This window comes from Ketobacter alkanivorans (assembly GCF_002863865.1).
Lineage (GTDB): Bacteria > Pseudomonadota > Gammaproteobacteria > Pseudomonadales > Ketobacteraceae > Ketobacter > Ketobacter alkanivorans.
In genome coordinates, this window is the sequence record NZ_CP022684.1 from 3,420,658 (window position 1) to 3,478,328 (window position 57,671).

Annotated in this window: 46 protein-coding genes and 1 pseudogene (1 of these 47 running past the window's edge); 30 read left to right on the forward strand and 17 right to left on the reverse strand. The window is 52.3% G+C overall.

All coding sequences use genetic code 11. The features are described from left to right. Positions 1-215: 215 nt before the first annotated feature. Positions 216-1,073, reverse strand: a pseudogene (locus tag Kalk_RS14645) (transposase). Positions 1,074-1,166: 93 nt separating this feature from the next. On the opposite strand from Kalk_RS14645, the gene Kalk_RS21705 reads away from it, so the two are divergent. Continuing rightward, positions 1,167-1,385 carry an HDOD domain-containing protein gene (locus Kalk_RS21705; RefSeq protein WP_324774965.1) on the forward strand — a complete coding sequence of 73 codons (219 nt, stop codon included), beginning with the start codon at positions 1,167-1,169 and terminating at the stop codon, positions 1,383-1,385. 62 nt (positions 1,386-1,447) lie between these two features. On the opposite strand, the gene Kalk_RS14655 is transcribed toward Kalk_RS21705, so the two are convergent. The 6 genes from Kalk_RS14655 to Kalk_RS14680 are packed head-to-tail and all read right to left on the reverse strand — an operon-like array spanning position 1,448 to position 6,579. Then, positions 1,448-2,944: a hypothetical protein gene (locus tag Kalk_RS14655; RefSeq protein WP_101894954.1), complete on the reverse strand. Its 1,497-nt coding sequence runs from the start codon at positions 2,942-2,944 to the stop codon at positions 1,448-1,450. After that, positions 2,901-3,590, reverse strand: coding sequence for an SRPBCC family protein (locus tag Kalk_RS14660; RefSeq protein ID WP_158643509.1), 690 nt, complete (start codon positions 3,588-3,590; stop codon positions 2,901-2,903). The genes Kalk_RS14655 and Kalk_RS14660 overlap by 44 nt, the downstream gene beginning before the upstream one ends. Next, complete coding sequence (locus Kalk_RS14665; protein ID WP_158643510.1) at positions 3,523-4,287, reverse strand: lysophospholipid acyltransferase family protein; 765 nt, start codon at positions 4,285-4,287, stop codon at positions 3,523-3,525. The genes Kalk_RS14660 and Kalk_RS14665 overlap by 68 nt, the downstream gene beginning before the upstream one ends. Positions 4,288-4,308: 21 nt before the next feature. Then, positions 4,309-4,602 carry a PA4642 family protein gene (locus tag Kalk_RS14670; protein ID WP_101894957.1) on the reverse strand — a complete coding sequence of 98 codons (294 nt, stop codon included), beginning with the start codon at positions 4,600-4,602 and terminating at the stop codon, positions 4,309-4,311. 54 nt (positions 4,603-4,656) lie between these two features. After that, positions 4,657-5,679, reverse strand: coding sequence for an AI-2E family transporter (locus tag Kalk_RS14675; RefSeq protein ID WP_101894958.1), 1,023 nt, complete (start codon positions 5,677-5,679; stop codon positions 4,657-4,659). Positions 5,680-5,697: 18 nt separating this feature from the next. After that, positions 5,698-6,579 carry a glucosaminidase domain-containing protein gene (locus tag Kalk_RS14680; protein WP_101894959.1) on the reverse strand — a complete coding sequence of 294 codons (882 nt, stop codon included), beginning with the start codon at positions 6,577-6,579 and terminating at the stop codon, positions 5,698-5,700. 139 nt (positions 6,580-6,718) lie between these two features. Here Kalk_RS14680 and serB point away from each other — a divergent pair, with 139 nt between their 5' ends. The 4 genes from serB to Kalk_RS14700 are packed head-to-tail and all read left to right on the forward strand — an operon-like array spanning position 6,719 to position 11,458. Continuing rightward, complete coding sequence (gene serB, locus Kalk_RS14685) at positions 6,719-7,948, forward strand: phosphoserine phosphatase SerB (protein ID WP_101896343.1); 1,230 nt, start codon at positions 6,719-6,721, stop codon at positions 7,946-7,948. Positions 7,949-7,984: 36 nt separating this feature from the next. Continuing rightward, positions 7,985-9,106 (forward strand): GNAT family N-acetyltransferase, encoded by a 1,122-nt coding sequence (locus tag Kalk_RS14690; protein WP_101894960.1) that lies wholly within the window; start codon positions 7,985-7,987, stop codon positions 9,104-9,106. Between the two features lie 22 nt (positions 9,107-9,128). Further along, complete coding sequence (xrtA, locus tag Kalk_RS14695) at positions 9,129-10,604, forward strand: exosortase A (protein WP_101894961.1); 1,476 nt, start codon at positions 9,129-9,131, stop codon at positions 10,602-10,604. A 29-nt stretch (positions 10,605-10,633) separates the two neighbouring features. Then, positions 10,634-11,458, forward strand: coding sequence for an XrtA system polysaccharide deacetylase (locus Kalk_RS14700; RefSeq protein WP_101894962.1), 825 nt, complete (start codon positions 10,634-10,636; stop codon positions 11,456-11,458). Position 11,459: 1 nt separating this feature from the next. Here Kalk_RS14700 and Kalk_RS14705 read toward each other — a convergent pair whose 3' ends face one another. Both Kalk_RS14705 and Kalk_RS14710 read right to left on the reverse strand, forming a co-directional pair. Continuing rightward, positions 11,460-12,047 (reverse strand): acyltransferase, encoded by a 588-nt coding sequence (locus Kalk_RS14705; RefSeq protein WP_101894963.1) that lies wholly within the window; start codon positions 12,045-12,047, stop codon positions 11,460-11,462. A gap of 13 nt (positions 12,048-12,060) precedes the next feature. After that, the gene (locus Kalk_RS14710) at positions 12,061-13,275 is read right to left on the reverse strand and encodes a TIGR03087 family PEP-CTERM/XrtA system glycosyltransferase (protein WP_101894964.1); all 1,215 of its coding nucleotides are present in this window, start codon (positions 13,273-13,275) and stop codon (positions 12,061-12,063) included. Between the two features lie 241 nt (positions 13,276-13,516). Here Kalk_RS14710 and Kalk_RS14715 point away from each other — a divergent pair, with 241 nt between their 5' ends. The 10 genes from Kalk_RS14715 (at position 13,517) to Kalk_RS14760 (ending at position 27,430) form a co-directional block, all read left to right on the forward strand. Further along, a complete protein-coding gene (locus Kalk_RS14715) occupies positions 13,517-16,132 on the forward strand; it encodes an RIFT barrel domain-containing protein (RefSeq protein WP_158643511.1) in 2,616 nt (871 codons plus the stop codon). A gap of 40 nt (positions 16,133-16,172) precedes the next feature. After that, complete coding sequence (locus Kalk_RS14720) at positions 16,173-17,297, forward strand: glycosyltransferase (RefSeq protein WP_101894966.1); 1,125 nt, start codon at positions 16,173-16,175, stop codon at positions 17,295-17,297. Next, a complete protein-coding gene (locus Kalk_RS14725; RefSeq protein ID WP_101894967.1) occupies positions 17,294-18,295 on the forward strand; it encodes a polysaccharide deacetylase family protein in 1,002 nt (333 codons plus the stop codon). Before Kalk_RS14720 ends, Kalk_RS14725 begins: the two co-directional genes overlap by 4 nt. Before the next feature lie 27 nt (positions 18,296-18,322). Continuing rightward, the gene (locus Kalk_RS14730) at positions 18,323-19,363 is read left to right on the forward strand and encodes a FemAB family XrtA/PEP-CTERM system-associated protein (protein WP_101894968.1); all 1,041 of its coding nucleotides are present in this window, start codon (positions 18,323-18,325) and stop codon (positions 19,361-19,363) included. An 18-nt stretch (positions 19,364-19,381) separates the two neighbouring features. Further along, the gene (gene asnB / locus Kalk_RS14735; RefSeq protein WP_101894969.1) at positions 19,382-21,268 is read left to right on the forward strand and encodes an asparagine synthase (glutamine-hydrolyzing); all 1,887 of its coding nucleotides are present in this window, start codon (positions 19,382-19,384) and stop codon (positions 21,266-21,268) included. 2 nt (positions 21,269-21,270) lie between these two features. After that, positions 21,271-22,377, forward strand: a complete 1,107-nt coding sequence (locus Kalk_RS14740) for a glycosyltransferase (protein WP_101894970.1) — start codon at positions 21,271-21,273, stop codon at positions 22,375-22,377. A gap of 194 nt (positions 22,378-22,571) precedes the next feature. After that, positions 22,572-23,306, forward strand: a complete 735-nt coding sequence (locus Kalk_RS14745; protein WP_101894971.1) for a hypothetical protein — start codon at positions 22,572-22,574, stop codon at positions 23,304-23,306. 167 nt (positions 23,307-23,473) lie between these two features. Then, the gene (locus tag Kalk_RS14750; protein ID WP_101894972.1) at positions 23,474-24,685 is read left to right on the forward strand and encodes a glycosyltransferase family 4 protein; all 1,212 of its coding nucleotides are present in this window, start codon (positions 23,474-23,476) and stop codon (positions 24,683-24,685) included. Further along, positions 24,682-25,809: a glycosyltransferase family 4 protein gene (locus Kalk_RS14755; RefSeq protein ID WP_101894973.1), complete on the forward strand. Its 1,128-nt coding sequence runs from the start codon at positions 24,682-24,684 to the stop codon at positions 25,807-25,809. The genes Kalk_RS14750 and Kalk_RS14755 overlap by 4 nt, the downstream gene beginning before the upstream one ends. A 238-nt stretch (positions 25,810-26,047) precedes the next feature. Beyond that, entirely contained in the window at positions 26,048-27,430 is a 1,383-nt protein-coding gene (locus Kalk_RS14760; RefSeq protein ID WP_101894974.1) for a hypothetical protein, read from the forward strand. Positions 27,431-27,488: 58 nt separating this feature from the next. Here the strand turns inward: Kalk_RS14760 and Kalk_RS14765 are convergent, their stop codons facing one another. The 3 genes from Kalk_RS14765 to Kalk_RS14775 all read right to left on the reverse strand — a co-directional run bounded on the left by Kalk_RS14765 (position 27,489) and on the right by Kalk_RS14775 (position 31,038). Further along, entirely contained in the window at positions 27,489-28,547 is a 1,059-nt protein-coding gene (locus Kalk_RS14765) for a phosphotransferase (protein ID WP_101894975.1), read from the reverse strand. 60 nt (positions 28,548-28,607) lie between these two features. After that, positions 28,608-29,915, reverse strand: coding sequence for an MBOAT family O-acyltransferase (locus Kalk_RS14770; protein ID WP_158643512.1), 1,308 nt, complete (start codon positions 29,913-29,915; stop codon positions 28,608-28,610). 79 nt (positions 29,916-29,994) lie between these two features. Beyond that, the gene (locus Kalk_RS14775; protein WP_101894977.1) at positions 29,995-31,038 is read right to left on the reverse strand and encodes an SGNH/GDSL hydrolase family protein; all 1,044 of its coding nucleotides are present in this window, start codon (positions 31,036-31,038) and stop codon (positions 29,995-29,997) included. Positions 31,039-31,593: 555 nt separating this feature from the next. On the opposite strand from Kalk_RS14775, the gene Kalk_RS14780 reads away from it, so the two are divergent. Beyond that, a complete protein-coding gene (locus Kalk_RS14780; RefSeq protein ID WP_101894978.1) occupies positions 31,594-32,910 on the forward strand; it encodes a right-handed parallel beta-helix repeat-containing protein in 1,317 nt (438 codons plus the stop codon). Here the strand turns inward: Kalk_RS14780 and Kalk_RS14785 are convergent. Then, positions 32,907-34,217 (reverse strand): O-antigen ligase family protein, encoded by a 1,311-nt coding sequence (locus tag Kalk_RS14785; protein ID WP_158643513.1) that lies wholly within the window; start codon positions 34,215-34,217, stop codon positions 32,907-32,909. The two genes, Kalk_RS14780 and Kalk_RS14785, sit on opposite strands and share 4 nt — an antisense overlap. 267 nt (positions 34,218-34,484) lie before the next feature. Here Kalk_RS14785 and Kalk_RS14790 point away from each other — a divergent pair, with 267 nt between their 5' ends. The 9 genes from Kalk_RS14790 to Kalk_RS14830 all read left to right on the forward strand — a co-directional run bounded on the left by Kalk_RS14790 (position 34,485) and on the right by Kalk_RS14830 (position 44,484). Continuing rightward, on the forward strand, positions 34,485-35,381 hold the full coding sequence (locus Kalk_RS14790) for a sulfotransferase family protein (RefSeq protein ID WP_101894980.1): 897 nt from the start codon (positions 34,485-34,487) through the stop codon (positions 35,379-35,381). Between the two features lie 149 nt (positions 35,382-35,530). Further along, positions 35,531-36,442: a glycosyltransferase family 2 protein gene (locus Kalk_RS14795; RefSeq protein WP_101894981.1), complete on the forward strand. Its 912-nt coding sequence runs from the start codon at positions 35,531-35,533 to the stop codon at positions 36,440-36,442. 85 nt (positions 36,443-36,527) lie between these two features. Further along, a complete protein-coding gene (locus tag Kalk_RS14800) occupies positions 36,528-37,976 on the forward strand; it encodes a lipopolysaccharide biosynthesis protein (RefSeq protein ID WP_267892443.1) in 1,449 nt (482 codons plus the stop codon). A gap of 273 nt (positions 37,977-38,249) precedes the next feature. Continuing rightward, positions 38,250-39,071, forward strand: a complete 822-nt coding sequence (locus Kalk_RS14805; protein ID WP_101894983.1) for a hypothetical protein — start codon at positions 38,250-38,252, stop codon at positions 39,069-39,071. A 33-nt stretch (positions 39,072-39,104) separates the two neighbouring features. Beyond that, complete coding sequence (gene asnB / locus Kalk_RS14810; RefSeq protein WP_101894984.1) at positions 39,105-41,021, forward strand: asparagine synthase (glutamine-hydrolyzing); 1,917 nt, start codon at positions 39,105-39,107, stop codon at positions 41,019-41,021. A gap of 65 nt (positions 41,022-41,086) precedes the next feature. Beyond that, positions 41,087-41,335 (forward strand): acyl carrier protein, encoded by a 249-nt coding sequence (locus Kalk_RS14815; RefSeq protein ID WP_101894985.1) that lies wholly within the window; start codon positions 41,087-41,089, stop codon positions 41,333-41,335. A gap of 2 nt (positions 41,336-41,337) precedes the next feature. Next, positions 41,338-42,888, forward strand: a complete 1,551-nt coding sequence (locus Kalk_RS14820) for a class I adenylate-forming enzyme family protein (RefSeq protein WP_101894986.1) — start codon at positions 41,338-41,340, stop codon at positions 42,886-42,888. 2 nt (positions 42,889-42,890) lie between these two features. Beyond that, entirely contained in the window at positions 42,891-43,874 is a 984-nt protein-coding gene (gene nadE, locus Kalk_RS14825; protein WP_101894987.1) for an NAD(+) synthase, read from the forward strand. 4 nt (positions 43,875-43,878) lie between these two features. Next, entirely contained in the window at positions 43,879-44,484 is a 606-nt protein-coding gene (locus Kalk_RS14830; protein ID WP_101894988.1) for an acyltransferase, read from the forward strand. Between the two features lie 82 nt (positions 44,485-44,566). On the opposite strand, the gene Kalk_RS14835 is transcribed toward Kalk_RS14830, so the two are convergent. Beyond that, positions 44,567-47,287 (reverse strand): immunoglobulin domain-containing protein, encoded by a 2,721-nt coding sequence (locus Kalk_RS14835; protein ID WP_101894989.1) that lies wholly within the window; start codon positions 47,285-47,287, stop codon positions 44,567-44,569. Between the two features lie 565 nt (positions 47,288-47,852). On the opposite strand from Kalk_RS14835, the gene Kalk_RS14840 reads away from it, so the two are divergent. After that, complete coding sequence (locus tag Kalk_RS14840) at positions 47,853-48,842, forward strand: immunoglobulin domain-containing protein (RefSeq protein ID WP_101894990.1); 990 nt, start codon at positions 47,853-47,855, stop codon at positions 48,840-48,842. Between the two features lie 75 nt (positions 48,843-48,917). Here Kalk_RS14840 and Kalk_RS14845 read toward each other — a convergent pair whose 3' ends face one another. Genes Kalk_RS14845 through efp form a run of 3 tightly spaced genes read right to left on the reverse strand, consistent with a single transcriptional unit; the run spans position 48,918 to position 51,614 of the window. Next, positions 48,918-50,021 carry an NAD(P)/FAD-dependent oxidoreductase gene (locus tag Kalk_RS14845; protein ID WP_101894991.1) on the reverse strand — a complete coding sequence of 368 codons (1,104 nt, stop codon included), beginning with the start codon at positions 50,019-50,021 and terminating at the stop codon, positions 48,918-48,920. 12 nt (positions 50,022-50,033) lie between these two features. After that, on the reverse strand, positions 50,034-50,993 hold the full coding sequence (epmA, locus tag Kalk_RS14850) for an EF-P lysine aminoacylase EpmA (RefSeq protein WP_101894992.1): 960 nt from the start codon (positions 50,991-50,993) through the stop codon (positions 50,034-50,036). Positions 50,994-51,050: 57 nt separating this feature from the next. Beyond that, the gene (gene efp / locus Kalk_RS14855; protein ID WP_101894993.1) at positions 51,051-51,614 is read right to left on the reverse strand and encodes an elongation factor P; all 564 of its coding nucleotides are present in this window, start codon (positions 51,612-51,614) and stop codon (positions 51,051-51,053) included. A 53-nt stretch (positions 51,615-51,667) separates the two neighbouring features. On the opposite strand from efp, the gene epmB reads away from it, so the two are divergent. From epmB to Kalk_RS14875, 4 genes are all read left to right on the forward strand, one after another. Next, complete coding sequence (epmB, locus tag Kalk_RS14860; RefSeq protein WP_101894994.1) at positions 51,668-52,687, forward strand: EF-P beta-lysylation protein EpmB; 1,020 nt, start codon at positions 51,668-51,670, stop codon at positions 52,685-52,687. A 145-nt stretch (positions 52,688-52,832) separates the two neighbouring features. After that, positions 52,833-54,689, forward strand: a complete 1,857-nt coding sequence (locus Kalk_RS14865; protein WP_101894995.1) for a hypothetical protein — start codon at positions 52,833-52,835, stop codon at positions 54,687-54,689. Positions 54,690-54,776: 87 nt separating this feature from the next. After that, positions 54,777-56,855, forward strand: a complete 2,079-nt coding sequence (locus Kalk_RS14870) for an EAL domain-containing response regulator (protein WP_101894996.1) — start codon at positions 54,777-54,779, stop codon at positions 56,853-56,855. Between the two features lie 254 nt (positions 56,856-57,109). Next, positions 57,110-57,671: the 5' portion of a hypothetical protein gene (locus Kalk_RS14875; protein WP_101894997.1), read on the forward strand. It continues 512 nt past the right edge of the window; the window shows 562 of its 1,074 coding nt (coding positions 1-562); its start codon is at positions 57,110-57,112; its stop codon lies off the right edge, out of view.

Here is a 57,671-nt window from a genome sequence, read left to right on the forward strand (position 1 = left end):
AACGGCAAACGATTGTACGCTAAATCGTGTGGAAAGAAAGCTTTTCCAATAGTTGTTAAAGCCTAAGTATTGGGCTATCGCAACGCCTCCTCTCTTTTTAGATTAGCCTAGTTTCTAATATCTGCTCAACATGCATTCTGTTAAAATTTATTGCCCCCCCCCCCCCCGCCCGCGGATGGTCGCACTTTTGATCCAGCTTCCGATGGCGCTCCTCATTAACAAGTTCTTTCATAAGTCAGGCGCTTGCCAGCAATCCCTGAGAGTAGGATTTCAGCGCGCTCAGCGTCATCAATCTCCAGCTTTACGCGATGGTTGTAACGGAAGTCAAACTCCGCCAGATAGCGGTTTAAATGGTTGTGACCGCGGTGCTGATAGGTGCCTTTGATGTCTCGCTTGAATACCTAGAAGCAATTCTCAATAGTGTTTGTGTGGATATGGCTTGAACTCTTCCGAACATGTTCGCCACGTCCGTGGTAAACGGCGTGATGAGCCGAAAACTCTTTGTCGATTTTTTGTAGATTATTGCCTGATCGGTCATCGGTTGCGCCTCACGAGCAAGATTGGCTTTCACAATTGGCAGAATGGTTTCAACTTTGATGTCATCGGCCACCATTGTGCGGGCCTTTGCCGATGCCTGTTGTATTTCCCATGTATGTCTCACCCACATCGACGAGGCCTTCACCTGACCCAAATGGAGCCAAGTCCTTGCTCTTCATTGCTTCGCGAGCACGGTGGCTCATGAACCAAGCGGTTTTAAGGGTCACGCCAAGGGTGCGGTGAAGCTGGTTTGAGCTGATTCCTTTCTTGCTAGAAGCAATGAGGAAGATGGCCTGGAGCCACAAGTGCATTTTGACGTGAGACGATTCAAAGATGGTGCCGACCTTAACTGTAAACGGCTTGCGGCACACATAGCACTTGTAAGCGCCTATGCGGGTAGATTTACCCTGCATCTTAGACACACGCTCACGCTCACCGCAGTTGGGGCAGGTTGCGCCATGAGGCCAGAGCTTTGATTCAACAAGCTCGTATGCGGCTTCCTCGTTGTGAAAATAAGGCTTTGATAAAATTGACATGGCGGTATCCCCTTGGCGTGATATCCGTATCTCGAACCACTCTGGGTACGTAAAGTATAATAACTTGCATTTATATACCGCCGCAACGCCATTATTGAGCAGATTCGGGAAGTCAGCCCGGATCTGCCTAAAATTGCGCAACTGATCGGCAAGGATGCCGGTATCTCCGCTAATATCCTTCGTACGGTCAATTCACCGGCTTTTAACTTACCCAACAAGATAGGCTCCATCAATCAAGCGGTGATGCTGCTGGGGCTGGATCCAGTGGTCGGCTATTGCCGACGCCATTTTTGCAGAGCTGTGTATCAGTGAAGAAGACTTCAGCGACATTGAGCATGAAATTCGTGAGCAGATGGTGCTTGTAGGTTAATTCATTAATCGGCAGCACTAGGCTGTTTTTCAGTCCCGGGTATTATCCCAGCCCCAAGCTCCAGCAGTTGTTCAACGCTGGCCTCATCAAAATGACGTTTTCCGACAAAGGCGATGGCGTGGTGGCCCCGCTGACGCATTGCCCCTGCGTTGGGCACCCCCAGTGGCCACAGAAAATAACGCTCGCGCCGGGATGAGCTTGCGATCAATCCGTCGCTATCAAACCAGTTCTTAACGTTGTCCCCGGCGGGGAGTGAGCGCAGTTGATCGTAGTCCTGCAGCTGGTAGCGTTGTCCGCTGTCTGCGCTGGGTTTGTCGACGTGCACCAGATAATGGGTGGCGGCTTCCACCATCAGGCTGGCGGGGTGTTCGTCGGCCTTAAGGTGAGTGGAGAAGGCCATAATCGGCTCCAGCGTATCCTGGTTGGCTATGTGGGTGAGTTGCTGTTGCAGCGGTGAATCCATGGGAATGTGCACGCTGTGATAACAGCCGCAGGGATGAATGCTGTCATAGAACAAGACGGTGCCGTTTTCCTGCAGGGTCACACGCCACACCAGTCCATCCAGCTCGCCGCCATACCAGTCGTTGGGGGTGGGTTTGGGGCGCTCGGGAAACCATAGTGTGTAATTCAGTTGCAGCAGGATGCGATCACCATAGCGAATGTAGCTGGAATCCGAATAGACGGTGGGTAGATCTGTGTTGATACGGCGCTGCTGGCCGGTCGGATTCCACTGGGCGGCACCGGGCCGATCCGCCAGGCTCTGCTGGGCGATTGCAAAGACCGGCGCGTGGGCCTGAATCAGTTGTTGTCGTTGCGCGGCGGGTAAAATAGGCACCGACAAGGGGTGGCTTTGGTAGGCGGCATGTAACCAGTCTGCGGCGGGGATAGGCCGAGTGATCGATCCTGGGTTGGCGGGTGGGGTTAAGCGCAGGAGCGGCTCGGTGGGGGTGGTAACGGCCTCAATGCGCTGGCGCATGTCCTGCTGATATTCCTCAATGGAGCCGGCGGCACCGTATTTGATGAGGGCGTACAACCCGAAAAACCGTTGCCAGCTGCTGTAGCTGTCGGCCACCGTCACGGCGGTTGGCGGCAAGGGTTGGTGCAGGCTGGCCTGAAACAGCTCGGCATCGCATTGGCGGCGAAAATCGTTGAACGGCGTGAGGGGTTCTTTGGCCGTTGGTGGCAGGGCGCGCCATTCGATGGCCAGACTCGTCATGCCCAGGTTATGCAGTTGTTGGCGCCAGGCCCGCTCTTGCTCTTGGTTTAGCTTTGTACCGTTAAAACTGGACCAGAAACGGCTAGTACGGTAGGTGGCAAACCCATCCACCGGTGCGTATTGCGCATCCTGCACCGAATGACGGGCTACCGCATCCTGCAGTGCGGCCAGTTGAGTTTGGCAGGTCTGTGCCGAGCTGGAGTCTGCCGGGTTGGTAGTGCATCCGACCAGCCACAGCAGGCTAATGGCAAGTGCGATGCAAGGTCGATGCAGGGAGGAAATCATAGGCGGCGTAGTCCTTGTAGTGTTGTTCGGCCCAGGGTTTCAGCGCCGTCAGTGCGTCTTTCGCCAGGCTGGCATTGGTGCTGTCCACCAGCCACTGGGGGATCATGCCACCCCAGCGGCTACCGGACTGATATTGTACTCGGGTTTTGCAGGATTCCAGAGCTGTTAACAGCCAGTGGCCCTCTGCCGTTTGAATGCGCAGATGTCCGGTTGCGCGGGGGTGGCTGTCGGGCTGGTTGATCATGTTGATCCGAATCTGGTTCGGGCCAAGGGGCTCAATCTCGAACAGGGTGATGGCGTCTCGTGGCTTAAAGGGCCAGCGGCTTTGGGTGATAAATTGAACCCGGGTTTGCAGCGGCGACGGGCGCTCCAGTACGTGCACTTTATGGGTATAGGGTAACCAGTGGTGCTGGGTTGAGGCATCCTGCAGTAAGGGTAATAGCTGCCCGATGGGGGCATGGATGGTGATTTCGGCCCGCACCAGCTGATAATGAGGCTTGGCTGCCTTATCTTGCTGGATCCAGAGCTGCACCAGATCGTCTGTCTGGCTCTGTTGTTGATTCTGCGGTTGCCAGCTTTCACTGTGGCCGGGGCTGACTATCCAGATCAATATCAGCGCCAAAGCCCTGGGCCAGACAGTCATCATAGGTGTGCTCCATCTTGGTTGCCGCTTGTTGCAGGTCCAGTTCCGGGTCAATCTTATAAGGCTCCAGTACGCTAACATAAACCGGCCCCGACCGCAGTTGGGCTGAGCGTGGCGGCAGCCGTGTGCCGCTGTTGTGGATCACGATCGGTACGATGGGGATCTGGCAGTGGCGGGCGATGGCAAATGCCCCTAATCGAAAGCTGCCAACGCGTAATCCCTTGCCGTAGCTGCGGGTGCCCTCCGGCGCGATGACAATGGAACAACCGGCGGCCACGCGTGCGGTGGCTTGTGGTAGCAGTTGTTGCTCCCAGCCTTCGCCACGGGTTACAAACACGCTGCCGGTGAGGCGCAGCAGTGGGCCGAGCAGCGGGTTGTGGGCGAGGCTCTGCTTGGCCACTCCGGCCACGCCGCCTTGGCGGGCGCTGCTGCTGATCAGGGCGGCTACGATAACGGGATCCAGGCCGCTTTGATGGTTGAATATAAATACCGCCGGGCCAGTATTAAGGCGCTGAGGATGCTCGCAATGTAGAGTCAAGCCAGCCAGGCGAGGCCCGAGACAGCCGACAACGCGGGTCATGGCTTTTGCAATGGAGGCAGGAGGGCGGCCGCAGAGCTTAAGCAGGCTGCCCCAGGCAATGGCGCTGATGGCGGGGATGATCAATGCCAGTATAAGATGAAGCGGTCGTAGCAACGTCATTGCCGGACCGCTGCGGGGCATCTAGTGTGCGCCGTGTTTCTTGAGAACGTCAATGTAGCCCGGCTGATTGCCGTGTTCGGCCGCGATCTGGGCCAGGGTGCGGCCTTGTTTGTCGGCGGCGTTGATGTTGCGACCCTGGGCGGTGAACAGCCCCAGAAACTGGTCAAAATAGTCCACGGGCAGGCCTCGATAGGCTTTGGTCAAAACGTGAAAATCGGCATTCTCGTCGCCAACTGGCTGCATCTCCAGAAAACGAGCCACTTTGGCTTCGTCCAGCTCCTCACCGATAACCTTCTGCTTGTCTTTGCTTGACATGGTAATACTCTCTTTAATTTACAGGTGGCGATGCGTCGGTCGCGCATAGTACCACTACTTGTTGCCCAGCAACACTGCCAGCCAGCGGGTCTCGGGGTTGGATTCCAAGGCCAGCTTGACGATCATGGTAAGGGGGATCGACAGCAGCATTCCCACCGGCCCCAGCACCCAGCCCCAGAACAGCAGGGATAAAAACACCACTAGGGTGGACAGCCCCAGCCCCTGGCCCAGATAGCGTGGCTCAATGATGTTGCCCATCACGATATTCACAATGAGAAACCCCAGGGCAGTGAACCCGGCCCCGCCAAAGCCGAATTGCACCAGTGACAGCAGCACCGCAGGTACGGCCGCGATGATCGAGCCAATATTGGGGATAAAATTCAGCAAGAACGCCAGCAGTGCCCACAGCACGGCATAGTCCACCCCTTGCACAGTCAGCCACACGCCGATGAACAGGCCGGTGCCAACGCTCACCAGCGTCTTGATGATCAGATATTGCTTTACGGAATCGTTAAACTGCTCAAAGGCGGAGAGTGATCGATGTTGCTCACCCATGGCGCGGCGGAATTTGCCGGGGAAACTGGAGGCCTCAAACAGTATAAACAGCACTGTTAGAAAGATCAGGAAGAAATCCGTCAGCACATTTCCGAAGCCGGTGAGCACCTTGCGCACCAGATCCATGGCCTTCCCCGGATTGATCTGCTGTTTCACCATCTGTTGGGAAAGCTCTATACCGTGCCCTGCCAGCCAGCGGGTGATGGCGGTGGTCTCCTCCAGCAGGCTGGCCTGGTAAGTCGGCACCTGACGGGCAAAGTCGTTGATGGAGGCGGCCACTACCACCGAGAAGCCGCCTATGGTCAGTACCACAACCATGATCACCAGGGTTACTGCCAGAGTAGTGGGCACCTTGCGGGATTCCAGCCACATCAAGGCGGGTGCACACAGGATCGCAATGAAGGCGGAGAGCAAAAATGGCACCATGATCTCCACGGCCGCCTTCATGCCGGCCACCACAACTACGAAACAGGCAAAGCCCAGCAGAAAGCGCAGGGTGGGGCTCAGGGTTGAGTTTTCCATATGGATTCCTGTGGGTATTTAGCTGGACGGGGGTGCGCTTTGTTCGGGCAGTGGCGTCGCCTGGCTTTGGGTCTCATCCACAGCGAGTTCTTGTGGTTGGTCGACCTTAGGCTCTTCCTCCTCTGCCAGCATTACTGCGGCGCAGTGGTCATTTGGATTCGGTTCCAGCTTGTTCACACGAATCAGTTGTTTCAGGCTTTCCACATAACGAAAGCCTTCTTCCGAGTAGTGCTCAAGGCCTTGCGCCAGATAGCAGCCGTTTAGCCTCTTGTTTTCCGCCCGCAATTGCGCACGCGCCGCGCGCAGGTCTCGATAAGCTGGGTGGCTATTGAGATTACGCATGTAACTGTTCACTGATGCTTGAGGTGTTTGGAACAGGCGCACTTCGTGCTTTTTGCCTTCAGGTCGTGATTCCGGCACCAAGCCACAACCGGGTCTGAAACACCACTGACCGAAATAGTTATTACCTTCTACTGCAAACCGGGAGGTGCCCCACGCGCTTTCCATCGCACCTTGAGCCAGCACCAGGGAAGGGGGCAGGGCATCCACCTTGATCAGCAAGCGCTGACGAATGGTGGCCGGATCGTCGCTTTTGATGCGATAACGCTTGGCCAGCACCATGAGCTCGTCGTCATCGACCTCGTTGGCTTGAATGCGGGCCCGTAACGCCAGAATCTCCTGATTGCGGACATCCACTTGCTCATGGATAAACTCGAAAAACGCCTTTTTGCGTTTGCGAACCTGTTTTATGGCGGCGAAATCAGGTTTGGCAGAGGCTGTGATCTGTTCTGGCACCCGTGGCGGTGTTTCTTTCAGTAGGCTGCGGCTGAACTGCGAATGCAGCCCGATGAAGCTCAGGCAAAATACCAAAACCAGTAAAAGAGGCAAGTGTCTTGACATGCGTTGATCCCTTAAATCCCTAATGAATGGATTACGCCATGTTCGTTACCAATTTGCAACGCGACCTACTTTTTATATAGCAGGCTTAACCGTGTAGAATAGCGACCAATTGCGACCTTGGTACTGTTAAGGAATGGGCGTGCACGACATACTGCTGATTAATATTTCCGGGCCAGATAAGCCCGGTGTGACCTCTACCATATCTGATTTGCTGTCCCGCTACGATGTGAACGTGCTGGACATCGGGCAGGCCGTGATTCATGACACCCTTACTCTGGGCATGGTAATAGAGGTTCCTCCGGGCTCTGAATCGTCGCCGGTGCTGAAGGATGTGCTGTTTGCCTGTCACGGCATGGGCATGGGGGTTCGCTTTACCCCTATCAATAATGCGGAATATGAAGATTGGGTCGGAGGGCAGGGCAAGGATCGTTTTATTGTTACCATTCTGGCGCGCAAAATCACCGCCAAGCATATTGCTGCCGTCACCAGCATCGTGGCGGGGCATGGCCTCAACATCGATCATATCAATCGGCTTTCCGGGCGCATCTCCCTTGGGGAGAAGAGCAAAGATCAAAAGGCCTGTGTCGAACTCTCTGTGCGGGGAGCCCCCCGTGACATCGCCCAGATGCGGGCCCAGTTCCTGGCTGCGGCCGGTGATCTGGGGGTTGATATAGCCTTCCAGAAAGACAACGCATACCGTCGTAATCGGCGTCTGGTGTGTTTCGACATGGATTCCACGTTGATCGAGGCTGAGGTAATTGATGAGTTGGCCAAGGCTGCGGGGGTAGGTGAGGAAGTATCCGCCATCACCGAGCAGGCCATGCGCGGTGAGCTGGACTTTACCCAGAGCTTCAAGCGTCGGGTGGGTTTACTCAAAGGCCTGGATGAATCCGTGCTGGAGGGCATCGCCCACAGCTTGCCTATCACCGAAGGCGCCGAGGATCTGATTCGTGCATTAAAAGCGCTTGGCTACAAAACCGCTATTCTTTCAGGAGGCTTCACCTACTTCGGCCATTACCTGCAGCAGAAGCTGGGCATAGATTACGTCTTTGCCAACGAACTGGTGGTGCATAATGGCAAGGTTACCGGCGAAGTGCAGGGTCAGGTTGTCGACGGCAAGCGTAAGGCAGAGTTGCTGAAACAACTGGCGGCGCAGGAAAACCTCAACCTGCAACAGGTGATCGCCGTGGGTGATGGTGCCAACGATCTTCCTATGTTGAGTGTGGCAGGGTTGGGCATCGCCTTTCGCGCCAAACCCATGGTGAAAGAAAGCGCAGATCACGCCATATCCGAATTGGGGTTGGATGGCATTTTGTATCTGTTGGGGGTGCGGGATCGAGACAGTGAGGAATTGTTGACTCGATCCTGATGTCTATGACGGTGATGTTTATGAAAAGGGCACCTTTTGCGTAAACCGGATCGCTATACCATAACTCTGGAAACGCCGACAGCGGATAAGCTGAAACCCCTGTGGTGTGAGCTGGAGCAGCGGGCCGACAGCAGTTTCTTCCAATCCTGGACGTGGGTGTCTACGTGGCTCGACGTTTATCAGCCTGATTGTCAGCAGGTAAGCATTTACTGTGATGACGTGCTGGTGGGGTTGGGGTTGTTGACCATTTCTGTGGAATGGCGACATCGCTGGTTGCGCTCCAGAGTTTTGCGTTTGGGTCAGACAGGTGATCCCGCCCAGGATCAAATCTGGATCGAATACAATGACTTGCTGTTGGACCGCGCGCATGTCGATGGGGCTTCCCAGGCGTTTATGGCGTTCATGCTGCAGCAGTCGAGCTGGGATGAGTTTCAGTTTGGAGCCTGCACCGAGGCTTGTCAGCGCCGTTATCAGCACGAGGGTTGCAGCTCGGTTGAGAGGTGGTCCGCCCCGGCGTACAGTGTGGATTTGACCGCTATACGCAAAGATCAGCGCGCTTATCTGGAAACGCTTTCCCGCAATACCCGCTATCAGATCAATCGCAGTGAGAGGTTGTATCAGGAAGCGGGGGAGCTTGAGTTCACGGTGCTGAGCGCTGCAGACGCAATAGCAGGTTACTGGGAAAGGTTGTCACAGTTGCATCAGCAGCGCTGGGGCAGCCAGCCAGTTCAGAGTGGATTTGCCAATGCCAGCTTCGTGGAATTCCATCAGGCACTGATTCGCGAAGGTGCCAAAAACGCAGAGGTGGAGTTCTGCGCTCTCAGTTTGCATGGCCAAGTTATTGGTTTGCTTTATAACTTCTTATATCGTGGTTGTGTTTACTTTTATCTGTCGGGGTTGGAGTTTGAGGCTGACTCCCGTTTCAAGCCAGGCTTGGTTATACACGCGCGAGCCATTCAACACTATTTGGATCGTGGCATGGATCGCTATGATTTTATGGGCGGGGAGGCCCGCTATAAACAGTCACTGGGCCACCAGCATGGCACACTCCAGCTGGTGAGCTTGCAGCGACCAAAAGCCATGCTCAGATTGGAGCAATTGGGGCGCCGGTTAAAAGCACGTTTGCAGGCGCAGCAGGAGCGGAGAGAACATTATTAATATTGATGCGAATAGCGTTACGTTGCAGAGCGGGGCAGCCAAAAAACTGGGGCTGGCGGTGCTGGCCTGGATAGTCATTTGGGGCCTGATTTTTTATGATTCACTACAGAGTGCCGCCAGCGTCTGGATCGTCAACGATACCTTCAACCATTGCTTTTTTGTGTTGCCGGCTGTGTTGTATGCCTTGTGGCGGCAGCGCGGAGCCATCCTTCAGCAGCCGCCAGCCTATTCTGTGTTGGGTTTGCTGGGGGTGCTGGCGGCGTTAGTGGTTTATGCCCTGGGAAAGGCGGCATACGCTGAACTGTTACAGCATTTGGCCATATTTGGGCTGATCCCGGCGGTAGCGTTATATCTGTTTGGGTGGCGTGTCATTGCCATCATCTGGGCACCGCTGGCCTTTATCCTCTTCAGTGTCCCGATGGGGGAGGAGTTTTTCCCCCAATTTCAAGATATCACCGCGGATATGGCCGTGGCCTTGTTAAAGATTATCGGCATTCCCGTGTATCGTGACGGGTTATACATCTCTGTTGCCAACGGCAATTTTGTTGTGGCAGAAGCCTGCTCGGGCATCCGCTTCTTCATCGCCTGCGTTGTGATCGGATGCGCCTACGCCTATTTGAATTTTATCTCCAAGTGGCGTGCCTTTGCGTTCGTTGTGTTTTCCATCGTGATGCCAGTGGTGGCCAACGGCTTTCGCGCCTTTGGTATCATCCTGATCGGGCACCTCACCGAAATGGAGCATGCGGCAGGGGCTGACCATCTGATTTACGGTTGGTTCTTCTTCGCAGTGGTGATCGTGTTTTTGGTCATGGTGGGTTACTGGTTTTCCGATGGACAACGGCAGTGGCAAAGCGAGGTGGTTAATGTTCATGAGGGCTGGCATCTGCGTCGACCCTCGTTGTTGTTGATGGCCAGCGCCCTGCCCTTTGTATTGGCGCTGGGGGTAAAGATTGTGGTGAGCCAGCAACAAAGCCACACATTTGATATGGTTGAGCGCGGTCTGCAACCGGTCAGCGAGCAGCAGGTGGAGCTAGAGCCCTGGACACCTCGATATATTCACGCGGATGCTTATCGGGTGGGGTATGATGCTGCGAATGGAGTCCATCTATACCAGGCGATATACTTCCTAAACGTAGAAGGCCGCGAGCTGATCAGCTCATTCCAGCGCTTATTTGAGCGTAGAAGGTGGACGCTGAAGGCGGAGTATGTCCAAGAGGTGCCGGAAGTAGGTACAATCACCATAAGCCACCTAACCTCCATATCGGGCCACCAACGGCTTATGGCGCACTGGTTCGTGGTACCTGGTCGCATCGACAGCCGTGCTTCTGTCATCAAATTGCAGCAGGCGATCAACACGCTTTCGTTCAGGTCGTCCGGTGGTGCCATGGTGGCGGTAAGCATGGAGTTCTCGGATTCCCTGCAAGCGGCACAGTCTAGGTTGCTGCAGGCGTTGCAGGAAAGTGCGTTAGAATTAAGTCAGTCGGTGACATCACAGTAAGCAGTCCCTGGAAAGGCAAGGAGATACAGATGCAACATGCAATGACCATTGATGTGGAAGACTATTTTCAGGTCTCTGCTTTTGAAGATCTGGTTAACCCTGGCCAGTGGGACAAGATGGCACCGCGCGTGGAGGCGAATACGGATCGTCTGCTGCAACTGTTTGCCGATCACGATACCAAGGCCACCTTCTTCACCTTAGGTTGGGTTGCCCAGCGGTTTCCACAGTTGGTGCATCGTATCGTCGAGCAGGGCCATGAGCTTGCCAGTCATGGCACCATGCATCAGCGCGCCAGCGGTCAGAACCGTGAGCAGTTCAAGGCAGATGTAGGGGATGCCAAGCGGCTTTTGGAAGATCTCTCCGGCAAACCGATTTTAGGCTACCGCGCCCCCAGCTTTTCCTTCACCAAAGAAAATCTATGGGTGTACGAGGTGCTGGCAGAAGAAGGTTATGTCTACAGCTCCAGTGTCTACCCGGTTGTGCATGATCACTACGGCATCCCCGATGCGCCCCGTTTTCGCTATGAAACCCCTGCCGGGGTGGACGAAATCCCTCTCAGCACCCTGCCGGTGTTTGGCAAAAACGTGCCCATATCAGGCGGCGGTTATTTTCGGCTATACCCCTACATGTTCACCCGCTGGGCAGTCAGTCGCTTCATGAACAAAGAGGCGCAGCCGTACATATTTTACCTGCACCCGTGGGAGGTGGACCCTAACCAGCCGCGTATGGATGGCGCATCTGCCAAGAGTCGTTTCCGTCATTACCTCAACTTAAAGCGGGTAGAAGCCCGGCTGGGTCGGTTGTTGACCGATTTCGAGTGGGGATCTCTGGCAAAGCTGTATCAATATCAATAGATCAGCTTGCGATGCGTTTCTTGATGACCCGTGCCGGGTTGCCCGCCACGATAGAGTAGTCTTCCACATCCTGGGTCACTACGGAACCTGCGGCAATTACGCACTTTTTGCCCACATTGGCCATGATCAAGGCACCATTCCCGATCCAGGTGTCTTCGCCAATGGAGACTTTTTCAAATAAACCGCCCTGATCACGAATGGGTGTGTCCAGATCCTCGAAGTTATGTTGTTTCTTGCCACTGATAATATGAACACCACTGCCCAGCAAGGTGTGTGCGCCGATGCTGGAGCGGCCGACATTGCAGTGCGGCCCAATGTAGACGCCTTCATGAATGTCTGTGTCCTGATGTGATAGCAGTACGCCAAAGGAAATTACACAATCGGTGCTGCATTCAGTGAGGATGTAATGCAGCGCTACCTTGCGCATATAATTACCGAGTTGGCCGGGAAACAGGCTCAGAAACTGAGTGTAGGCCGGAATCAGGCCGTCTTTGTTAAAAAACAGGGCCATAAAGTGATATGACAGATACACCGGGCTGGTCAGCACGGTAACCAGAACTATGAACACTGACTTGATGAGCGCTTTCATAACAATGACCGTCTCAGTGGGAAGATGCAGGTTGCAGCAGCGATTCAAAACACGCCAGCTGGCTGTCCCAGGAAAAGTGATCCTGTATCAGGCGCATGGCGTTGGTTCCCAGTTGCTGCGCCTGGTCAGGGTTGGCAATAACCCAGTCAATGTGCTTTAGCATGGCTTCCACCGTATCGGCAACCAACACCTCTTTGCCTGCTTCGCAGTTTATGCCTTCACAGCCCATAGGGGTTGTTATAGTGGGCAAAGCGCAGGCGAAAGCCTGCAATACCTTGTTTTGCACTCCTCGCGCCAAGCGAAACGGCGCGATAAAAATATGCGCCCGATCGTAATAGGTGCGAATGTCGTCGACAAACCCGGTTACTTCCACGCCGGGGTACTTGGCCAGAGCCTTAACGCGGGATGAAGGGTTCATCCCCGCGATATAAAAGACAGCATCGGGGTGCGCTTGCTTTAGTTTGGTCCAGGCCGATTCCACAAACCAGGCAACTGCGTCCTCATTGGGCAAATAATCCATCACGCCGGTGAACAGCAGAACAGGGCCTGTTTCGGGTTTGGGTTCGGTTGACGGTTGAAACGCCTCGGTGTCCAGGCCGTTGGCCACCACATGCAGCTTGCCTGTGTCGTTGATGGTGTGCAGAAACAAGTCTACTTCCGCCTGCGAGATAAGCAGGCAGGCATCAAAGTGGTTGTGTATCTTTTGCTCCAGTGCTGCGATCAACTTGGCTTCGCGTCCGTAGATCAGACTCAAGGGCAAGCCTTTCAGGCTTTGATACTGACGCCATTTATCTGAATCCAAATCCATAAAGTCCATGACCAAGGTCGGGTGTTGCCCCCCTGTCAGATCGATGGCTTTGGAGCGAAATACGTAAGCCGCCATGCTGGAACTGGTGCAGACAATGGCATCCACCGTATGGGCGCTGATGAATTCATCCAGCTGTCGTTGCAGTGTGCGGCTGTAGAAGTTGTTGACACTCAAGGCCGACCCGGACAGCAGTGCTTTAACCAGCGCCAGCTTGCCAGGGGCGGGGGCGTGAAAGGTGCGTTCACAGTATTTGGCTTCCAGAGCCTTTAGGTTGTCTGCGTCAGTCGCTTCAAAGGTCGGTGCGAACACGGATATCTCATGCCCTTTGCGGTGCAGATATTCTATCTGGTGAAAGGTACGAATGCGCTCGCCCTTATTGGGTGGAAAGGGAGTGCGGTGACACAGGTAGAGTATCTTCATAGCAGCCGGGATGAGATCGTGAGTGGGTTGTTATATTGCCAACATAATCAATACATTAAAAGTCTCATGAATGTGTCAATATTGCCACAAAATCGGCGTAGATAACCGGTATAATAGCCGCTTGGGGTTTAGTTCTGGATTCAGAATCCAGTTGGTTTACAATTTCTAGCCTTCCGGCTGGCCGCTCGCCATGGTGCAAAAGTCGGAAATCAATCTGCCCTCAGGGAACGTGACAGTCATTATGAAGCTCGTAGATATCAAGCTCCGGGAGACCGAAGGTATTGGCAGGCGGGACGAGCCAGTCTGCTTCGGGGTGCCTCTGCCGGCAGGTGCGGTATCTGGCGTCAGTCGGATACGGTTAAAAGATGGATCTGAGGATCTGCCCTTGGATCGCAGCGCCACCCAGTATTGGCCAGATGGCAGCGTGCGTTGGTGCCTGCTGGATACAGTGGTGGCCGTGGCGGCGGGAGCAGAGAAAACACTGGAGCTTTGCGTTGATGAACACACGAATACCCAATCAGGGGTTCGAGTCGTTGTCGGGGGCCCCGACCAGCCCTGTACGGTCGATACCGGTGTAGCGCAATTCCAGGTCGACACATCAGCGATCGGGGTGTCGCACGATCAAAGCAGCCTGAAGTTTGACTCCCCTCAACTGCAGATGAGCGGCTACCGGCCCACCATGACAGTGCAGAGCGCGCAATGGTCGGCCACAGAAGCCCAGGCAAAGATCTTGTTAACTCAGCAGGGTGCTTATCTTGGGGATCAGGGTCAAGTGCTGTGTCGATTCGAATCCGAGCTGGCCTTTCATGCTCACAGTGCCAAGGTACATTGGCAATTTACCCTGCATAATCCACGAGCTGCCCAGCATCCCGGCGGTCTGTGGGATCTGGGTGATCCTGCTTCTCTTATTTTTCAGGGTTTGGAATTCAGCCTGGGCTTGCCCGCTGCAGGCGGCCTCAAAGTGCAGCCTGAGCCCGGCCTTGAATGGTCAACAATGGCTGAACAGTGGAGTTTGTATCAGGCCTCCAGTGGCGGTGAGCACTGGGATAGCCTTAACCACGTGGATCGAAGCGGGCAATGCAATCTCGATTTCAGCGGCTACAGGCTGCAGTCCGGCGATCAGGAGGGCAGCGGTGGCAGAGCGTCCCCCTTGCTGTATCACACGATAGGTTGTGGGGTCTATATTGATCGTTTTTGGCAAAATTTCCCCAAAGCAATCGAAACCGATACGAGCAGCCTGAGTTTTCAGCTGTTTCCACCTTGCTGCCCTTACGAGCATGAATTGCAGCCCGGTGAGCGCAAAACCCATCGAATCCGCTTTGATTTCGCAGCAGATGAGCCCAACTGTCAGGGGCTGCGTTCTCCTCTTCAGGTTAATCTTCCGCCAGAGTATGTGGCAGAAACCGCGGCCATTCAGCACTTTGCTGTGGGCAAAGAATCCATCGACGAGCTGATACAGGTTGGGCTGGATGAGCGCACAGGCTTCCAAGCCAAGCGTGAAATCATCGACGAATATGGTTGGCGTAACTTTGGTGACATCTTTGCCGACCATGAGAGCCTGTACCTTACCCAGGGCAAGCTGTTCATTTCCCACTATAATAATCAATATGATCCGTTGTATGGCTTTCTGCGCCAGTATTTACACTCCGGTGATCCACGTTGGATGACCATGGCGAACGAGCTGGCTTGGCACATTGGGGATATCGATATCTACAGTACGGTGGAGGACCGCGAAGAATACAATGGGGGGCTGTTTTGGCACACCGATCACTATGTTGATGCGTTTAGTGCCAGCCATCGTACCTACTCCCGCCACCAAAAGCCCAATGGGCAGGATGTGACCCAAGGTGGTGGCCCCGGAGCGGAGCACTGTTATACCCATGGATTGATGTTGCATCATTGCTTGACTGGTTGTGATCGCTCGCGCCAGGCGGTGCTGCAGTTGACCCAGTGGATTACCCGGTTCTATGAAGGCACCGGCACCCTGGTGGAAACACTGTTTGATATCAAAAGCAGAGTGCTGCCCCGTATCCGCAATGCCGATGATCCTGGCAAGATTCTCGATCACCGCTATCCGTTTAATCGGGGTGTGGGCAACTATGTGAATGCGCTATTGGATAGCCATGCGTTGACCGGAGACGATGCTTACTTGCAGCAGGCGGAAAGGGTTATCGGGCTCACCTTCAGTCCGCAGGATAATATCGCCGATCGAAATCTGGCAGATGTTGAGACAACCTGGTTCTACTCGATTTTCCTGCAAGCGGTAGCGCGATTTTTGGAGGTGAAAAAACTGCGTGGTGAGCGATCCACCGCGGGGTATGGTTTTGTGAGCAGCGCATTTATCAAGTATGCTCAGTGGATAGCAGACCATGATCGACCTTATTTGAGTCAGCCCGATATCCTGGAGTTTCCGAACGATACCTGGGTGGCGCAAGACATACGTAAAGCCTGCATTCTGTACTACGCCAGCAGCTATGCTGCCGATGAAGAGCATCGGAGCGCGTTGCTTAAAAGAGCGGATTACTTTTATCAGTACGTCTACGATGCCTTAATGAAAAGTGACACGCGACATTACTCTCGGATACTGGCAATACTGATGCAAAATCATGGGGTGAATGGGTATTTCTCGCCCGGTGACCGGTTGCAGGAGTCAGAGGCGGTTATCGCCACCCAGGCTGGCGCAGGTAATAGCCCCTACCGCAGCCGCAGTCAGATTATCCTGATTGCCGTTCGCGATGTAATAAAAGCCTTTTTCCGGGTGTCGCTGCGCAAGGAACTGGGGTGGTTGCGGCATCGACACCAAGCGTTTGCCCGAGTGTACAGCCGTCTCTATGGTCCGAGCGGCCAGAATCAATAGTGAAATACGCTGAATTCAACAGTAATAATAGGAATCTTTAATGAGTGAGCCAGTAAAAGTCCTCCAGTTCATCTGCCCGACAGGGTTCTATGGTGCAGAGCGATGGATTTTGACGTTGGCCAAGAATTTGGATCCAGCCAAAGTGCAATGTGATCTGGCGGTTACCGTCGAGCCGAACCTGCAAGAGCTGGAGCTTGAAAACCAGTATCGACTGCTGGTGGGCAAGACCCACAAAATTGAGATGTCCGGGCGCTTTGATATTGGTGTGATTCGGCGACTGTGTAACGTGATCCGCAGTGAAGGCTACCAGATCATACACACTCACGGTTACAAGTCAGACATCCTTGGCTTGATCGCAGCGCGGCTTACCGGCATTCGTGCGTTATCCACTCCTCACGGATTTGAGAACGCGGATGATTGGAAATTGAAAACCTACATTGGGCTAGGGAATCAGTTTTTAAAGTGGTTTGATCGGGTTGCGCCGTTATCAGAGCAATTGTGTGAGGATATGCGCACAATTGGCGTGAATCAGGCAAAGGTGCGCTACATTCAAAACGGCGTGGATCTGGACGAAGTAGAGCAGCATCGCAACGATTCCAGAGCGCTGCCCAAAACAATGAAGCGAATCGGCTTCATTGGTCAGATGATCAGCCGCAAGAATATTTTTGATCTGTTGGATATTTTTGATGACATCGCATCTCGCCACGATGATGTTGAATTGAAGCTGCTGGGGGATGGTGAGCAGCGCCCCGAGCTGGAGCAGTATGCTGATAAACTGAAGTTTAAAGACAGAATCGAGTTTCTCGGGTTTCGCGATGATCGCTTGGATTGGCTTAAAAGTTTTGATCTTTTTGTAATGACATCCACACTTGAAGGTATTCCACGCTGCTTGATGGAAACCATGGCGATGGGTGTACCAGTGGCGGCATACAATATCGCAGGAATCGATCAACTGGTGCAGCACAATGAAACCGGGATGTTGGCGGATCTGGGGGATAAGCAGACATTGACTCAGCACTGGGAAACGCTGATTTATGATGCTGCAAGCGCTGAAAGAATTTCTGCCAATGCTCGAAAGTATGTAATGGATCATTTTTCAGGAAAGCGTATGGCGCAAGAATATGACAGCTTGTTCGCGGAAATGCTGGTTGCAAAGCGCCTATGAGGTTTGGACGCAGCAATACCAATAAGCTTCTTTTCGTGCTTTCGGTCGATACCGAGGAAGAGTTCGATTGGAGTGGGGTGTTTCCCCAGGGTGAATGCTGCGTCGATAATATCAAGCTGCTGCCGGAGTTCCATCAGTTCTGTCAGCAGTTGGGCGTGCGCCCTACCTATTTGGTGGATTATCCTGTCGCGGCCAGTCCTGATTCTGCAGCCATTCTTCGCCAAATACTGGCAACAGCCGATGCCGAAATCGGGGCGCATCTACACCCGTGGTGCACGCCGCCCATTGAGGGAGCCAACAGCGAACGAGAGTCTCATGTCATCAATTTACCAGAGCCGCTTATTCGCCAAAAGCTCGATGTCTTAATCAGAGCCATTCAGGACAACGTAGGTGTTAAACCACAGGTGTTTCGCACGGGCCGCTGGGGCATTGACGGCAAGGTTTTGAAGGTGCTCATCGACTATGGCTTCAAGGTCGATTCCAGCGTTTACCCATACTATGAAAATCAATATTTCTCCTGTATGGATGCTTGCGACACACCCTATTGGCCTGATTTACAGCAGCCTAATGTTCCCGGCGTACAACGGGATATTTTTGAGCTGCCCATTACTTCAGGGTTCAACCGCCCCAACTTTTCCATGTGGGGTAAAATGCATTCTGCTATATCTGCGCCCTGGTTGAGTGGTTTAAGGTTGGTTGGGTTAGCCTGGCATACCCAAATGCTCAGAAAATTGTTTCTGAGCCCTGAGCTTTCCACAGCAGAAGATATGATCAGTTTAGTGAAAGCGTCCATGGCGTCCGGTAAACCGGTTATCCATATGTTCCTGCACAGCTCTACCCTACTAGAGGGGATGGGGGAATATAATCATCACAATGTCGGGCGTCATGATTTGTACGCGCGAATACGTTCAGTGGTAGAGTTTCTCCAAGGTGCGGCTGATATTGAGTTTTGCACCATAACTGAGGCGGCAGATCGTTTAAGGCCGCCTGAAGATTGATTACAGGTAAAAATTAGGAGTGAGTTCTTGATTGGGGTCAAACAGGTATCGTTTCAGGAGATGCAATCCTGGGACGAATATGTGGAAAAGCATCCGCACGCGACGCCATATCATTTGATGGCTTGGGGGCAGGCGGTAGAGCGTTCCTATGGCCATAAAGGTGTCTACCTCGTAGCACATGAAGGTCAGAATATTGTTGGTGTGTTGCCTCTTATCAATATGTCGGTGCCTTTGCTTGGGGCTCGCCCTTGTTCGTTGCCTTTTTGTGATCTGGGCGGGGTGTTGGCTGATACCGATCAGGCGAGAGACAGCCTCCTGGAGCATGCCCGCGGCTGGCTCGACAGTCACGGTGTAAAGCAGGTTGAGTTACGTCATAGTCAGCAAGACGTGGTCGGTGAGCTTGAGCAAGGCATAAAGGTTCGGATGTTGTTGAAGCTGGAATCTTCCGCAGAAGAGCAGTTTAAACAATTTAAATCCAAGCTGCGCAGTCAGGTGCGCAAGGCTGAAAAGAACGGCGTTGTTTTCTTCGAGGGAAAAACAACAGCACATCGCCAGGAATTTTACCGGGTCATGCAGATTAACATGCATCAACTGGGATCTCCTGTTCACTCGCGTGCTTGGTTTGATGCTGTGTTGGACAGCTATGGTACCAGGGCGCGTTTGGGGATGGTCGAGTTTCAGGGGCAGGTGGTTGGTGGTGCGATCATTCTGTTGTGTGGTGGTGTTGTAACGGTTCCCTGGGCATCTACCCTGCCTGAGTTTAATCACCTGTCGCCTAATATGCTGTTGTATTGGGGATTGCTGTCGATGGCGGCAGAGGGTGGTTATGCAAAATTCGATTTCGGGCGATCAACAGTAGGTGAAGGCACGTTTAAATTTAAGAAACAGTGGGGTGCTGAACCCGTCCCACTGCAATGGCAGGTGCTGACGAAGGATGTGCTCGAATCTGCCGATGCTGGTGGAGCCGGAGGTGGTATGCGGGATAAGGTGGCCGAAGCGTGGCGACGTATGCCTGCTCCCCTCGTTAATTTCCTTGGCCCGATTCTTCGTCGTTACATTAGCCTTTGATTGCATAGGTGGCGTTTCATGTGTGGTATAGCAGGCTTTACCCGTTTCTCATCATCTTTTGGTGATCAGGCATTACTCGAGAGAATGGGGCAGGTGATGTTTCATCGCGGCCCCGATGCCGGTGGCGAATATCTGGATGAGCTTGTGGGGTTGTGTCACCGTCGCTTGAGCATTATCGATCTGTCGGCGGCGGGTAATCAGCCCATGCACTCATCCGATGGCAAATTGGTGATCGTATTTAACGGAGAGATCTACAATTTTCAGGCACTGAGAGCCGAGCTGATTGAAGATGGCTATTCGTTCACATCAAAAACCGATACCGAAGTATTGTTGGCGTTGTATCAGCGCGATGGTCAAAAACTGGTTGAGAAAATCAACGGCATGTTTGCCTTTGCCATCTGGGATATTGAAAAGCAAGAGCTGTTTCTGGCGCGTGATCGTTTAGGCAAAAAACCGCTTTATTATTACCCCTGTGCCAATGGGATCGTGTTTGGATCAGAGCTGAAATGTTTGATGGAAGTGCCAGAATTGCCTCGTGTTATCAGGCCTGATTCGGTTTATGACTTTTTTACCTATCAATACATCCCTGATCCAAAAACGATATTTGAAGATATATTTAAATTGGAGCCCGGTTATACCTTGACGGTAAACGCATCGGGTTATCAGAAGAAACAGTATTGGGATCTGTCGTTTTCTGATCAAAGCGGCGCTTCAGAGGCAGAAGTTGCGGAAGAGTTACTGGATGCAGTACGACATGCTGTAGAGCAGCGCATGATCAGTGATGTGCCCTTGGGTGCGTTTCTGAGCGGGGGAGTGGATTCCAGTGGTGTGGTTGCATTGATGGCGCAAAGCAGCGACAAAGCGGTCACCACGTGTTCTATAGGATTTGATTCAAAAGAGTTTGATGAAGTGGATTTCGCTCGAGAAATTGCCGAGCAGTTTAAAACCGATCATCACGAGTTCACGGTTAAAGAGAATGTCGCGGATAACCTTGAAAAAATAGCCGCTTATTTTGATGAGCCCTTTGCTGATCCCTCCCTGGTGCCAACCTATTTTGTGTCCCAGTTGGCCCGTAACCAGGTGACTGTTGCACTGGCAGGCGATGGAGGAGATGAAAACTTTGCTGGCTACAGCAAATATGCGGTGGATGAAGTAGAGAACCGCATTCGTGCCCGCGTGCCGGTTGTGTTGCGAAAAACGCTATTCCCCGTGTTTGAAAAGCTGTTGGCCGGGGCTCGAAATCCGTTATTGCGAAAAGCGCACACGCTATGTTCAACCTTAAGCAGAGATGCTGCGTATGGATTCTTTTTGTCGAATTCCACGTTCCGTCAATCCGTATGGGATAGCTTGGTGGCGGATGAGTTTCAGCGCAAACTGAACGGTTATCATCCCTCCAGCCTCACCCAGGATTATTATCATAAGGCGCCAGCCCAAGATCATCTGTCAAAAATCTTGTATACGGATTTCAAAACCTATTTGCCCGGAGACATCCTGGTTAAAGTGGATAGAATGAGTATGGCCAATTCCCTGGAAGTGCGAGCGCCGTTGCTGGATTACGAGTTGGTTGAGTATGCAGCCACCATTCCATCTGATCTGAAGCTTCATAAAGGGGAAAAAAAGCATATCCTCAAAAAAGCGTTCAGTCGCTTCTTGAGTCGGGATACCCTTTATAGAAAGAAAATGGGTTTTTCGGTTCCGCTGGGCGAATGGTTGCGCAATGAAATAAAATCCCAAGCCGAAGAGCTGTTGTTTAACTCTAAAGCAGGGCTGTGTGATTATTTCAAGATGGATCGAGTGCAGAGCCTGTGGGATGAACATCAAACCAGAAAGCAGGATTATTCTAATGAACTGTGGAATATGGTGATGTTTCAGTTATGGTATGACCGTTACGCCATCAGGAAATGAGCATGTCGAAGCACATACTGCATATCACCTATGACATGAACATTGGTGGCACCGAGCAAGTCATCAAGAACCTGGTGTTGGGCCTGAACGGGCAGAAATTTCGCTCATCGGTACTCTGCATTGATGGGCAGGTTGGCCCGTGGGGACAAGAGCTTGAGGCGGCTGGTATTAAGCATCATTGCCTCCAGCGGCAGCCTGGGTTTGATATCGGCTTGATCAGGTCAATTCGTAGCCTGGTGCTGAGCCAGAGCGTGGATATTGTGCATGCGCATCAATATACCCCCTATACCTATGGCTGGTTTGGGTCGATGTTCACCGGTAAGCCGGTGATTTTTACCGAACATGGTCGCTTCTATCCTGATGTTAGTAGCACCAAGCGGAAGCTGATCAACCCCATTCTGCAAACGCGAACTGCCGCTATAACCAGTATTTCCAGAGCCACCAAACAGGCATTAGTGACTTATGAGAACTTTAGTGCGTCATGCATTGAGGTGATTTACAACGGGATGGCTGACAGCATTTGCCAGCCATCGGATTCGCTGGCGCTTGAGCTTGGCCTTGAATCAGGTCATACCGTGTTCGGTACGATCTCGCGTCTTGACCCGATCAAAAATCAGACAATGATGTTGCGGGCGTTTGCTCATTGCTTGAAGACGTTTGAGCACGTCAGGATGCTGATTGTGGGTGATGGCCCCTCAAGGGTTGAATTGGAGTCGTTGGTGGATGAGCTGGAAATCCGTCATGCCGTAATATTTACTGGATTCCAGCCTAAGCCGCAGCAATATCTGGCGCTCATGGATGTGTTTCTGTTGCCGTCATTAAGCGAGGGCACCTCAATGACACTGCTTGAGGCTATGTGTTTTGCAAAACCATCGATAGCGACAGCGGTTGGTGGGACCCCGGAAATCATAGAGGACGGAGTGTCCGGACTGTTAACGCCAAACGATGATGAGCAGGCGCTTGCAACAGCCATGCTGAAATTGGCTGCATCGTCATCGTTGCGACAAGCCCTTGGCGGTAAGGCCCGGGCCGCCTACGAAGCGCGTTTTACCTTGGCTAATATGGTGAACTGCTATGAGTCGTTGTACGCCAGGCTGTTGAGCCCCTAAGCGACCCCGAGAGTTTAAGGCGATTGGGGGGGTATGGTTGCTCAGGGTCAATGAAGATGCAGTCTATGTGAAAAATAAACAGAAACTTTAGATGTTTTTTGACAGACGGTAATTAACGTAGTGTTAAGATCCGTATACTATATTGATCGTTCAAGCACCCAGGGAAATGGGTGTCATGTCGGGCTGGGGGAACTATGAATATTTATAAAGCTGTCAGGTTTGCGCTATTTTTTGTCGGTTCTACAGGTTCTGTGTCGTCATCTCGCAAGCAGGCCTTTGGAAATCGTCGCATTGTCATTAGCGCGTGCGCGCTGCTTGCATCGCTGTTAATGCACAGTAATGCACAGGCCCTGCTGATATCTGCGGATTCCAGCTTCGGTGCTGACACCATCACTTATGATACGGATACCGGGCTGGAGTGGCTTGATCCTGTGCTCGGCCTTGCCAGTGGTGGCGGGAGCTACAATCAGGTTACCTCGCAGCTTGCCAGCGGTGGCATCTACGAAGGGTTTCGATTTGCTACAGCGTCTGAGCTGCAAACCCTGTTTTTCGTTTCTGCAGGTATAACGCTGGGAACACCGGGAGCGGATCAGGCTATTGCTGATCTGATTGGGCTCGTTGGTGATACCTTTAATGATTCTCCCTATCCAGACTTCACTTTTTATGCAACCTCTGCGTATTACGATTATGGTATTCCTGGGCAGGTAGGATTGGCCTCGTTGGAGGTTGAGTCGTTTTTTGGCGAGTGGAGTGATGGTGAGGCATTCATCACGTTGTCTCCTGATAGCCCTGACCTGAATGGTGGCCCGTTTGGTAGCTGGCTGGTGCGTGATACCTCTTTGCCCGAATCCGTCAGTGAGCCCAGCGTATTTCTCTTGCTTGTTGCTGCGCTTGGAGTGGCAGTGCGCCGAAATCGACGTTCAGCGTGAGGGTATCATTTCACTGAGCGTATAGGGTAGCGCAGGTTGTCGGCCTCAGCCTGCGTTTTTCAGTACTGGCTCGATATGGCCGCGCGCTCGCATGTTCAGCATGGACTTGTTATCATGCCAACGTTTTTTGCGGCATCCCGCTAGCATCCTCATTCCCTTGTAAATGTATGAAAAAGCCTAAGATTTTAGCGATTACCAGTGAATTGCCATGGCCGCTCAACACCGGGGGCCATATTCGTACCTATCACATCCTGAAATCCATTGCCCAGAATTTTGACCTGACGCTGGTGGTGCCGGAACTGCCGAGCGATGCACCTGGCGTGCAGCAGCTGCAATCTGTCGGGGTGCGGGTATTGAATGTAAAGGTGGGGCCGCGTTCAGTGCCTGCAGAGGCGAAAAGGGCGTTGGTTGCGGCGCTCAAATCCGAGCCTTATGTTATGTACCATAGGCACAACCGTGCGGAAGTGCGTCGTGCTATCCAGATGGAACTGCACAACACCAATTATGATGCGATTTACCTGGATCACTTGGATCCTTTTGCGTTTCATGACCTGTTCCCAGATCAAAACATTATTGTAGATTTGCATAACGTTTATTCCCTGTTGGCGGAGCGAGTCGCAGAGGAACATCAGGGTATTCGTCGCTGGTATCTGCATCGAGAGGCCAGGCTGCTGGCTAAAATCGAAAAGGAAGTTGCAACCCAGGCTTCGGGCTTGATGACAGTATCCCAAGAAGAGCAGAAAGACTTTACGGAATTGGGAAACTCTAACGTGCATCTGGTGGCAAACGGCGTGGATTGCTCCAGTTACTTTTCGTTACCGCTGGGGCGATCGCACAGCGCCCCGGTACTGTTATATATCGGAGCGCTATCCTGGCAACCCAATGCCCAGGCGGCGAAGTATCTTGCGCATGAGGTTATTGGTAAAGTTCGAGAGCGTCATCCTCAGGCAGTATTGAAGCTCGTGGGGCGCGATCCCGACAAGTCAGTGTTGGAGCTGGGCGAGATTCCCGGTGTGGAAGTGCACGCCAATGTTCCGGATATCGGCGTATATCTGGCAGAAGCCTCCATGTTGGTGGTGGCGCTGGATTCTGGTGGTGGCACTCGCCTGAAAATACTGGAGGCTTTTGCGGCAGGCTTGCCTGTTGTAAGTACAGCAACGGGCTGCGAAGGCATAGCATGTGAGCATGGTAAACATCTGTGGATAGCTGAACGCGAAGACTTTTCTGAGGCGATTGATCATTTGGTTGCGCACCCTGAATTGGCTATGAGCCTGGCAACCCATGGGCGGGCTTTGGTTGAAAATCAGTATGATTGGAGTGCTTTGGGGCGTTACGCCTGCAAAGCGATCGAAAGTGTTTTGGAGCAATCAGCAGAATGATTCGTGAAGCGAAAGACATCACTCTTGTATTGGCATCCAATGACAAGCGTTCTGGCAATCTTGAGCAGGAGCTTCGCAGTAGAGTTGGTGAATTGATCAAGATCGATTATGACCCTATTGCACCTCAGTATAAGTATCTTGCAGCTTTGTTGACCTATCACCCCGACCGTGGAGTGTGGTGGACTCGCTACCAATGGCATCCTGTGGTGCAGGCCGGGCGGCGTGCAAATGTAGTCAAGGCCCTGAAAAAGCTGGATCGGCCGTTCGATGCGTTGCTCATGTGGGGCAGTTGGATGCACCCAGTTAAGAACACCGCCTTTCAGGATAAGCCGTTCTATTATTACATTGATCAAAGCTGTAATAAGCATCTTGACCCGTTTGATCCAGTTGATGCTCCGGGGCTTGATAAGCCGCGGCTGGCGTTCAACCGCGCTCAGCGGGAAAGTTATGAGGATGCCAAGCGCGTATTCTGTATGTCCCAGTGGACCCGAGAGCAAACGCTGGAAAGTCATGATATTCCTGAGTCGAAGGCGGTAGCAGTTGGCTGGGGCCCAATCGGCATTAATCTTTCCCACGAGAGCCTTAGTCAGAATCGTACCGAAAAGATTGTTTTGTTTGTCGGTAACGAATTTCTTCGCAAGGGGATGGATTACTTGCGTGAGGCCATACCCAAGGTGGTTGAGCAAATACCCGATGCGCGCTTCATCGTTGTGGGTGAGAACGCCGATCACTATGAGTTAGAGCCGCACCCCAATCTCGAGCTAACCGGGTTGATCTCAGACATTGAACAGCTTAAGGATCTGTATCGCAGAGCTTCTGTGTTTGTCCTTCCTCATCGGTTTGAGCGTGCAGGGCACGTCATCATTGAAGCCATGACCGCCGGACTGCCCATCGTTACCTCCAATCAAGGTGGCCCCCCAGAGGTTGTTCATCAGGGTGAGAATGGCTTTGTTGTTGAGATTGGGGATGTGGATGGGCTTGCTGGCTCGATGGTTAAGTTGCTGCAAGATGCTGAATTAGCGGGCAATTTTGGTGAGAAGAGCCGTGAAATTGCGCAGAATGGTTATTTGTGGGGGAACATTGCCGATAAGATGTTAAGCGACATCCTCCAGACGCTCCCTTGATCAGTGTTCCCTTTTTGTACTAAGAGCGTGGCGGCTAGATCCATTTCCTACTTTGGTAAGTTTAGCTAGAACCGGGTACAATGTTGTGATTTTCTGGCTGGTGAAAGGCTTTCCCTTCGCGCTGGAGGCCGACTGCTCGGTATGTGACTTTTGGGCAAGATTGAGCACCAATCATCGCGAAAACTGTGAAGCGTCTCTATATCGACGCTTTTTCCACGGTGGTTAGGTTGGAAGTGTAATGATACTTGTCTATGATCTCATCAAGCACAGCAACTATCGCAGCTTCAACTTTGCGAAGGTGTTGTCCAGTAAACAGCGCACTAGTTGGTCGATTGAAATGATTCAAAACAAAGCACTATTTGGTAGCCTTTTTCTCCTGATGAGTTCGGCAGGCTTTTCTGCAGATATATCGGTGTTAGAAAGGAGGCCGTTGTTTCAGATAGGAAATTTGGACTACGTTGGTGGATTCAGGCTGCCATCGTCAACGCTGGGTGAGTCGAATGCTACGTATTCGGAAGGCCCCATAGCGCTTGGTGCAAATGGTGAATCGATTTACGTGGTTGGCCATGCGAGGGATCAGGCAGTTGCTGAATTCCGTATTCCTACCTTGGTTGACAGCATGAACGTGTCGAGCATGAATACTGCGTCTGTGGTGCAGAATTTCAGTGAGTTGCTGGATCGCCCGGCAACGGGCAACCCGCAGGATATGGATCGCATTGGCGGTTTGGAATACATCAACGGTCAATTGCTTGTAAATACCTACATTTATTACGATGCTGGCCGCGTGGGTTCCCACACCACATTAGTGGTTCGTGACGCAGCCAGACTCTCATCCTCGGCCATTGGTGGATATCACGGTTACGACGTGTCCGCCCACGGTGCCGGCTGGATCTCAAGGGCCCCCGATGAATGGCATGATGTGTTGGGTGGCACTTATATCACAGGTGCAGCCAGTGGTTTGCCAATCATCAGTCGCTGGAGTGTGGGCCCTTCCGGGTTTGCGTTTAATCCCACCTCTATGTTGAATGGCGCTTCATCCTCTACCATACCAACCACTACATTGCTGGATTTCAGCTTGGAAAACCCGTTGGGTGCAGGTTCGCAGGATGTCAGTGATTATTTGTATAACCGGGATCGGAATAACGATCTTTGGAACCACATGTCACGTGCCGCGTATGGGTTTATTGTGCCTGGCACCCGAACTTACATGACGATCGGATCCAGCTCAGGCATGCAAAGTGGCGTCGGTTATAAAATCACTCAGACTGACGGCAACTTGTGTGGCGGTTATTGTCCGGTAAACCCCGATGATGCAGCTAATTATTACTGGCTTTGGGATATGAATGACCTGTATCGAGTTAAGAATGGGCAGATGCGTTCCTATGAAGTGATGCCCTACGCCTACGGCAGCCTGGAAGCCTCTGTATCGTATCCCCATAGCACAGACACGCCTGTCATTGGTGGTGCCTATGATGAGGCCAGTGGCCTGTTGTACTTGTCTTTGCGTCGAGGCGACACCAACTCGGTATCTTGGACGCCACTCATTGTAGCGTTTCGAGTTAGCACCCCTTCACCCCCGTTACCTCCTGCTAACCCAGGAGTGCAACGAGTAGACGAATAAAAAAAAGCCCCTCAATCAAATGAGGGGCTTTTTTTTTGGGCTGAATTTGGGTGTTCTTCTAATGTTGCAGCAAATGTCGGAAATCCGGGTCGGATATAAATTGATCTAACGTGCTGTCCAGAAAGTGCATCCATGTACTGAGCATGTCTATATCGTTGACTGCTTTGCTACGATAAGCCTGCATAGACCACAAAAACGATCTTGCGCTGCGCACCAGCATACTGATTCTTACCGCGTCCGGATCGACGCTGAGGCCGGATGATCGCTCATAATGTTCTAAGAAAAGAGATCGATGACTTGTGTTTCCACCGGCAACAACCAAAGCGGCTGAACCGATTTCAGCCTGTCTCGGTGCAAACTGGATGTTGTCGAAATCGATGATGGCGATTAACGATTCATGGTCATCAAAAATCAGATTCAGCCAGTTTATGTCGTTATGAGTTAATACTACTTCTTGCAGTGCAGAGCCCTGTGCCAGCGGTATGCGAGCTAATTGCTCTGCGAGGCGCTGAAACTTTGGAAATGTTGTGAGCAACCATCGATCCATTGGGGATTTGAAGAGTTTCCATTTCAGCAGGGAGTCCCCACGAATTCCCAGACGATTTTTGGCGCAGATGGCGTTTGCATTCTCAAGCGGAGACTGCAGGAGCGCTTTTGCGTTAGCCAAGTCTGGTTCGATCCTGCTTTCATAGTGCTTTGAGGCAATGCAGTGGAAGCGGCCCAGGTTTGCAGCGACTTCGCAGATTAGTTTTTCAGAGATCGTTTCGCCAGTTTCGATATGGTTGTGGTGCCGCCCTCGAATCCATTGGTGAACCGAGTACAGATGCTGGCCACGGCGAACCAAGCTCTCGCCATTCTTGGTCAACTCCAATGTTGCCGCCGGGAACCCTTCGCTGGCTAAGTGTTTTTGTAGTTCGTGTGACAGTGCGAGGTTCTTTGGTGCGTTGTCGGCATCATAGCGTTTAATGACCCATTGTTTGTCGCCGATACGAAATCGCGCATTCTGATTTGTCAGGCGCTGAGGGACTACTGATAGCTCGTCGAGCGTGCCTTGATAAAACTCGAAGTGCTGTAGTATGTCCTGAATTTCGTTGGTGTTGAAAGCTGAGCTGGTCATTAATGAGAATTCCGAATAGCGAGCCTGCTGATCGATATCAAAAAGTTGGTGAAAATCCGCTTAAAACTGGAAGTAAATGAATGAAGGTGCACCGATGGATGCACCAACAAACAGAAATATCAATCCAACATAGACAAGTGATTTCAGTGGTATAGCCATTGGATCAAGGTATTTGTTCACAGCCCGGTCAATCAGTGAGCGGGGAGTGAAATGAACCAGTGCAGCAAGGCCAAGTATGCCGTATAGCAACCCATTGAATTGGGATCCACCAGTAAACTGGAAGAATCCGCTCACGTAATCAGTGAAATTCTCGATGCTGGTGACGCGGAAAAGCAGCCAGCTGAAGACAATTAAATGGAAGTTGATCAAGATTTTGGCGAGCATCTTGCCGTTAAATTGTGACTCGACGACGATATTTCGAGTGAATATCAGGATGCAGCCGTGGAAAGCGCCCCACAAAATAAAGTTGAATGCGGCACCATGCCACAGTCCGCCAAGTACCATGGTGATCATCAGGTTGCGTGCGGTGAACAGCGTTGAGCCTCGGTTGCCCCCTAATGATATGTAGAGATAATCCCTTAGCCAGCTGGATAGTGAAATGTGCCAGCGCTTCCAGAAGTCAGAAGGTGATTGTGCCAGGTAGGGCCGGTTGAAGTTCGGTGGCAATATAAAGCCCAGCATCAAGGCGACGCCGATAGCAATGTCGGAGTAGCCTGAAAAATCGCAGTAGATCTGGAACGTGTAGGCATACAACCCAATCAGAAGATCCCATGAAGAATAGGCGCTGGGGTTTTCGAATACGGCATCCACGGCCAAGTAGGCTAACAGATCAGCGATGACGATCTTTTTGAAGAGCCCAATGAACACCAGTTTTAGCCCTGATTCCCATTGCTCTGCGCTTACTTTGGTTGGGAGGTCGATCTGTGGCAGAAAGTCTTTTGCCCGTACGATAGGGCCGGCCACAAGCTGGGGAAAGAACGATACAAATACCGCAAATTTAACAAAGGAATGCTCGGGTTTTAGATTTTTGCGATAGATATCCAATGTGTAGCTAAGGGTTTGGAATGTGTAAAAAGATATTCCAACCGGCAGCAACAACTGGTGGTAAATTTCGGGGATATCGATGCCAACAAGCGCAAACATGGATCTGCTGGCATCAAAAAAGAAATTAAAGTATTTGAATATGGCCAATATGCCCAGGTTGAGCACGAGGCTGGCAAGTACCAGCAGTTTCCTTTTCTTTTCATTGGTTTCGTAATGCAGTTTTCTACCGATGGCAAAATCGACAATGGTAGACAGTGCAATCAGGCCCGCGTATTGCCAGTACCAAGACATATAAAAGAAATAGCTGCCGGTCAGTAGAAGCACGTCGCGCAATCTCTGCTTGGTGCAGCATGCGTAAAACAGTATTAAAAATATCGGTAGGAAAAGTGCAAAAGGTAAGGAGTTAAATGTCACGCCCGGGCTCCTGAGCAAGAATTTGGTTCAGTGTGTCGCTGATGACCTGAGCTATGATGTGGTGTCCATCTGCAGTGAAATGCACGTAGTCGATAAAGTAGTTTGGTTTTCCGTTCAATGCCTGGCCTACATCAATCACATCAACGCCCTGTTCTGTACCGATCTTTTTCATGAGCGTGTTGTAGTGATTGATTGTTTTGATCCAGCCTGTGGGGGATAGGTAGGCCTGATACTTCACAAAGTTGGTGATCTCGGTGCGCGACATCTCATCGATGTTGCTTAAATCATGGGATAGGGCAAACGTGGTCAGTACCGGTTTAATGTGCAGTTCTCGACAAGCCTGAATGAACGTAAGTATGTTTTCCTCGAAATCCTGATCCATTGCTTCCGGCAGGCGTTCTTTCAGGTTTCCTCGCAGTTTGATGTTATTGCCTATGTAGTCGGATAGATGCACATACAGCGATAGCGATTCGAACAGTTTAACGGCCGGCGAGAAGTCCATAATACTATTGCTGGTTTGCTGGCTGGAGGTTGTGCCTTGGGTAAGCTGTCTCTGTTGGTCCGAAATGATCATGCTCATTTGGTACAGGATTGCGTAGTCCGGTTGATACAGTGGAGCGTATTTGCGCAGCAGGCGAATGTTGCCAGCGATGGTCATACCGTTATCACTGCCATTGATGGATTGGCAGGGTATGGGCGGAGTTAAGCGTTCGCATATTGCGTTGGGGAATATTTTATCAGGTGGCACCCTGCCGCCATAAGCGTGGGAGGCAGAGGCGATCCAGATTCGTAAGTTGTTGTTTTTTTCGGTTGGGATGATTTCGCTGCGAAACGGAAAATCCTTGGCGGGGCCATACTTGGAGACGGTATCGTTTTTTTGTGTTGGTTTGGATTGCTCTGGCTGCGGGCCGAAAATTGGGGTGTCGTAGCCCAGTCGGTAGTGTCGATATTCGAGACCGGTTTCTATGATAAGCATGACCGACACAGCGATTATGAGATATTGGTAAAATGTCCGTGCGGCGCTGTTTTTCATGAAGGTTCCTGTCAGTGTTGGCGCGATGAAGAAAACTGCATCCCGGTGGGGCCTTTGCATCGCATGAAAGCAACCAGAAACCTGCGCCGCGCCTTATGATGTCGGTATCAGTCGAGGGCGGGGTGGTGTTGTTGCACTAATCAATGATTGTGAAGCGTTGTAACTTGTTGAAAATTCTGCAGTTGAAGCTTCTGACCTGCTTTCAAATTGAGCAGAATTTTCCGATATGTGGGTACATTAGTCAATAGACCGAATGATGCAATGGTATTATGTCAGCCGGATCAGGGTAAATATCCACGACGGTGCTCCTCTGTTTTGGGTGAAGCATCACTTTGCGGTGGATATTTCAGATGTGAAGCGTGTTAGGCAGCCGTATCGCGGCCGGGCCTCTGGGCGATGGGATAAGTCTCCAGCCTTGGTAGGTAGTTCTCACGGTTGGTAAGAATTAAGTACCACACTTCACAAAAAACGGATCTGCTGGCTGCAGAAATGGCCTTTTTACTATATTTTTACAGCTGGTTTTAGATAATTTGCTTCACCATAGAGCTATTTAATATGAACGTTCTTAATCAATATTCTTTTCGAATTTCCGTGGCATCAGTGTTGTCGTTTTTGCTGTTGATGCCCGTGTCGGTATTTGCAGCGGTCGATCCCTGCCTGGATCGCAGCAGCTTGCCAGCAGCGAGTGGCACCGTTGTCGATGTCTCGTCTGTGAGTGAGCTCAACGATGCGGTCTCGAATCTGCAGAACAATTCTACCATTCGCCTGGCTCCGGGCACCTATAGCCTGTCAAGAACGCTCTATTTAAGACGCAATAATGTCACTATCATGGGCAATGGCTCAGATTGTGGTGCGGTCATATTGGCGGGGCGAGGCATGGATAACGCCGATAATGGGGGCGTGACACATGGCATCTGGTCAGACGCCCAGAACTTAACGGTGATGAATCTAACCATACGCGATACCTATCAGCATGGGATTGTGTTTAATTCTGGAGCCTACGCGCCAACCATCAACAGCGTCGCTTTGATTAATACAGGTACTCAGTTTATCAAGTCGAATCCGACCTCCTACTCTAATGGGGTGAATGACGGGGTGGTGATCAATTCGTTGTTTCGTTATGAGGTAGCGCCGCCAGCAACAAACCATGGGGGCGGGACCGGTTATACCAATGGCGTTGATGTGCATGCCGGTGACAACTGGCGCATCAGCGGTAATCGCTTCGAGAACTTTCATACCCCTGATTCGGCCAATAACCTTTGGAATCCTGCCATTCTTATGTGGAACGGTGCGTCAGGCAGCGTGGTAGAGAATAACGTTTTTGTTGATGTGGACAGGGCGGTGGCATTTGGTTTGATGCAGCGTTCAGAAGGCTATGATCATGAGGGCGGCGTTATTCGCAACAATATGATCTATTATCGCAGCGGCTTGTATTCTTCCAGCCGCACCTCCAGTTCAGATGGTGCCATCATCGTGTGGAACTCACCCAACAGTGTGGTTGCCCACAACACCATTTTGACCAATGGCAACCTTAATCGCTCCATCGAGTTCCGTTTCAATACCTCTGGGGCACAGGCCATTAATAATTTGTTTGATGCCTCCATAGGATCAAGAAACTCAGCTACTTACGCAGCAACGGGCAATGCGTCCGGTGCGGCGCAGGCGCTGTTTGTTAATCCGGGTAACGGTGATCTGCGTCTGAGAGAGACGGCAACTGCGGTCATGAATGTGGTGGATGCTGTGTCCTATGCGCCGACGGATGTCGATGGAACTCAGCGCAGTGGGGCGGGTTCGGTAGACGTTGGTGCTCACGAATTTACGGCGATGTCACCACCGCGCCCACCTGAAAATGTGCAGGTGCAGGGTAATTAAGATCCTTTGAGTTGTGGTGATCTTGTTTGTCGAACCCGTCGACGTGAGTTGGCGGGTTCTTCCTCTGCAATTTGCTTGACTACGTAGATGTTGTAAGCGCAGGCGGTAAACAGCACGCACCAGTACAGTAGTTCTGCCCGGAATCGATTCATAAATGACATGGCGATGATGAAAGAGATAAGGGCACCCTCTATCGCAACCACCTTGTAGTAATTGTCGAAGTCTTTTCTTCTTGCTAGCTCCTTTTTGGTTTGCCGCGTTGCCCAAAAGCTGGAGTACAGCAACATAATCAACATGAATATGCCGGGGTAACCCAGGTCGGTGAGCGCTTCAAACCAGGTGGAGTGGACGCTTCGGTTGCGGCTGAACCCTGTGTCCATGTCTTCAGGCAGGTATTCCGGTGCATGGGCTTCAAAGCCTGCGGCACCGGCTCCAAAGGGGTGATCCTTGGCCATGTCCATTGCGGCGATCCAGAAAAATACCCGTGTAGCGCCCGTTTGTTGCTCTTCGGTCATCTCTTGTTCTTTTATGGATAAAAAGCGCTCAATAGCGGTTTGGTCAATTAGAAAGCTGGCTGCAATTAACCCCATAAAAACTACGGCCACGGCGGAGCTTTTTTGATTGGTGCGTTGATGGGATGAAAAAAACATGTACGCGAGGAAGTACAGGTTTCCGCCAATAATAGCCAGGAATGATGCTCGGCTATTGATCAATACGATGGCGTTGGCGATAAAGGCTCCGGCGACCGCGATGGAGAATTTGGCCAGCTTTTTGTTGTGTATCCAGAAAAAATACAGGCAGAGGACGGCGGACGGCGCGATGGCCGCAGCAATGCCGTTGGAGTCAGGCGCATCGACGGTGCCTATGCCTTCTACTCGTCCGGTGCTGTCCCGGCCAACTTGGTAGGCCAAGTATCCAATATACGCTGTGCCTGCAATGTAGGCATACAGAATGCCATCCAGTTTGTTGCTGGTATCCACCAATTTATAAGCAACAGAAAGAATAACCACCATTTTGATGAAGTTAATGGTGGCGTCACTGTGGACAGAGGGCAGCGAAGCGTAGCCGGATGCAATAGCATAGCCCGCTGCGATCATGAATATCCATTTGAACTGCGGAGCCGCCATCAGCCGGTTTTGGCTGTGCTCTTTCAATTTCCAGGTGAACACGATCAGCATCAATATTACGGTGAAGAACGAATAGCTGATGCTGGGTATCATGTAGCTCCACCAACGTCCCAAAGGGTTCATGAAGTATATGAATTGGTAAAGCATGAACGCCCAGGCAGTATGGCTGGTGAAAGCCATGATGAACCCGCCTAGATATGAAACGATGAATAATGTTAGATTCAGCATGCGTAAGTATTTGATACTGGTTGTAATACGTTTTGGCTCGGCGCGTTAGTTGCCGTTGCCGAATAAGGATAGTGTTTAAGTGAAGTATAGTGATTTCCCTGTGTGGCGCAGCATAACACTTCGGAAGTTATCATTGAAACGTCACATTTCGGGTTCAAGCTTTAGCAAACTTGAGGTTGTCATCAGTGATCTAAAGCAAACGAGCGAGGGCGTGACAGGATGAAAGCTACCGCGGTAGAGTTGGCAGTGTCTGATAACTGCTTATTGGCGTACAAACTGTGCAGAGAATGGAAGCGTGATTTGGTGTTGACGGTGAATGAGGCTGGGAAGGAGCGTAAGCTGCGATTCCCCAAGCATCTGGATCGCCTCAGTATCGATGCTGTGACGGAAAGCTGCTCGGATGTTGTGAAGGTTGGGCGCTCTGGTATCAGGGGGCTTATCGATAAAGATGAGAACTATGTGCTGGATCAGCAGGTGAGTCGGCGAGTGCTGATTTCTGGGTCCGGGCGTTGTGGAACACAGGCGATATCACAGTTTCTTGATGGCATGCTTGATCAGAATAACAAGGTCGTGAATGCCCGCCACGAGACATTGCATGAATTTATCCTGCCGCTGCTCGTGGCTGGCGATGCTGAGGGTATCAGCAAGATCGCTCGGGATATGATGCACGATATCGAGTCTGCGCCTTATTACGCGTTGTGTCCCGATGCCATTCATGCCGATTACGTTGTGCACCTTGTGCGTGATGGTCGACGAGTGGTCCAGTCGGGCATGAATCGGGGGTGGTATGATGACAACAGCCTGTGGAATCAGATTAAGCCAGTGTTCAGCAAGGATCGATTTGAGAATTGCTGTCATTTGTGGCGGTTAACCACCGACAATATGACGCAGTGTGCAGATGCCACGTTTCGTTTGGAGGATCTGGTTGCCTCCGCCCAAGAGCGCGCCCGTCTGGTGTCGACTGTTGGGTTGCAATGGTCGGGTAAGGAGCTGCCGTTGGCAAACCAGGGCAAGCTTTCATCGGATTACACGCAATGGACAGTGCGCCAGCAGGCGCAATTCGATGAGATTTGCGGCCCAATGATGGACCGACATTATCCTGATTGGCGCAACTGATTCTGTGTGGGTCTGATTGAAGCATTAATCGACGCCATGCCTCTGTCATTAGCCTAAGCCTTATTACCCGGCAACTGAGGGTTGGGTATTGGCATGGGAACGGATAGAATGAGCCCCGGTGATTCGCCTGTAGAGTATGGGGGCTCGTAATGGAAGAGAGTGCGATCGGTTTAGTCAGTGTAGTGGTTCCGGTGTACAACGCGGCGGATCATCTCCGGGATACCCTGGATAGTATTTTCAATCAGACCTATAAAAATCTTGAAGTCGTTGCCGTAGATGATGGCTCCTCTGACGATTCTGTAGAGATCTTGAAATCCTACGGTGAACGGGTGGTGGTGGTTCAGCAGGCGAATGCAGGCCCGGCCGCTGCGCGTAACCTTGGGGTGGAAAAGGCCAATGGCAGCTGGATCGCCTTTCTGGATGCCGATGATCTCTGGCAGCCAGACAAAATAGAGAAACAAATCCAGGGGTTGGGCGGATGTAGCTGGTCGTACACTGACTCAATCTTTATGGGCGGGGTGAACGACGGCAAGCGCGATAGCGAGTTGAATGACAAGCTTTCCGGCGAGGTGCTGGATGCGCTCATATGTTGTAATTTCATCGGCACCTCCTCTGTTATGATTCGGCGTGATGTGTTTTTGGACATCGGTGGCTTTGATCGGTCGCTGAGGTCTATTCAGGACTGGGATCTTTGGATGCGAGTGGCGGGTGAACATCCTATTGCCTATCTCGACGAACCGATGGTCCGGTATCGTGTGCATGCAGCATCCACATCAAGAAGTACTCGTAAAACGCTTCCAAATCATCTGAAGGTCATAGATAAAATATTCTCTCCACAAGGGGTTGCGGCCCATAAGAGTCACCTGAAGCCGGTGACTAAAGCCAAATCCATGGGAATATGCTCCCAGATCGCAGAAGAGGAGGGGGATTACTCTTTTGCACTCAAGTGTGCCATTGGCGCCTTTCTTCAGCAGCCATCCAGCCGCGATCATGCTATTCGTGCCCTGAAGTCATCCGTGAAGTTTGTGCTGCATGGGTTGGGACTTTATGGGCGCGCCTAGTGCATTGGCCCCTGTCTGTGGGCGTTGTGCCTAACCGTCAATTCTACTCAGAAAACCATAATTGAGTCAGTAACTTATGAGCGAAATGCGGCAGGCAATTTTTTATTCAATGTTGAATAAATATTCCCTTCAGGTGATCAGCTTTATCTCCATTGCCATACTGGCGCGGCTGCTGACACCCGAGGAAGTGGGGGTGTTTGCGGTCGCCACATCGTTGGCGTTTGTGGCTACATCTTTGCGAACGTTCGGGGTGGGGGAGTACTTGGTACGTGAAAGGTCCATTGATCGCCAAAAAGTGAAAACGGTGGTTGGGGTGATGGTCATTATGTCGTGGACCCTGGGCCTGATATTTATGGTTGCCTCGCCCTGGATCGGGGACTTTTATGGTCAGCCTGATCTTGGCGATCTGATTTGTATCATCGCGGTACCTTTCTTTGTTGCACCGTTTTCGACCATTCCCTTTTCATTGCTGGCTCGCAGCATGAAATTTGATTCCATATTGAAAATCGAGCTGGCCGGTTGCCTGGTAAGAAATGGTGTCTCGATTGGACTGGTGCTGTATGACTTCAGTTATTACGGGCTTGCTTGGGGCACCCTGGCCGGGGTGCTGATGGAATTCGCCATGATCACTCTATATCGCCCAGCGGAGATGAGCTGGATACCTTCGTTTCGCAATCTGGGTAAGGTGTTTTCTGCCGGAATGCAAATCAGTCTCAGCAACCTCTTCCTGTTGAGTTCGCAGAACAGTAATGACCTGATTCTGGGGCGCCTGTCTACGATGAATAATGTGGGTATCTACTCGCGAGGGCTGGGGTTGATTCTGTTTCTCAATGATGTGGTGGTTAAGGCCGTGGGCCCTGTGGCGTTGCCTCATTTGGCAAAGGTGAAGCGCGAGGGAGGCGATGTGGCGGAGGCCTATTTAAATGCCGTGGGGCTGGTCGGTGCGGTAGCCTTGCCGCTCTTTGCGGTGGTGAGTCTGTCTTCGCTGGCAATGATTACTGCGCTGTTTGGTGATCAGTGGGCGTTTTCTGCACAGCTATCTTCCATACTGGCGATCTGGATCATGTTTCAATCAATGCACTGTTTTGCCAAGCAGGCGCTGCTGACGGCGGGGCAGGAGCGGCTGTTTTTGGTCAAGGAGCTGCAGTCTCTGGTGGTCAAGGTGGGGTTTATTGTGGCGGCGGTGCCCTATGGTCTGACCTGGGTGGCCTGGGCAGTGGCGCTGTCGGGGCTGATAGATTTTCTGGTGGTATCGTATTTGCTTAAATTAGCGCTGGATATTCGCTTTTGGCCGATGTTGAAGCACTTTTTTCCGAACATGCTGGTGGCCGCCGCCTGTTGGACGGTGTTGCGGCTGGCGGGCATGGTGATTCCGTTAGATCAAATGAATGCGTGGTTGTCTCTGTTGATTACGGGCGCGCTGATGGTGCCGGTCTGGCTTGTCTCTCTGCGGCTCACCGGTAATAGCCTGTGGCCCTTTGTGGTGTCAGTATTTCAGCACCTGGGGGATAAAGTGCGCGGGTCACGCGGGTAATACATTATTAATATCAGTTGGTTATGATTTTATGGGGCTTATATTGCTCGCAGAAGCCCGATTTGGGAACAAAAGCCGACGGATTTGGTCTGGTATTAAGCCGGGGTGTAATGTTTTTCGTGCGGTTCGGTATTTTTAACAGCCGTTTTTCGCCATTGGGTGGTAAACTGCGCCATTAATTTCTCATCTATCATCAATTTCGGGTGAGGGGTTGTTAGTGGCCACTCAGGGTAGCGGCAGCCAATTCACTGACAGTAAATCAGGTTGTGAGTTATGACTGCAAAAATCGTAATTGTGTTTAGTTTTATATTGGGGCTGGCGGGTTGTGCCGACAGCGTTGGGGAAGATCACATGCCATTGACTCGTTTAGGGGATGTTCCGGTTGCAAAGCTGGAAGCCATGTCCTCCAAGACTTATTTCTTTGGCCACCAGTCCGTGGGCCGCAATATGTTGGATGGCTTGCGCATGGTCATGGCCGATAACCCTGCAGTGAAACTGAATATTGTTGAGAGTGAAAGCGCCGGCAGCGTTGCCCCGGGGGCTTTCTTGCACTCGAACGTGGGAAAGAATCGTTTCCCTCAGACTAAAATTGATCAGTTTCAGGGCGCTTTGGAATCCGGTCTGGGTAATCAGGTGGATGCGGCTTTCCTGAAGTTCTGCTATGTGGACTTGTCCCAGGCCGGTGATGCACAGGAGCTGTTCCAACAATATCAGGCGTCGGTAGATGGCTTGAAGGCCAAGTTTCCTGAAACAACCTTTGTGCATTTCACCTTGCCCGTCAAATCGGTGCCCACCGGTCTGAAAACCTCGGTAAAGAACCTGATTGGGCGTGAAGTGCCTGAGCAGATGGACAATGTGCGTCGTGCCGAGTACAACGCGTTGTTGCGTGAAACCTATAGTGCCGATCCGATATTTGATATTGCCCGGATGGAGTCCATTGACCCTGCCACCGGCGAATCGTTTTCGTTTAGCTTGAATGGCACGCAATATGAGGCCATGTCGCCGGGTAATACCGACGACGGCGGGCATCTGAGCGAAACAGGCAAGCGCTGGATCGCCGAGCAGCTGATTGTGTTTCTCGCTAATTTGGAATAAGGAGTGACGGCCCCTCAGGGGCTGTGAAAAAGTATGTGCGGTATAGCGGGAATAGCTGATTTTTCAGGTCTTGGCGGTGATGTTAAGGCGACACTGCAGAAGATGGTGTCGCAGCTGCATCACCGGGGGCCGGACGGCACCGGGTTCTATCATGATGCTCACATTGGTTTGGCCCATGCCCGACTCAGCATCATTGATCTGGCCGGTGGCGCTCAGCCTATTCATAATGAAGACAGCACCATTCAAGTGATTTTCAACGGTGAAATCTTCAACTATGTGGAGCTGCGCGAGGAGCTTTTGGGGCAGGGCCATCAGTTTTATACCCACAGTGACACCGAAGTTATTGTCCACCTTTATGAGCAGCATGGGCCGGGGTTTGTAAACAAACTCAACGGTCAGTTTGCCATCGCCATTTGGGATACGAACAAGCAGCGGCTCTTGATGTACCGCGATCGTGTCGGTATAGCGCCCCTGTATTATGCCCAAACAGGAAGCCGCATTACCTTTGGCTCAGAGATCAAGGCGATTTTGCCTGCCTTGGCAGCTCGCCCTGGGGTAAACCTGCAGGCCCTGGATCAGCTTATGACCTATTGGGCTCCTGCCAGCCCGAACACTCTGTTCGAAGGGGTGTATGAACTGCCGCCAGGCTTCATGATGGTGATGGATGCCTCCGGCATGCAGATCAGCCGTTATTGGGACTGGAGTTTTCCGGTGCAGGCGGATCAGTATCTTGCCGATTCAGAAGAGGTGTTGGCAGAGCAGCTGCGAGAGTTGTTGGTGGATGCCACACGTATTCGTCTGCGCTCGGATGTGCCGGTGGGGGCGTACCTCTCCGGCGGTCTGGATTCGTCTGTGCTGGTGGCTATGATCCACCATTTCAGTGATGCCAAACTGCGTACGTTCTCCATCGGGTTTGATGCGGAGTCGCTGGATGAAACCTCGTATCAGCAGCTGATGATTGATCAAGTGGGTGCTGATCACAGTCGGGTGCAATGCAGCGAAGCCGATATAGCTGAGCATTTTGTCAAAACCATATGGCATACCGAGGCACCCATACTGCGTACGGCTCCCGTGCCCATGCGGTTGTTGTCGAATCTGGTGCGATCCCAGGATTATAAAGTGGTGCTTACCGGTGAAGGTTCCGATGAGGTGCTGGGTGGCTACGATATCTTCAAGGAAACCAAAATTCGCCAGTTTTGGGCGGCCAATGCCGATTCCGGGTTCCGCCCTGCGCTGTTGAAGCGTTTGTATCCCTATCTTGACGTCTCCCCCGGGCGAGCCCAGCAATATCTGCGCAATTTCTTTGGCAGTAACCTTGATGAGCCCAATCTGCCGTGTTTCTCCCATATTCCACGCTGGACCACCACTGCGAAATGTAAGGAATTCTTTTCCTCGGAGGTGAAGGCCACTCTATCAGGTGATCTGATGAAGCTGGTGGAATCCTCGTTGCCCCAGCAGTCCGGAGACTGGCACTACTTTAATCGGGCGCAATACCTTGAGGCCAAAACCTTGATGGCGGGATATTTGCTGAGTTCTCAGGGTGATAGAATGCTGATGGCCAGTTCGGTTGAGGGGCGTTTTCCGTTCCTGGATCATCGTGTTATTGAATTCGCCAACCGCCTGCCGCCCAAGCTCAAAATGAAGGCGCTTAATGAAAAGTACCTGTTGAAACGCTCAATGGGCGGTTATTTGCCAGATGCTATAGTTAACCGTCACAAGCAGCCATATCGGGCGCCTGATATTCCGTCGTTTTTCACGGATAATCCACCGGATTACGTGAATGACCTGCTCAGTGAGGCAGCTCTGGCCAAGAGTGGCCTGTTTGATGCCAAGCGGGTGCAAATGCTGGTGAAAAAGATTCGCTTGGGGCGTGCCATCGGCTACAAAGACAATATGGCCTTGGTGGGAATCCTTTCAACGCAGGTCTGGCATGACCTGTATATGAGTTAACAGATCGTCCGAGGCTGCCGTTGGGGGAGCTTGGATACTTAAATGGCAGTGGCTAAGGAGCAGAAATGTCCGCTAAAGAAAAAGTTAAAAACTATATACTTGAAAACTACCTGTTCACCGATGATCAGGATGCGCTAAAGGACGGTGACTCGTTTCTGGAGCAAGGCATTATTGATTCCACCGGTATTCTTGAGGTGATCTTTTTTCTGGAAGAAGAGTTCGGCATCAGCGTGGCTGATGAAGAGATGGTTCCAGAAAACCTGGATTCTGTGAACAACCTCGTTAAGTTTATCGAAGCCAAAAGCGCAGCCTGATAATGAGTGTCCGCATCGCTACCGTTCTTGCTCCGATCCATGATCGTGTGCTGGAGCAGGGGGACGCAGCCGCTATTGTGACCGCAGAGCAGCAGATTTCGTATCGGGTTTTGTGGGAAAGCGCACGCAGGGTTGAGAATTTTTTGCGCAGCCTCGGGGTAACCGAGGGTGATCGGGTGGCGCTGATTGCAGAAAACAGCCCCCAGTATGTCGCCGTATTTTATGGGGCATTGCTGGCTGGCGCGGCGGTTGTGCCGATGAACACCAGTGCCAAGATGAAGGATTTTTCCAACTGGCTGAATCATTGCGAAGCCAAAGTGGCTTTTGTGGATTTTGTGCCGCGGGAAACCCATAAGCTGGTTGAGTGCGGGTTAGCTGTGTCACTGGTTGCCGTCAATCAAGCGGATGCGTTACCCGAACCCTTGCGCGACAGCGGCTTGCCCACCTGGAACGATGTGCAGGCTAGCGGCTTGCCTCAGGAACCACCTCAGCTTGAACAGGCTGGGGATGGGCTGGCCTGTATCATTTACACATCCGGCACCACCGGCAATCCGAAAGGCGTGATGATTAGCCATGGTAATTTGATGGCTAATGTCCGCTCTATCCTGGCTGCTTTGCCCATTCAGCCAGGTGATCGCTTTCTCAATGTACTGCCTTTTTATTACTCCTACGGTAATTCGGTGCTGCATACCCACCTGGTGCAAGGGGCAACGCTCTATCTGGAGAACAGCATGATGTTCCCCAATGTGGTGGTGTCCCGAATGGCCCAGGAGAAAATCACCGGTTTTGCCGGGGTGCCTTCTACCTTCTCATTGCTGTTGAGCCGTGGCAAAGTAGCAGAACACGATTTGTCATCTCTGCGTTATGTGTTGCAGGCTGGCGGCGCGATGCCGGTGCCGGTGACCCAGCAGGTGCTGGAACACTTGAGTAGTCACGTGTACGTTATGTACGGTCAAACCGAGGCAACAGCCCGCCTGACCTGGCTGCCACCGGAGCAGTTGTTGGAAAAACTTGGCTCGGTGGGTGTTCCTATCGCGGGTGTGGAGATTCAGATTCGTCATCCGGATGGTTCAGAATGTGGGCCGGAAGAGGATGGCGAGCTGTTTGTGCAGGGTGCCAATGTGGCGCTGGGCTACTGGCGCAACCCGGAGGCAACCGCTGCCACTTTTATCGACGGTTGGTTGAAAACGGGTGATCTGGGGCACAAGGATCAGGATGGCTACCTTTACTTGAAGGGGCGCCGTTCCGACATGATCAAGTCTGGAGCCAACCGCATCAGTCCTCTGGAAATTGAAGAGGTGATTGTTGAGCTGCCGGAAGTGGAAGAGGTCGCCGTGGTGGGGGTTCCGGACGAGTTGCTGGGGCAGACCATCACTGCTTTCCTGGTGCTCAAAGCAGGACATGAGTTGAATGTTAGGGCAGTGAAGAAGCACTGCCTGGATAACTTGGCATCGTACAAGATTCCAAAACAAATATTACAAGTGGATGCGTTTCCCAAAACCGCATCTGGAAAAGTTAAAAAACACATCTTAGCCGAGCAGGTCGGGGATTAATCATGAGTTTGAAATCAGAAATCGCACAAGAAATTCTCAGTTTTGATATGGATGCGGAGATCGATAAGATTTGTTCAGGGATTCGTGAGATTCTGAGCAAAAAAGTACATCGTCGAGGCCTTGTGATTGCCATGTCCGGTGGTATCGACAGTTCCGTTTCATCTGCTTTGTGTGTTCGCGCGGTGGGCCCCAAGAAAGTATTCGGTCTGCTGTTGCCTGAGCAGGATTCATCATCAGAAAGCGAAGATAAAGGCCGTATTCTGGCAGAGCATCATGGTATCGAGTATCTGGTGCATAACATCGCGCCGACACTGGAAGCTATTGGCTGCTATAAGTGGCGCGATGAGGCTATTGTGGCCACTTTCCCTGAGTACGGCGAAGGCTGGAAGAACAAGATTGTTATTTCCGGTGGCGCAGAAGGCAAGATCAACCACTTCCAGTTGGTTGTACAATCGCCAACGGGTGAAATTTCAGAAAAGCGCCTGGGCTTGAAAGAGTATCTGCAAATTGTTGCTGCTACCAACTACAAGCAGCGTATCCGTAAAACGGTTGAATTCTTCCATGCAGATCGTTTGAACTACGCGGTAGTCGGTACCCCTAACCGCGTTGAATACGATCAAGGCTTCTTTGTTAAGAATGGTGATGGCTCTGCTGATTTGAAGCCCATTGCGCACCTGTATAAAACCCAGGTTTATGCACTGGCCCGTCACATGGGGTTGCCTGAAGTGATTTGTAATGCGATTCCGACTACTGACACTTACAGCATGCCGCAGGGTCAGGATGAGTTCTACTATGCGTTGCCTTATCAGGAAATGGATATTGCGTTGTGGTGTTATAACAAAGGTGAATCGGCAGCCCAGTTGGCAAAAGTACTGGAGATCACCGAAGAGCAGGCTCAGTTCATTTACACCGACATCGAAAGCAAGCGTAAGACCACAGCGCCGTTCCATTGGCCTGCCATTCTGATCGAGAAGGTGGAGCTGTAGGTCTATGGCCCAGGAGATGCCCAAGAAGGGGTTTGTTGGAACTCTGAAGGAAGTCTATTGGGAGCTATGTCGCCCCAATGACCGGTTTGATTACCTGCAGTTTTTCCTTGGTGAGATTCCCGGTTATTTGGGGTTGTTGTGGCGCAAGAAGATCTATTCGCGCCATTTCAAAAGTGCTGGCAAAAACCTCACGGTGTATCAGGGCGTTAGAATCCGCAACATACATTGCATGAGCGTTGGTGATGATGTTTATCTCGGTCTGGAAAACAATTTTCAGGCCGGAGGTGGGCTTACCATTGGTGATCGCGTCGCCTTTGGCCCAGGTTGTAAGGTGTGGACCATCAATCACAAGTTTGATGATCTGGAAACTCCGATTATGGAACAGGGTTATGATTTCAAGCCTGTCTCCATAGGCAATGATGTTTGGCTGGCGGCAAATGTGTTTATTATGCCAGGGGTGGAGATACCGGATGGCTGCATAATTGCTGCAGGTTCTGTGATTGGTGTTAAGAAATATCCGCCCTATAGCATTATCTCGGGTAATCCTGCTCGGGTCATTGGTAACCGGTTAAAGAATAAAGAGAAAGAAGAAAGCGAAGATAAAAGCTGAAGCCAGCAGATAAAAAAGAAAGCATAAAAAAAGGATGCCGATGAGGCATCCTTTTTTTATGCTTTCTTTTTGTTTCCAGAGGCTAGTCGATGGTGAAGACTCGCTCTGTCGACATGCTGCTTTCCAGTCCTGTGGTGTCGTGGGCGGTAACCGTCAGTGTATAGGTACCTGGAATCAGCTCGATGATGGTCTCGGTTGTTGTGCCGGTGGTAACGGCAACGGTTTCGAATGCTGTGTTGCCTTCAGGACAGACGTGTATGCTGTAGCCTGAAATATCCTGCGGGTCGAGCATGCTGCCGTCGGCGCGTCCAGTGGGTGCATCCCAGTTAACGATGACACTGCGAGCCTGGATGGCCAATACAGTAAGTGAGGCCAGCTCCGAGGTGGCCGATGAGCCTTCGTTGCTCACGGTGCAGTAGTAGTTGCCTTCATTATTACTGGTGACACTGTCTACTACCAAAGCGCGAGGGTCGCTGCCCGCCAGTATCAGGCTGCCGTTGTGGAAGCACTCATAGTACAAGGTGCCAGCGCCAGTGGCTTCGATGTCCAGCACGAAGCTGTCGCCGGTGCTGAGCATTTGACTGGAGGGCTGCTTGGTGATGCGTGCTTTCTCCAGTACGGCAACGGTGACGGGGTTGCAGGCTACAGAGTTCACGGAATTCGACACTACACAGCGGTATTCTCCGGCTTGCTCCAGAGTGAGCGGGCTCAGGCTGAGTGTGGCAGAGTTCGAAGCGATCAGGCTGTCGTTAAAATACCATTCCACTCTGGCATCGCTATTGCCGTTGTGGGCTACAGTCAGTGCCACGTTGGCGTCTTCGTAGGCGGTGGTGCCTGTCGGCTGGCTGGTGATGGCAATACGGCCATTGATGGTTACGCTGAAGCTGTTGCAATTGGCGCTGCTGTGTTCATTCCAAACTCGGCAGGAGTAGGCGCCTGCATTGGCGGCGGTCAGGTCTGTCAGGGTCAGGCTGTTGCCGCTGACGTTAAGATTCTGTCCGTCTTTGCTCCACTCGTAGTTGAGATCGTCACCGCTGGCGGCAATGTTCAAGGTGATGGCGTCGCCTTCGTTTGCTGTGGTGTTGGCGGGCTGCTCGGTGATGCGAACGGAGCTGCTGACGGTCACGGTGACCTGTTCGCAGTCAACGGCGCCCAGTTCGTTTTCCACTCGGCATTGATAGGTTCCGGCTTGCTCAGGCGTGATGTAGTTGAGTGCCAGGGTGGCGCCGCTGCCAACTTGATTGCCGTTAAACAGCCAGGTCACGGTTGGAGCCGGTATGCCGCTTGCGGCTACGCTCAGTGACACGCTGCCACCTTCGTAAGTGGATTGAGATACGGGCTGGGTTACGATCGTGGCGGGAGCCTGGATGCTCAGGGTGAAGCTGGCGCAGTTGGCGCTGCCACCATTATTGTATACCCGACAGCTGTAGGTGGCTGCGTCCAGTTCGCGAACACTGGCGAAGCTCAACGTTGGGCCGCTGCCAGTGATGGTTTGACCGTTTTTGGTCCATTCATATTGCAGGTCGTCACCGGTGGCTGCCACCGTAAATTCCACGCTGCTGCCGACTTCAGCGGTCTGGCTGGCGGGTGAGCGGCTGATGCTGACGGCTTCCAGTACGGTGACGGTTGCTTCACGGCTGATGTCGCTGGCAACGGCATTGCTCACGGTACAACGGTAGCGACCGGCGTTGCTGCTGCTGGCACTGGCAAAGGTAAGTTGCGAGGACGTGGCGCCAGCAACGTTTGCCCAGCTGCTGCCATTCCACTTTTGCCACTGGTAGTTAATGGGGTTATCTCCGCTGGCGGCGATAACCAGTGAGCCTGACTGCCCGCTGTAGAGTGAGGTGTTATTGGGGTGCACGGTTACTACGGCAGGCCCTTGCACAGACAGTTCGGCAGCGTTTGAGGTCATGCTTCGACCATCTTCGTTGCTGACGACCGCGTGATAGAGGCTGGCATCGGACAGGGCTACGTTGACAACACTCAGGTTGGCACTGCGGCTGCCTTGATATTTGCTACCGTCAGTGATGGCTGCGCCGCCTTTGTACCATTGGTAGGATAAGGTGCCGTAACCGCTTGCTGCTACTGAGAAGGTGGCGTTGCTGCCAGCGGCCACCAGTTGATTGGCTGGCTGAGAGCTTATGCTGATAGAGTTTTTAAGGTTGATGCGGGTGGTTCTGGATGTTTTCTCACCACCACCATTCTTAACTTTGACCCGATATTGCTTGGCGGTGCCACTGTCGACGCTTTCTATGGTCAGGGTGTCGCTGGTTGCTTCCAGAGTTCTCCAGCCGAAGAAGCTGCGGCTCTGCCATTGATACTCGACGTTGTCGCCACTGGCATCAACTGAGAATGTGGCGGTTTCGCCCGGGTAGACGCTGACATCCTGCGGTTCGGAGGTGATGGTGGGCAGGTCGCTGACCAGAAGGATGGCTGAATCGCTTACGGTGGTGGTGCTGTTGCTGATGTCTACGCGGTAAGTGCCGGCGTCATTGTCGTCGACGATGGTGAAGGTGTAGGAGGAGGCGTTGGCTCCGGCGATGGCTTGACCCTGGTGGAACCATTGGTAGCTGAGTGAAGCTGCGCTGCTTGCTGCGACTGCGAATGTGGCAGTCTGCCCTGGGTAGCCGCTCAGATCGGCAGGTGCTGCATTGATCTGGATGGGCTCAAAGGTCGGCTCGGGTTGCTGCGGCGTACCTACGGAGCCTTCCGGCTCGTTGGTCTCTGTAAATTCATTCTCGAGTGAATTTTGATCGTCAATGTCTTCTTTACAAGCATTCAGTAGCGGAATGCTTACTGCCATGAGCAGAGTCAAAAGTACTCTTTTATTTAAATTCATCATCGGTCTAATAAGCCAGGCAAGTGAACGTCAAAATTGAATTCTTATTGAATGAGCTATGTTCCCAGAAATACGTTAGGCAAGAGTTGAAAGTGGTCACAAACTTTGAGAGAAAATACCGGTTTTATAGGGTTGCAATGCCCAATTGGCGCATGCAAACGCGAATCCGCTATTTTGTCGGTGTTTGTTGTGTAAAAAGTAAACAAAATTGCCTTGGGAATCCCCCGATTCTTTCTTGACACAATTACATGCCCATTTTATCGCTTCTGACCATTTTGGGTAAATTTTTATTTGTTTACCGATGGTTAACGGCGCTGGTTGGTGCGTGCCTGAAATCGTTCCGTAACTGCATCCACCTTGTTCCGTAACGCGGTGCTCTCAAGCTGTGTGACATCCTACACAGATTTCGAAGTTGATTTGTATGGTTCTCTTGTGTGTGAACTGGCCCACATGTGCCTTCTCTGGGGTGGACTAACCTTGTCCTTGTAAGTTCATTAGTCCCGCTTTTTCAGCATAGGTAGTACCAGTTATGTCAGTTTCAGCTCTTGTTAACAGCCTCAATAGTAACAACGTGATCGCTGCAGTGGTTATGGCTTTCGCCCTGACTCTGACAGGGTGCGGAGCCGGCGGAGAGACCAGTGATCCCGCGGCTCAGGTTGTCGATTCGACTACAGGTGGCGAAGATGAAACCAACAACGGCGGCAACACTGATCCGATCGAGGAGCCGGTTGAGGAAACTCATGTGCTCAACCTGATTACTCAGCCTTCGAACGCAACGATCACTGAGGGTGAAAGCCATACTTTCAGCGTTGCGGTTGAGCACGATCTACCTATCACAGTAACCTGGTATCGCAACGGCTCGATCGTACAGAGCTCCTCCAGCACCAGTCTGGCGGCGACTACCGCAGGCACTTATGACTGCGCCGTCACCAATGGCACGGATACTCTGGGCTGTGACAGCTTTACGCTGACGGTTAACGTTTTGCAGTTCGTGACCATTACAAGCCAGCCCAGCAATCAGATGGTGAATGAGGGTGTTGATGTGACCCTGTCTGTGGGCGCAACCGGTACCGGTGTCCTGTCTTATCAGTGGTACTTTGAAGGTGCTCCGATTTCCGGTGCTACTGGCTCAAGCCTGGTGTTGGATGCGGTGACTTTGCAGGATGACGGTGACTACCATGTTGTGGTCAGCAACACCGGTACTTCCACGACTTCCAGTGTGGTTTCGGTTGATGTGGCGGCCAATGCTGTGAGTGGTTCTGCGCTGATCTCCTGGGATCGCCCACAATCACGCACCGATAATAGTGCTTTGAGCGCCGGTGAGATTGATGCCTATGAGATCTACTACTCTGAGAGTGCAAATGGCAGCATGGTGCGCCTGGACAGCGTGGATGCTTCTGAATCCACCTACACCGTCGATGGCTTAAGTGAAGGTACTCATTACTTCTCGCTGATGACTGTAGACAGCACAGGTATGAAAAGTGATTACTCAACCGTGGTGAGCGTGACCATTAATTGATCTGCGGTTGAATTGAAAAACGGGCTTCGGCCCGTTTTTTTTGGCCTGGGTTTTGGCTCGTGCTGTCGGGCAGAATTACGCTTCGATCAGGTCTTGAACGTATTGTGCGATGGCCAGGCAGCTGGTTAAGCCTGGGGATTCAATCCCGAATAGGTTTATAAGTCCGGCTGTCGGGTGTTGAATGAGGAAGTCCTGGGCTGGCCCCCCTGAGGCTTGTAGTTTCGGCCGAATGCCGCAGTAGCCGGGGCTGAGCAAGGCTGGGTTCAGGTTGGGGTAGTAACGCTGGATGGCTGCTATAAAGGTAGCGATTTTGTGCTCGCTGACGCGGTGATCCGGGGTTTGTACGTATTCGATATCGGGGCCAAAACGGGTGCGCCCTTGCAGGTCGAGGGTGGCGTGAATGCCCAGGCCTGTGGTGTTGGGTTCGGGCAGTGGGTAGATGAGGTGGCTGAAGGGGCTGCGGCCTTGCAGGTTAAAATAGTTGCCTTTGCAGAGATGAAGGCGGGGGATGCTGTCGGGCGTCTGTCCGGCGATGCGATGGGCGATGTGGGTGGCCTGGAGCCCTGCGCTGTTGATTAATGTCTGACAGCTGAATCGGTAGGGCTCCCCCTGACTTTGAATCGTTACCTGATATCCCTGGTTGAGAGGTTCTGCTTCGATAAAGCGAGAATTAAGGCCTATCAAGCCGCCATTTGCTTCGATCTCTGCCGCTAGGCAGTGCATGAGCTGGTGGCTGTTGATGATGCCGGTGGTGGGTGAATGCAGGGCAATATCAGCCTCTACCTGCGGCTCAATCTTTTGGAGGTCGGCTTTGCTGAGCCACTGCAGATCCATAACGCCATTGGCTTCTGCTTGTTGTTTTAGCTTGTGAAGGTGTTGCTCCTGTGCCTGTTGGGCGACGATGAGCTTGCCGATGGTTCGGTGTTCGATGCGGTTGTCTTTGCAGTATTGGTAAAGCGCTGCTTTGCCCGCGACGCACAGGGTGGCTTTTAACGAGCCGAAGGGGTAGTAGATGCCGGCGTGGATGACTTCGCTGTTGCGGCTGCTGGTTTCACTGCCGTAGCGAGGGTACTGCTCCAGGAGCAGTATGCGGCGGCCGCTTAGGGCCAGCTGGCGCCCGATGGCTAACCCAATGACGCCAGCGCCGATGATGCAGCAGTCGAAATGGTCGAGGGCCATGGCGGCGGTGCCTCAGGCGGTGTGAGTGGGGAAGCTGATGACATCCCCGATGTTGTCGCAATCCAGCAGCACCATCAATAGCCGATCCACTCCCAGTGCCACCCCGGCGGATTCGGGAAAGCCGTTTTGCAGGGCGCTAATGAGGTGGCTGGGGGTGGGGAGGGCGTCCAGTCCGTGTTGTGCGCGGTAGGATTGATCGGCTGTGAAGCGTTCGGCCTGCTCCGCCGCATCCACCAGCTCCTGATAGCCGTTGGCGATCTCTTTGCCAGCGATGTAGAGCTCAACCCGTTGTGCCACGGCGAGCCCATCCTGGTTGAGGCTGGTTTTGGCGAGGCTGGCTTTGCTGGCAGGAAATTCATCTAAAAAACAGCCAGTTGCCGGGAGTGTAGGCTCCACCAGATGGCTGCTCAGCAGATCCAGCAAGCCGTCTCGATCCAGCATCGCAAAATCACCGTTGATGCGGGCGTTGGCGACATTGAGCAGATCCTGGTGGCTGCAGCTGTGGGGGTTGAGGCCCAGGCTGGCTTCAAAAGCCTGCTGGTAGCTGAGGCGGGCAAAGGGCTGCAGGGTTTTGCCAAAGGCGGAGGCAGCGTTCAGCACCAGAGCTTCCACTTCGTCTGTCAGCCTGTCCAGAGTCCAGTCCGGCCGATACCATTCCAGCATGGTGAACTCTGGATTGTGCTGGCGGCTGCTCTCTTCCTGCCGGAACGCCTTGCCCAATTGATAGATGGGGCCGCAACCGGCCGCCAGCAGGCGTTTCATGCAGAACTCAGGAGAGGTTTGCAGGTAATGCGTCTTGCCGTTGGCTTGCGCCTTCCAGCTGCTTAAGTAAGGGTCGGTGGCGGTGCTGCTGCACAGCAGTGGGGTCTCCACTTCCATTACATCGCGGCGCTCAAAAAAGTCGCGAATCAGGCGGTTGAGTCGGGCACGGGCGACAATATGAGTAAGGGGCGCGGTAGGCTGCCAGGTCATAGGCGTTCTTCAGCAAGAAGATGCTGCCCGACGCGCAAGCGGGGGCAGCTGGATAAATCAGGCGCGGGAAACGTACTCGCCGGAACGGGTATCAACTTTGATGACATCGCCCTGATTGATGAACAGGGGAACGCGCACAACGGCACCGGTGGACAGTGTGGCGGGTTTGGAGCCGCCGTTGGCAGTATCACCTTTTAAGCCAGGATCAGTCTCGATGATCTCCAGTTCGACGAAGTTCGGCGCAGCAACCGCCAAAGGGGTGCCGTTCCACAGGGTCACGGTGCAGACGTCTTCCTCTTTCAGCCATTTGGCAGTCTCGCCTACGGCCGTGGCGTCGGCAGCCTGCTGTTCAAAGCTCTGCTGATCCATAAAGTGGAAAAACTCGCCATCGTTGTACAGGTATTGCAGGTCTACATCCATAATGTCGGCCGCTTCTACGCTTTCGCCGGACTTGAAGGTGCGTTCCCAGGTTTTGCCGCTTTTCAGGTTGCGCAGTCTGACGCGGTTGAAGGCTTGACCTTTACCGGGTTTTACCACCTCGTTTTCGACGATGGAGCATGGGTCTCCATCCAACATCACTTTAAGACCCAAGCGGAATTCGTTGGTAGAATAGTTGGCCATTGATCAATACCTGTTTTCTAAAATTTGCAGTACCCGAACCGGGAAAGGCGCTAATGATAACTCGAACTGCCCCAAGTTGGCATACTGAAGACTGGCAAATTCTGCTTTCTGGCAGCATTCGTTGCCCGGAAACCCTGTGGAAGCGCCTGAATCTGCCTTTGGACACCTTGCCAGCGGCGCTGAAGGCGCACCACGACTTTCCCCTGCGGGTGCCGGAGCCCTATCTGGATAAAATTGAGCCGGGTAACCCCGATGATCCGTTGTTGAAGCAGGTGCTGCCGGTGGCCCAGGAAACCGAGCCCCGGCCGGGGTTTGTGGCCGACCCCCTGGGGGAGCGTCTGGCCAACCCCAGTAGCGGCTTGCTGCACAAATACCAGAGCCGGGTGCTGTTGATACTCAGCGGAGCCTGCGCCATCAATTGCCGTTACTGCTTTCGACGCCACTTCCCTTATGCGGATAACCGTCTTTCCAGCCAGGAATTTGCGGACATTCAGGCCTATCTGGAAGCCCATCCCGAGGTGAATGAGGTCATTCTCAGCGGTGGAGATCCCCTGGTGGTGAGTAATGCGCGATTGGCTACCTTATTGAAAATAATAGAAAATATACCCACCATAAGCCGGTTGCGTATTCATACGCGGTTGCCGGTGGTGATTCCCCAGCGAATTGATACAGGCCTGCTGGAGGTGCTGGGCAACAGCCGCCTTAACCGGGTGCTGGTTACTCACAGCAACCACCCGCAGGAGCTGGATGAGGTGTTTGATCAGGCGATGGGCGCGCTGCGTCAGGCCGGGGTACACCTGCTGAATCAGGCGGTTCTGTTGAACGGCATAAATGATCAGGCTGATGTGCAGGCAGCCCTCAGCGAGCGCCTGTTTCAGGCCGGGGTGCTGCCTTATTATCTGCATTTGCTGGATCCGGTGGCCGGCGCCCATCACTTTGATGTGTCTGAAAAAAGTGCCCAGAAGATGATGGCTGAGCTGCATCGTCGCTTGCCCGGTTTCCTGATTCCTCGCTTAGTGAGAGAGATTTCAGGAAAATCAGGCAAAACCCTGATAGATTTACACTTATCCTGAAGACCGGGTCACAATCAATGTTTGCGCATCCTGTGCAAAGTCTGCCTATACTTACTAGCAAGGGTATTTCCCCGCGTGTATCGGTCAGGCCATATAAAGTGAACCGTTCAGCGCAAAAAACGCAGTGACGAAATGGGAATGTTGAATGTCTAATCCAGCCGAGCACCTGAGCTTGAAGCTGCCACCACATGATCTGGAAGTGCTGTCTTTCAGTGCGCCTAATCCTAAAAAGGTACAGGAGTGGGTTGAAAGTCTGCCGCAGATGAATGTGGGGGAAACCGCCAAACGGCTCTATTCGGCCATCCAGGAGCTGAACCGCCTGAAGACGGATTCGGATACCCGTTTCCAGCTGATGGAGATCATGCGCGGCCCCATTCATTACATCTGTAAAAGCCTCGAAAAGCACTTTCTCAACAAAGCGGTGGTCTTGCCTCCCAAAGAAGCCAAGATAGCGGCGCTGGCGCAAGCCCTGCAGAATCATCTGGCCACCGGTTATAAAGCGGTCACCATGCAGCTGTTGCCCCGTGTGAAGAACATGGACAAGGACGCAAAAAAACTGTGTCAGAAAGCCATTCACCGAGCGATTTCTGAGCAGAGCCACGTGCTGCTGCGCAGCTTTCAGCTGTATTACCCCGCCCCCGCCAATTTCTGGCAAGAGATGCACCTGCTGTATCTGATTTCTCAGCGATTTGGCATGTTGGAGCAGGTGATAGAAGATCCGGAAGACAACAACTGGGAATCCGGCGTGTACGACTTGTACCTGCGCGCTTTGTTGCTGGCTACCGCAAAACCCAACCAGTTGCGACAGAGCCAGATCGAACAGGTGTATGATGCTGCCCGCTATTGGGCCCGTTTTGCCACCGTAACCGATGCAAAAACCGTGGCCGGGTTGTTTGTGATCGATGTGATGACGGATTATCCGCCGATTTATCAATCACTGATGCGCCGCACCACCCTGCCGCACAATATTCGTTATTTTGATGCGTCGGCTATTTCCGATCATCTGCGCGTGTTGTTGCAATTACCGGCCGGGCAGATGCACCCGGTTTCCAGTTTTCATGTGCCCGACCGCTTCCCTGCAGAATTGACCCGTATCCTGATTCAGGCGTGGGGTGTGTTGGCCGAGCGTGCTTTTACTCGTATCGAAGAGCACGGTAATCTCAATCTGTGTATTGGCCTCAGTGCAACCCACTATTTTGTGTCGGGTAAGGCAGACTTTGGCCGTATGGTGACCGGTTCCAGTAATGTGTTGGATCCGGAGCTGAACAATCCCTTTTTGCAGCACGGCCCGGGCAGCAATCGCCGCCGTGATACCTACGAAAGCAACGATGTCTGGGGGCTGAATGTAGATCCCTCCAAGCTCAAGCTGGAGAAGGATTCGGTGGGCAGTGAAATTGATAGTTACACCCAACAGCGCCATGCTGCCGAGAAAGACAAGTATCCCCAGTACAGCTGCGAAGTGGTGAACACCAGCCCCGGTGGGTTTTGTTTAAGCTGGCGGCAGGATGTGCCCCATCAGGTTAAGACCGGTGAAATTGTAGGCATTCTGGAAAGCGATAAAACCCATTGGAGTATCGGTGTTATCCGTTGGGTCAAACAGTTTAAGGATGAAGGGGTGCGTATGGGGGTAGAACTGATTGCGCCCAAGGCCGAAGCCTGTGGTACCCAGGTTATTCAAAAGAAAGGCGGTGTCACCGAATTCATGCGTACACTCATGCTGCCAGAGCTGCGAGCCATTGGTCAGCCCGCTACCCTGATTACCCCCAACATTGCGTTTCACGTTGGATATAAAGTCAATATTAATGAAGAAGGTCTGGTTTCTAAGGGGCAGTTAATAAAACAAGTAACTTCCACTGCAAGTTTCAGTCAGTTTCAGTTTAAAATGCTGGTGCCTGCGGTGGGGCGCGGAGAAGAACGTGAAGAACACCATCGACCCTCAGTGGAAGAACCGACTAAAAGCAATCAGGATGATGATTTTGATTCGATCTGGTCAAGCCTCTAACGAGGCTCGACATCAGGGTGGGTAACCCTGCTTCGGACATTCCAGCAACTTATTTGCCCGCTAGGGCTAAATTGAATTACAGATTGCATGACTAAAAAAGCCGAGACCATAAAACTGTTGATTCTGCACGAGTCGCCGGATGACGCGGAGCAGTTGATGAACCTGATCCGTAATTCTGGTCGGGCGACTCGTGGCCAGATGATTGAAAGCTCGGACTCGCTGGCGCAGGCGCTGGGCGCAGGCTCCTGGGATCTGATGTTGTTGCGCCCTGAAGCCAATGACATGTTCGCCATGGAATGCCTCAAAGAGGTTAAAAAACAGTCCAAAGATATTCCCTCCATTCTGCTGGTGGATGAATACGATCCAGAAGAAGTGGTAGAAGGGTTGCGGGAAGGCTACGAAGATGTGGTGCTGAAAGACGATCTGGAACGCTTGATTCTGGTGATTCAGCGCGAGCTGCGTAACTTGGGTGATCGCCGAGCCCGCCGCAGCGCTGAGTTGCATTTGAAAGACGCCGAAAAGCGTTGCGCCGTGTTATTGGACAGTTCCCGCGATGCGATCACCTACGTCACCGACGGCATGCATACCTATGCCAACGAAGCCTATCTTGAGCTGTTCGGCTATGACGATGCCGAAGATCTGGAAGGCATGCCCATCATGGATATGGTGGCATCCAAGGATCACGAAGAGTTTAAACAATTTCTGCGGGCTTACAGCGCCGGTGAAAGTGACAGCAACGAATTCCTCTGTCATGGGCTCTGTACCGATGGCACAGAAATTCAGGCGCGCATGATATTTTCCAACGCCACCTACGACAGCGAACCCTGCACGCAGATTATGATTCGCACCAACCAGGCCGATGCCGAGTTGCAAGAGCGTCTCAAAGAAATCAGCAGCCAGGATCTGCTCACCGGGCTTTATAATCGCTCCCACTTCACCCAGGAGCTGGACAACACGCTGCAATGGGCCGTAACCCACAGCAAAACCGCAGTGCTGGCTTACATTCAGCTGGACAATTTTGCCTCAGTACAATCGGACATTGGCCTGGCCGGTGCTGATATGGTGTTGTCGGACGTGGCAACCCTGATTCGAGAGCTGATGCCGGAAGGCACCATACTGGCGCGCTTTGGGGATGAAATTTTTTCCGCACTGATCAAAGATAAATCCCTGGATGACGGCCGCGCCCTGGGCGAAAAAGTGCGAGCCGCAGTGGAAGATCATCTGTCGGAGGTTCAGGAGCGTACTGTTCAGGTAACCGCCAGTATCGGTATTACGTTGATCAGCGAAAATACCGATGATGCGGAAGAAATCGTTACCCGTGCGCATCAGGCCAGCGAGCAGGTGCGGGAAGAAAACCCGCTGGGCAACGGTGTGTCTGTATTTGATCCCGCCTCAGTGCAAAAAATCGACCCCAGTGACACCGGGGCCATTGTGCAGGATGCTATCGACAAGGGCTTGTTCAAGTTGCTGTTCCAGCCGGTTATCGATTTGCGCGGTGGTAGTGGTGAGTTATACGAAGCCTTCTTGCGCATGGTGGATGAAGACGGCAATCAGGTATCTCCCAATGATTTTCTTGGCGCGGCATCGCAGCAGGAGCTGAGCGAGAAAATCGATCGCTGGGTGATTTTGCAGTCCATTAAGCTGCTGTCGGATCATCGAGCCAATGGTCACAACACCAAGCTCATCATCAACATCACCGGTGAATCGCTCAAGGATCAAACCTTGTTGCCATGGCTGAGCGTGGCCTTAAAAGCCTCTCGTATGCCCAGCGACGCTATCGTGTTTCAGTTCAGTGAAAGTGACGCCACCACCTACCTCAAGCAGGCCAAAGACTTTACCCGTGGCTTGAAAGAGCTGCATTGCAAAGTGTCCATCTCCCGCTTTGGTTGTGCGCTGAATCCGTTCAATACCCTCAAACACCTGGAAGTGGATTATCTCAAGGTTGACGGTTCCTTCATGAAGGATATCGCCAGCGATGAGAGCCGGGAGGCCCTCAAGGAAATGGTGGCGGCAGCCCATGCTCAAGGCAAACTGACCATTGCGCCTTTTGTTGAAAGCGCGGCCATTCTCTCCACCCTGTGGCAGATCGGTGTTAATTATATCCAGGGTTATTATCTGCAGGCACCGGCCGAGCAGATGAACTACGACTTCTCCAGCGACGAATAATCTACCCTTTTGCCCTGAACGCTTACTAGCCAAACGTGAATAACGTTAGGCGAATAAGCGTTCAGTTCCGCGATCTTGTGACAAATTTCCGCTGAAAACGATGCGCCTTAGGTATTTATCAGAGAGGAACTGTCTATACTATGACTAAGCCTATCCGGCTGACCTGTACGGCAACCGGTGAACGACGGTTTTGCAGTCATCGACCAACACAACAAGTAGCGCTCTAAGTACCAACTCAATTGAGGGATACGGCCATGGATGAAGCCCGTAACATCAAATCTATTCTTTACCCCCTAGCCCGCGATGTGCGCAATTTGCACACCTTTGTCGCCAATATTAATAATATTCTGCAAGCCGAGCCGGAACGCTTTGCTCTGGCGGCACCGCCGGGTCTGGCATCGTTGCGCAACACTCTGCGCAGCCTGACCAAATCCATCAAAGCCATGCAGGAAGTGAATGACATCGCCATTGAGGAAAGCGCAGTAGCAGAGAAGCTGGCTGCCCGCTCCATGACGCTGGTGTTGCGACCGGCGGCGCATCTGCACGACACAGTGCGCGCGTTGAAGCAGCCACTGGATCGGGCGTTTAATTTAGTAGCGCGGCTGAATGGATATTTGAATCCGTTGTTTGTGTTCACGGTCAGTACTGCACCGGTGGTGGATTTGATGGCTCGGGATCTTGAAGTGCTGGAGCAGCGCCTGTCCGGGTTGAAAAGGTCTGTGGCGCGGCTGTCGGATCAGGAGCTGATCTCCGGTTTACCCCAGCCAATAGAGGATCAGTTGGGTGTGTACGGCCCTCGCTTCAAGGTCATGGAGA

Bases quoted from the DNA above. Each gene is read 5' to 3' on its own strand.
- Kalk_RS14705 (WP_101894963.1), bottom strand. From the start codon at position 12,047: ATGAAAGCGCTCATCAAGTCAGTGTTCATAGTTCTGGTTACCGTGCTG.
- Kalk_RS14750 (WP_101894972.1), top strand. From the start codon at position 23,474: ATGAAAAAGCCTAAGATTTTAGCGATTACCAGTGAATTGCCATGGCCG.
- Kalk_RS14775 (WP_101894977.1), bottom strand. From the start codon at position 31,038: ATGAAAAACAGCGCCGCACGGACATTTTACCAATATCTCATAATCGCT.
- Kalk_RS14805 (WP_101894983.1), top strand. From the start codon at position 38,250: ATGACTGCAAAAATCGTAATTGTGTTTAGTTTTATATTGGGGCTGGCG.
- Kalk_RS14785 (WP_158643513.1), bottom strand. From the start codon at position 34,217: ATGGCTTTCACCAGCCATACTGCCTGGGCGTTCATGCTTTACCAATTC.
- Kalk_RS14780 (WP_101894978.1), top strand. From the start codon at position 31,594: ATGAACGTTCTTAATCAATATTCTTTTCGAATTTCCGTGGCATCAGTG.
- Kalk_RS14835 (WP_101894989.1), bottom strand. From the start codon at position 47,287: ATGGCAGTAAGCATTCCGCTACTGAATGCTTGTAAAGAAGACATTGAC.
- asnB (WP_101894969.1), top strand. From the start codon at position 19,382: ATGTGTGGTATAGCAGGCTTTACCCGTTTCTCATCATCTTTTGGTGAT.
- Kalk_RS14710 (WP_101894964.1), bottom strand. From the start codon at position 13,275: ATGAAGATACTCTACCTGTGTCACCGCACTCCCTTTCCACCCAATAAG.
- Kalk_RS14665 (WP_158643510.1), bottom strand. From the start codon at position 4,287: ATGACGTTGCTACGACCGCTTCATCTTATACTGGCATTGATCATCCCC.
- Kalk_RS14655 (WP_101894954.1), bottom strand. From the start codon at position 2,944: ATGATTTCCTCCCTGCATCGACCTTGCATCGCACTTGCCATTAGCCTG.
- efp (WP_101894993.1), bottom strand. From the start codon at position 51,614: ATGGCCAACTATTCTACCAACGAATTCCGCTTGGGTCTTAAAGTGATG.
- Kalk_RS14840 (WP_101894990.1), top strand. From the start codon at position 47,853: ATGTCAGTTTCAGCTCTTGTTAACAGCCTCAATAGTAACAACGTGATC.
- Kalk_RS14670 (WP_101894957.1), bottom strand. From the start codon at position 4,602: ATGTCAAGCAAAGACAAGCAGAAGGTTATCGGTGAGGAGCTGGACGAA.
- Kalk_RS14800 (WP_267892443.1), top strand. From the start codon at position 36,528: ATGCGGCAGGCAATTTTTTATTCAATGTTGAATAAATATTCCCTTCAG.
- Kalk_RS14815 (WP_101894985.1), top strand. From the start codon at position 41,087: ATGTCCGCTAAAGAAAAAGTTAAAAACTATATACTTGAAAACTACCTG.
- Kalk_RS14680 (WP_101894959.1), bottom strand. From the start codon at position 6,579: ATGTCAAGACACTTGCCTCTTTTACTGGTTTTGGTATTTTGCCTGAGC.
- Kalk_RS14660 (WP_158643509.1), bottom strand. From the start codon at position 3,590: ATGATGACTGTCTGGCCCAGGGCTTTGGCGCTGATATTGATCTGGATA.
- epmB (WP_101894994.1), top strand. From the start codon at position 51,668: ATGATAACTCGAACTGCCCCAAGTTGGCATACTGAAGACTGGCAAATT.
- Kalk_RS14795 (WP_101894981.1), top strand. From the start codon at position 35,531: ATGGAAGAGAGTGCGATCGGTTTAGTCAGTGTAGTGGTTCCGGTGTAC.
- Kalk_RS14720 (WP_101894966.1), top strand. From the start codon at position 16,173: ATGAGTGAGCCAGTAAAAGTCCTCCAGTTCATCTGCCCGACAGGGTTC.
- Kalk_RS14845 (WP_101894991.1), bottom strand. From the start codon at position 50,021: ATGGCCCTCGACCATTTCGACTGCTGCATCATCGGCGCTGGCGTCATT.
- Kalk_RS14870 (WP_101894996.1), top strand. From the start codon at position 54,777: ATGACTAAAAAAGCCGAGACCATAAAACTGTTGATTCTGCACGAGTCG.
- Kalk_RS14675 (WP_101894958.1), bottom strand. From the start codon at position 5,679: ATGGAAAACTCAACCCTGAGCCCCACCCTGCGCTTTCTGCTGGGCTTT.
- Kalk_RS14700 (WP_101894962.1), top strand. From the start codon at position 10,634: ATGCAACATGCAATGACCATTGATGTGGAAGACTATTTTCAGGTCTCT.
- Kalk_RS14765 (WP_101894975.1), bottom strand. From the start codon at position 28,547: ATGACCAGCTCAGCTTTCAACACCAACGAAATTCAGGACATACTACAG.
- Kalk_RS14790 (WP_101894980.1), top strand. From the start codon at position 34,485: ATGAAAGCTACCGCGGTAGAGTTGGCAGTGTCTGATAACTGCTTATTG.
- Kalk_RS14740 (WP_101894970.1), top strand. From the start codon at position 21,271: ATGTCGAAGCACATACTGCATATCACCTATGACATGAACATTGGTGGC.
- epmA (WP_101894992.1), bottom strand. From the start codon at position 50,993: ATGACCTGGCAGCCTACCGCGCCCCTTACTCATATTGTCGCCCGTGCC.
- Kalk_RS14725 (WP_101894967.1), top strand. From the start codon at position 17,294: ATGAGGTTTGGACGCAGCAATACCAATAAGCTTCTTTTCGTGCTTTCG.
- Kalk_RS14715 (WP_158643511.1), top strand. From the start codon at position 13,517: ATGAAGCTCGTAGATATCAAGCTCCGGGAGACCGAAGGTATTGGCAGG.
- asnB (WP_101894984.1), top strand. From the start codon at position 39,105: ATGTGCGGTATAGCGGGAATAGCTGATTTTTCAGGTCTTGGCGGTGAT.
- Kalk_RS14820 (WP_101894986.1), top strand. From the start codon at position 41,338: ATGAGTGTCCGCATCGCTACCGTTCTTGCTCCGATCCATGATCGTGTG.
- Kalk_RS14745 (WP_101894971.1), top strand. From the start codon at position 22,572: ATGAATATTTATAAAGCTGTCAGGTTTGCGCTATTTTTTGTCGGTTCT.
- Kalk_RS14760 (WP_101894974.1), top strand. From the start codon at position 26,048: ATGATACTTGTCTATGATCTCATCAAGCACAGCAACTATCGCAGCTTC.
- nadE (WP_101894987.1), top strand. From the start codon at position 42,891: ATGAGTTTGAAATCAGAAATCGCACAAGAAATTCTCAGTTTTGATATG.
- Kalk_RS14865 (WP_101894995.1), top strand. From the start codon at position 52,833: ATGTCTAATCCAGCCGAGCACCTGAGCTTGAAGCTGCCACCACATGAT.
- Kalk_RS14755 (WP_101894973.1), top strand. From the start codon at position 24,682: ATGATTCGTGAAGCGAAAGACATCACTCTTGTATTGGCATCCAATGAC.
- Kalk_RS14830 (WP_101894988.1), top strand. From the start codon at position 43,879: ATGGCCCAGGAGATGCCCAAGAAGGGGTTTGTTGGAACTCTGAAGGAA.